Origin of the sequence: Umbribacter vaginalis, assembly GCA_001552935.1 — a bacterium.
GTDB classification, from domain to species: domain Bacteria; phylum Actinomycetota; class Coriobacteriia; order Coriobacteriales; family Eggerthellaceae; genus Berryella; species Berryella vaginalis.
The window spans coordinates 1-57,671 of the sequence record KQ959672.1 but is presented as its reverse complement, the minus strand read 5'-3'; the positions used below and the strand labels follow the sequence as shown (position 1 = coordinate 57,671).

38 protein-coding genes, 4 tRNA genes and 1 riboswitch (1 of these 43 running past the window's edge) are annotated in these 57,671 nt (G+C 48.7%); of the genes, 10 read left to right on the top strand and 32 right to left on the bottom strand.

What is annotated here, in order from left to right; all coding sequences use genetic code 11:
- The 16 genes from HMPREF3190_RS00435 to HMPREF3190_RS00360 all read right to left on the bottom strand — a co-directional run.
- Positions 1-34 (bottom strand) — tRNA-Glu (locus tag HMPREF3190_RS00435); it reaches 42 nt to the left of the window's first position.
- Between the two features lie 68 nt (positions 35-102).
- Positions 103-1,410, bottom strand: a complete 1,308-nt coding sequence (gene hemL, locus HMPREF3190_RS00430; RefSeq protein ID WP_066779116.1) for a glutamate-1-semialdehyde 2,1-aminomutase — start codon at positions 1,408-1,410, stop codon at positions 103-105.
- On the bottom strand, positions 1,394-4,477 hold the full coding sequence (gene ahbB / locus HMPREF3190_RS07490; protein ID WP_066779113.1) for a siroheme decarboxylase subunit beta: 3,084 nt from the start codon (positions 4,475-4,477) through the stop codon (positions 1,394-1,396). Before ahbB ends, hemL begins: the two co-directional genes overlap by 17 nt.
- Complete coding sequence (hemB, locus tag HMPREF3190_RS00420; RefSeq protein ID WP_066779110.1) at positions 4,470-5,468, bottom strand: porphobilinogen synthase; 999 nt, start codon at positions 5,466-5,468, stop codon at positions 4,470-4,472. The genes ahbB and hemB overlap by 8 nt, the downstream gene beginning before the upstream one ends.
- Before the next feature lie 4 nt (positions 5,469-5,472).
- Positions 5,473-6,738, bottom strand: coding sequence for a 12,18-didecarboxysiroheme deacetylase (ahbC, locus tag HMPREF3190_RS00415; protein WP_066779107.1), 1,266 nt, complete (start codon positions 6,736-6,738; stop codon positions 5,473-5,475).
- A 147-nt stretch (positions 6,739-6,885) separates the two neighbouring features.
- A complete protein-coding gene (locus tag HMPREF3190_RS00410) occupies positions 6,886-8,823 on the bottom strand; it encodes a bifunctional uroporphyrinogen-III C-methylase/synthase (RefSeq protein WP_066779105.1) in 1,938 nt (645 codons plus the stop codon).
- Complete coding sequence (gene hemC / locus HMPREF3190_RS00405) at positions 8,816-9,898, bottom strand: hydroxymethylbilane synthase (RefSeq protein ID WP_066779103.1); 1,083 nt, start codon at positions 9,896-9,898, stop codon at positions 8,816-8,818. The genes HMPREF3190_RS00410 and hemC overlap by 8 nt, the downstream gene beginning before the upstream one ends.
- Positions 9,895-11,493 (bottom strand): glutamyl-tRNA reductase, encoded by a 1,599-nt coding sequence (locus HMPREF3190_RS00400; RefSeq protein WP_066779100.1) that lies wholly within the window; start codon positions 11,491-11,493, stop codon positions 9,895-9,897. The genes hemC and HMPREF3190_RS00400 overlap by 4 nt, the downstream gene beginning before the upstream one ends.
- On the bottom strand, positions 11,490-12,236 hold the full coding sequence (locus HMPREF3190_RS00395; RefSeq protein ID WP_066779098.1) for a precorrin-2 dehydrogenase/sirohydrochlorin ferrochelatase family protein: 747 nt from the start codon (positions 12,234-12,236) through the stop codon (positions 11,490-11,492). Before HMPREF3190_RS00395 ends, HMPREF3190_RS00400 begins: the two co-directional genes overlap by 4 nt.
- Positions 12,237-12,709: 473 nt before the next feature.
- The gene (locus HMPREF3190_RS00390) at positions 12,710-14,506 is read right to left on the bottom strand and encodes a LuxR C-terminal-related transcriptional regulator (RefSeq protein WP_066779092.1); all 1,797 of its coding nucleotides are present in this window, start codon (positions 14,504-14,506) and stop codon (positions 12,710-12,712) included.
- Between the two features lie 277 nt (positions 14,507-14,783).
- Positions 14,784-15,332, bottom strand: coding sequence for a shikimate kinase (locus tag HMPREF3190_RS00385; protein ID WP_449675888.1), 549 nt, complete (start codon positions 15,330-15,332; stop codon positions 14,784-14,786).
- Positions 15,333-15,927: 595 nt separating this feature from the next.
- A tRNA-Arg gene (locus tag HMPREF3190_RS00380) sits at positions 15,928-16,004 on the bottom strand.
- Positions 16,005-16,356: 352 nt separating this feature from the next.
- Positions 16,357-17,802, bottom strand: a complete 1,446-nt coding sequence (locus tag HMPREF3190_RS00375) for an alanine/glycine:cation symporter family protein (protein ID WP_449675886.1) — start codon at positions 17,800-17,802, stop codon at positions 16,357-16,359.
- Between the two features lie 72 nt (positions 17,803-17,874).
- A riboswitch (glycine riboswitch) is annotated at positions 17,875-18,036 on the bottom strand.
- Between the two features lie 164 nt (positions 18,037-18,200).
- Complete coding sequence (locus HMPREF3190_RS00370) at positions 18,201-19,061, bottom strand: aminotransferase class IV (RefSeq protein ID WP_066779089.1); 861 nt, start codon at positions 19,059-19,061, stop codon at positions 18,201-18,203.
- A gap of 366 nt (positions 19,062-19,427) precedes the next feature.
- Positions 19,428-19,518 (bottom strand) — tRNA-Ser (locus tag HMPREF3190_RS00365).
- Positions 19,519-19,523: 5 nt separating this feature from the next.
- Positions 19,524-19,611 (bottom strand) — tRNA-Ser (locus HMPREF3190_RS00360).
- Between the two features lie 35 nt (positions 19,612-19,646).
- Here HMPREF3190_RS00360 and HMPREF3190_RS00355 point away from each other — a divergent pair.
- The 6 genes from HMPREF3190_RS00355 (at position 19,647) to HMPREF3190_RS00325 (ending at position 25,605) form a co-directional block, all read left to right on the top strand.
- Positions 19,647-20,159 (top strand): nucleoside deaminase, encoded by a 513-nt coding sequence (locus HMPREF3190_RS00355; protein ID WP_066779086.1) that lies wholly within the window; start codon positions 19,647-19,649, stop codon positions 20,157-20,159.
- Positions 20,160-20,369: 210 nt separating this feature from the next.
- Positions 20,370-21,428 (top strand): 4-(cytidine 5'-diphospho)-2-C-methyl-D-erythritol kinase, encoded by a 1,059-nt coding sequence (locus HMPREF3190_RS00350; RefSeq protein ID WP_066779084.1) that lies wholly within the window; start codon positions 20,370-20,372, stop codon positions 21,426-21,428.
- A 393-nt stretch (positions 21,429-21,821) separates the two neighbouring features.
- A complete protein-coding gene (modD, locus tag HMPREF3190_RS00345) occupies positions 21,822-22,679 on the top strand; it encodes a ModD protein (RefSeq protein WP_066779081.1) in 858 nt (285 codons plus the stop codon).
- 27 nt (positions 22,680-22,706) lie between these two features.
- Complete coding sequence (gene modA, locus HMPREF3190_RS00340; RefSeq protein ID WP_066779078.1) at positions 22,707-23,549, top strand: molybdate ABC transporter substrate-binding protein; 843 nt, start codon at positions 22,707-22,709, stop codon at positions 23,547-23,549.
- Between the two features lie 383 nt (positions 23,550-23,932).
- A complete protein-coding gene (locus HMPREF3190_RS00330; RefSeq protein WP_082715022.1) occupies positions 23,933-24,967 on the top strand; it encodes an ABC transporter permease in 1,035 nt (344 codons plus the stop codon).
- Positions 24,964-25,605, top strand: a complete 642-nt coding sequence (locus HMPREF3190_RS00325) for an ATP-binding cassette domain-containing protein (protein WP_066779071.1) — start codon at positions 24,964-24,966, stop codon at positions 25,603-25,605. The genes HMPREF3190_RS00330 and HMPREF3190_RS00325 overlap by 4 nt, the downstream gene beginning before the upstream one ends.
- A gap of 104 nt (positions 25,606-25,709) precedes the next feature.
- Here HMPREF3190_RS00325 and HMPREF3190_RS00320 read toward each other — a convergent pair whose 3' ends face one another.
- The gene (locus tag HMPREF3190_RS00320) at positions 25,710-26,159 is read right to left on the bottom strand and encodes an Rrf2 family transcriptional regulator (RefSeq protein ID WP_066779066.1); all 450 of its coding nucleotides are present in this window, start codon (positions 26,157-26,159) and stop codon (positions 25,710-25,712) included.
- Positions 26,160-26,583: 424 nt separating this feature from the next.
- Between HMPREF3190_RS00320 and HMPREF3190_RS00315 the strand changes: the two genes are divergently transcribed.
- Positions 26,584-27,441 carry a 5-formyltetrahydrofolate cyclo-ligase gene (locus tag HMPREF3190_RS00315; protein WP_449675883.1) on the top strand — a complete coding sequence of 286 codons (858 nt, stop codon included), beginning with the start codon at positions 26,584-26,586 and terminating at the stop codon, positions 27,439-27,441.
- 114 nt (positions 27,442-27,555) lie between these two features.
- On the opposite strand, the gene HMPREF3190_RS00310 is transcribed toward HMPREF3190_RS00315, so the two are convergent.
- The 15 genes from HMPREF3190_RS00310 to HMPREF3190_RS00240 all read right to left on the bottom strand — a co-directional run bounded on the left by HMPREF3190_RS00310 (position 27,556) and on the right by HMPREF3190_RS00240 (position 53,486).
- Positions 27,556-27,966, bottom strand: coding sequence for a Fur family transcriptional regulator (locus HMPREF3190_RS00310; protein WP_066779061.1), 411 nt, complete (start codon positions 27,964-27,966; stop codon positions 27,556-27,558).
- Between the two features lie 6 nt (positions 27,967-27,972).
- The gene (gene dcd / locus HMPREF3190_RS00305; protein WP_066779059.1) at positions 27,973-28,527 is read right to left on the bottom strand and encodes a dCTP deaminase; all 555 of its coding nucleotides are present in this window, start codon (positions 28,525-28,527) and stop codon (positions 27,973-27,975) included.
- Positions 28,528-28,773: 246 nt separating this feature from the next.
- Entirely contained in the window at positions 28,774-30,873 is a 2,100-nt protein-coding gene (gene dxs, locus HMPREF3190_RS00300; RefSeq protein ID WP_449675880.1) for a 1-deoxy-D-xylulose-5-phosphate synthase, read from the bottom strand.
- Position 30,874: 1 nt separating this feature from the next.
- The gene (locus HMPREF3190_RS00295) at positions 30,875-31,192 is read right to left on the bottom strand and encodes an exodeoxyribonuclease VII small subunit (protein WP_066779056.1); all 318 of its coding nucleotides are present in this window, start codon (positions 31,190-31,192) and stop codon (positions 30,875-30,877) included.
- 13 nt (positions 31,193-31,205) lie between these two features.
- The gene (gene nusB / locus HMPREF3190_RS00290) at positions 31,206-31,712 is read right to left on the bottom strand and encodes a transcription antitermination factor NusB (protein ID WP_066779052.1); all 507 of its coding nucleotides are present in this window, start codon (positions 31,710-31,712) and stop codon (positions 31,206-31,208) included.
- 36 nt (positions 31,713-31,748) lie between these two features.
- Positions 31,749-32,099 (bottom strand): Asp23/Gls24 family envelope stress response protein, encoded by a 351-nt coding sequence (locus HMPREF3190_RS00285; protein WP_066779050.1) that lies wholly within the window; start codon positions 32,097-32,099, stop codon positions 31,749-31,751.
- A gap of 454 nt (positions 32,100-32,553) precedes the next feature.
- Complete coding sequence (locus HMPREF3190_RS00280) at positions 32,554-40,101, bottom strand: cell wall-binding repeat-containing protein (RefSeq protein ID WP_066779047.1); 7,548 nt, start codon at positions 40,099-40,101, stop codon at positions 32,554-32,556.
- Between the two features lie 428 nt (positions 40,102-40,529).
- Entirely contained in the window at positions 40,530-41,804 is a 1,275-nt protein-coding gene (nrfD, locus tag HMPREF3190_RS00275) for an NrfD/PsrC family molybdoenzyme membrane anchor subunit (protein ID WP_066779044.1), read from the bottom strand.
- Between the two features lie 4 nt (positions 41,805-41,808).
- Positions 41,809-42,495: a 4Fe-4S dicluster domain-containing protein gene (locus tag HMPREF3190_RS00270; RefSeq protein ID WP_066779042.1), complete on the bottom strand. Its 687-nt coding sequence runs from the start codon at positions 42,493-42,495 to the stop codon at positions 41,809-41,811.
- Complete coding sequence (locus tag HMPREF3190_RS00265; protein WP_082715019.1) at positions 42,492-45,164, bottom strand: molybdopterin-dependent oxidoreductase; 2,673 nt, start codon at positions 45,162-45,164, stop codon at positions 42,492-42,494. The genes HMPREF3190_RS00270 and HMPREF3190_RS00265 overlap by 4 nt, the downstream gene beginning before the upstream one ends.
- A 446-nt stretch (positions 45,165-45,610) precedes the next feature.
- Entirely contained in the window at positions 45,611-46,249 is a 639-nt protein-coding gene (locus HMPREF3190_RS00260) for a response regulator transcription factor (protein ID WP_066779039.1), read from the bottom strand.
- The gene (locus tag HMPREF3190_RS00255; RefSeq protein ID WP_066779036.1) at positions 46,249-47,685 is read right to left on the bottom strand and encodes a GAF domain-containing sensor histidine kinase; all 1,437 of its coding nucleotides are present in this window, start codon (positions 47,683-47,685) and stop codon (positions 46,249-46,251) included. Before HMPREF3190_RS00255 ends, HMPREF3190_RS00260 begins: the two co-directional genes overlap by 1 nt.
- 246 nt (positions 47,686-47,931) lie before the next feature.
- Entirely contained in the window at positions 47,932-48,204 is a 273-nt protein-coding gene (locus HMPREF3190_RS00250; RefSeq protein WP_066779029.1) for a hypothetical protein, read from the bottom strand.
- Between the two features lie 341 nt (positions 48,205-48,545).
- Positions 48,546-49,895 carry a Y-family DNA polymerase gene (locus HMPREF3190_RS00245; RefSeq protein ID WP_066779027.1) on the bottom strand — a complete coding sequence of 450 codons (1,350 nt, stop codon included), beginning with the start codon at positions 49,893-49,895 and terminating at the stop codon, positions 48,546-48,548.
- A 93-nt stretch (positions 49,896-49,988) separates the two neighbouring features.
- Positions 49,989-53,486, bottom strand: coding sequence for an ATP-dependent DNA helicase (locus HMPREF3190_RS00240; protein ID WP_066779025.1), 3,498 nt, complete (start codon positions 53,484-53,486; stop codon positions 49,989-49,991).
- 964 nt (positions 53,487-54,450) lie between these two features.
- Here HMPREF3190_RS00240 and HMPREF3190_RS00235 point away from each other — a divergent pair.
- From HMPREF3190_RS00235 to HMPREF3190_RS00225, 3 genes are all read left to right on the top strand, one after another.
- Complete coding sequence (locus HMPREF3190_RS00235; protein WP_066779024.1) at positions 54,451-55,116, top strand: cytochrome c3 family protein; 666 nt, start codon at positions 54,451-54,453, stop codon at positions 55,114-55,116.
- Positions 55,117-55,128: 12 nt separating this feature from the next.
- Positions 55,129-56,622, top strand: a complete 1,494-nt coding sequence (locus tag HMPREF3190_RS00230; protein ID WP_066779021.1) for a flavocytochrome c — start codon at positions 55,129-55,131, stop codon at positions 56,620-56,622.
- A 425-nt stretch (positions 56,623-57,047) separates the two neighbouring features.
- Positions 57,048-57,671, top strand: a 624-nt coding sequence (locus HMPREF3190_RS00225; RefSeq protein WP_156425661.1) for a hypothetical protein, incomplete at its 3' end; no start/stop codon positions are given.

Genomic DNA, 57,671 nt, shown 5'->3' with positions numbered 1-57,671 from the left:
AAGCTGGCGTCCTTGGCCTCTAGACGATGGGGGCGCATATACATTCTGGAACTCACCAGCGCCGTACGCTGCGGCTATCACCAACACACGGCGCGAGTGCTCCTATTCGTTCCACGGCACGCGCTGCAACGCACGGCACGCAGCTTCCACAAACGCCTCGCAATCTTCTTGCGTATGAGCTGCGGAAATAAACACCGACTCGAACTGACTTGGCGCAATCAAAAAGCCAGCATCAAGCATCGACGAAAAATAATGCGCAAACTGCTTTGTGTTACAACGCGACGCGCTATCCCAATTACACACCGGCTGGCTACTGAAAAACAGCGTAAACACACTTCCGATATTATTAACTTGAACAGGAAATTCGTGTTCGGCACAAAAAGTGCGCAACGAACTTGCAATAAAACTGCACTTGCGTGCAAGCTCGTCGTAGAACACGCTGCCTGCTTGCTGCAACTTGCTTAGCTGCGCATATCCTGCCACCATAGCAACAGGGTTGCCCGAAAGCGTTCCCGCTTGATACACCGAACCAACGGGCGCAAAACCCTCCATGAACTGGCGTTTTCCTGCAATACATCCAACGGGGAAACCGCCACCGATAATTTTGCCGAAGGTGCACAAATCGGCTTCAATACCGAAATATTCCTGCGCACCGCCCAGCGCCAAACGAAAACCCGTGATCACTTCATCAAAAATAAGCAACGCACCATATTGCGTGCACAGCGCGCGAATGGACTCCAAAAAGCCCTTTTCAGGAGGCACAACGCCCATATTGCCACTAACGGGCTCAACAATCACGCATGCAATATCGTTGCCATGCGCGGCGAACAGTTCCTCAAGCGACGCGGCATCGTTGTAGCGCGCCACCATCGTGTCGCTTGCCGTAGCTGCGGTAACGCCTGGCGTATCGGGAATTCCGCAGGTAGCAACGCCACTGCCAGCGCTCACCAACAAGCTGTCACTGTGGCCATGGTAGTTGCCCGCAAACTTCACAATTTTGTTGCGCTGTGTAAGGCCGCGCGCCAAGCGAATAGCACTCATCGTGGCTTCAGTTCCAGACGACACCATGCGCACTTCCTCAACGCCGGGCACCACGTCAACAATTTTCTGCGCCAACTGAAGCTCGGCCATGCAGGGAGCCCCAAAGGAAACCCCCTTGTCAAGCTGCTGTTTTACGGCAGAAAGCACCGTTTCATCGCCAGCGCCAAAAATCAGCGGCCCCCACGAGCAAATAAAATCGGTGTAGCAGTTGCCATCGACATCCCACACTTTTGAGCCGCGCGCATGGTCGTAAAAAACCGGCGTGTCGTTCACGTTCCCAAAGGCACGCACGGGCGAATTCACGCCGCCAGGAATAAGCGTAACCGCCTTCTGAAAAGCCGAAACGCTGTTGTTATGCACTAACGTCATACGAGTTATCCTCCTCAAAATAGCGCATCGATGTTTTCTTAAATTCGCACGTTGTTTGCAGCGCGCTCATCTGCAGAACGGGAACGTGCGCCTCGCTTAAAGCGTGCTTCATGCGCTCGACCGTAGCCTCAAGCTCGGCCTCGGTGTGCCCGTGAATCATCGCATACATATTATATTCCCACGTAGGAGCCGTTTCACGCGAATAGCAATGCGAAACCGCCGCTTCGCGCGCAAACACCGCACCAGCGCGCTCGATGTCCTCGGGCGCAAAACGCCACACCGTCATGCTATTTGCCGTGTAGCCCATGTTTTGATGCTTAACCATCGCACCAAAACGCCTGATAGTTTTGGACGCGCACCAGCCTTTCAGGCGATCGCACACATCCTGCTCGGTAAGGTTTGCATGGGGAACGTGTTGCTGCACGAAGCGCACAGCGTCGGCAAACGGAGCTTCCAGGATGCTAGCGTTTGTGCTGGTAGACGGCGTGTTGCTGGCTCCGTGAGCGCCGTGCGCAGCGTGGGTGGCGTGCTCGGCGCTAATACCGTGCGCAGCGTGGGTAGCGTGCTCGGAGATGCTACTAGATGGAGCGCACGCATCAGTTGCAGGGGTAGCAGCGCTGTTAGCGGCATCTACGTTGACCTGAGCTGCGGGCATCGAGTTCGACGGCTGTTCGCGCATAATATCGCCTTGAACCCAGCGCAAAAGTGCCGTGTCAACAGGGTCGTCAGCGGAAAATTCACGCGGAGCAGACAGTGCACTGTGCTGCGCATCTTCAGCGGCGCGCAATACGTCGTTGTTAAGAATAGCCTGTTCATGAGCCTTTTTCTGCTCGCTTTCATGGAGTGCATCCAAGGCTGCACGCACACTGTGATGGCGCCCCTGATCGCTTTGGCAGCTTTGGGAACTTTGGTCGTTTTGCTTGTTGTGGACACTTTCGCAACCTTGTGCATCAAGCGATTGCTGAGCTGCACCCTCGGATTGCAGCGCGGCGCACTCACACTGTTTTACCTGTTCAGAGGCTATCGGACAGGCCTGCTGCTGAACGCACGAAGCTTCACGCGCATCACCAGCACGAGCGCTGTTACCGCCAGCAGTATTCCCACATACGCAAGCACCGCCGCTAGCGCCGTTTCCGTCACCCTCAACACCGCCGCCAGCAGTCGTGCCAGAGCCACCAGCCGCGACACCGCCACCGCCGCCCAAAGCCTTCTGTTGTGCCTGATAAGCCTGCAAAAGCGTCATCGGTTTATGGAGCGTTTTTTCGTCGTTCTTCCGCGCATTGAACTGCACTTGTATCTTGAATGTGCGCGTCGCAGCCAGCTTCAAGGCATCACGACAACCCGTTTTTTGCACAATTTCCTGGAAAATGCGGTCGCGCTGCGCAGGTGAACGCGCAATAAGCGTAAACCAAATATTGTAGCGATTATCGCGTCCATAATTGTGCGTGACCTGCAGATACGAGCTTACCACCCGCGCGGCAGCTTCAATGGCTGCATCGCCGCCTTCTATCGCCAATGCGCACAAACACGACACATATCCCAGCTTGTGCGAGGTAAACGACGCGCCAATGCGGCGAATTTTCTTCTGCGCGTACAAATGCTCCAGCGTCTCGCGCACCTGATCGGCCGACAGTCCAAGCTCGTCAGCCAGCGTTTCAAGCGGACGCGGCGTAAGCGGAAAATGCGCCTGAATACGCGAAAGCACCAGCTCTTCCTGACGTTTTTTCGGCGTATAGGCACAGTAGGGCTCTTCTTGCATGTAATCGCCATACAAACTAAGCGCCCGCGCGCGACAACCGCCACACACACTTTTATACTCGCACGCTCCACATTTGCCCTTCAAGCGCTCGTAATGGCGCAAATTCTCGAACACAGGCGAGTACGTCCAAATTTCCGAGAACGGAATTTCTGTTACGTTCCCCAAGTTCATATCGAAATAACCGCAGGGCTGCACCTGTCCAACGTGGCTGATGAACGCGAACGTGATGCCACCCAAACACCCGCGCGTCATGGCTTCCATGCCGTAGGTTGCGGGGCTTACTTTTATTCCTTGAGCTGCGGCTTGTTGGCGCAAGATGCGATAATATTGCGGCGAATCGGTGGGCTTGAAATGCATCGGCGAGCTTTGTTGGCGCTCAAATGCCCAGCGCAGCACTTCTTCGTACTCGTCGGGCGTAAGCTCAACATCAAGCAAATCGGTGCCTCTACCCGTGGGCACAAGCAAAAACGGATGAAACGCAACCGCGCCATTATCCAGCGCTAAATCGTGCAACTCGTCCATCATCGTGTGATTCATCTTGGTGACGGTGGTGTTCACTTGCACGCCAATGCCATATTTGTTCATGTTGCGAATGCCTGCAAGCGTTTCCTCAAACGCGCCATCTTTCCCACGAAACGCATCCTGACCTGCTTCGTTAGGAAAATCAAGCGACACAGCAACACGCGGAATGTTGTGCTCGTAAATTTTTCGCGCAATCTCGTCGGTAATCATGGTGCCGTTGGTGCCGATAACAGGATGCAGGCCTTTTTCGTGCGCGTAGTCGATAATATCCCAGATGTCAGCGCGCATCAGCGGCTCGCCGCCCGTTAAAATAAGTATCGGGTCGGTGATGGTTGCAATGTCGTCGATAACGGCTTTGCACTGGTCAAGGCTCAATTCTCCAGGATACGGCGCACAATGCGCCGCCGCGCGACAATGCGCACACGCCAAGTTGCACGAACGCGTAATTTCCCACGCAATAATTTTCGGCGGCTTGATGCCTGTGCGCTCCTCGTACGCGCGAGCCGCAGCTCCAGCGCCCGGCCGATACGCACGCGTAGGGTCGGATGTGTTCGAACGATAGTGGATACCGCCCTCGTGAACGGGGATTGTGGCAGTTGACGCAGACGCGTGGCCGCCGGGGTGTCCGCCGGGGTGTCCGCCGGGGTGTCCACCTGCGTGGGGAACGGGGTGACCGCCGGGATGCCCGCCCGTGTAGCGAGTCGCTTCCCCGCCCGCGTTCTCGCAAACACACGCGGCTGTACGTTCGCCGCCTTCGTGAACTGGGCACATAACGCTTTTATCCATGGTCAACCTCACTTAGCCAACGCGCTGCCTCTTTCGCGTGATAGGTGATAATCATGCACGCACCAGCACGTTTTATGCTTAGCAGCAACTCAAGCACAACGCGCTTTTCGTCAATCCACCCATTCTGAGCTGCGGCTTTCACCATAGAATATTCGCCCGACACATTGTAGGCTACCGTCGGAAAATGCAAACGCTCGCGCACATCGCGCAGCACGTCCAAATACGCAAGAGCAGGCTTCACCATCACCATGTCGGCACCCTGCGCAATGTCAATTTCAGCCATGCGAACACCTTCTTCCCTGTTCGCAGGGTCCATTTGGTACGAACGCCTGTCACCATGAGCTGGCGCAGAATCGGCGGCATCGCGAAACGGCCCATAAAAGCCGCTTGCGTACTTCGTGGAGTACGACATAATGCCCACGTTCGAAAATCCACCCTGGTCAAGCGCCTGGCGAATGGCAGCCACGTGCCCGTCCATCATATCGGAGGGCGCCACCATGTTCGCGCCGGCTTGTGCGTGACTAAGCGCTTCAGCCGCCAACCACTGAAGTGTTGCGTCGTTGTCGACATCGCCCGACGGCGTCAATTTGCCGCAATGACCGTGGCTTGTGTATTCGCACATGCACACGTCGGTAATCACAAAAAGTTTGGGGTGATCGGCGCGAATTTGTCGCACGGCGCGCTGGACAATGCCATTTTCGTCGTAAGCTTGCGAGCCACATTCATCCTTGTGGCTTGGCAACCCGAACAGCAAAACAGCCGCAATGCCCAACGATTCAAGTTCGCACAGCTCGCTATCGAGCATGTCAAGCGAATACTGAAACACGCCAGGCATCGACTTCACTTCGCGTTTTACCTGTTCACCCTCGCAAACGAACAGCGGATAGATGAAATCGCGCACGCTGAGTTCGGTTTCGCGAATCATTTGGCGCACTTCAGGGCAGGAACGCATGCGGCGCGTACGATATAAAGGAAACGGAGCAAAATTCATGATGCTACACCTCACTTGCTGAACACAGTTGCTTGCCGAGAGCGCCTTGCACGCCTGGTGCCGTACCCGTTACCGAGCCAAGGCCAATTTCTTCATCCGTCAAGTAACATGCTGGGTCACTTGCCCACAAATCACCTGTTGCAGCTTCTGCGCGCACGCGGAAATTGCCGTTGCAAATATCAAGCCACTTACATTGCGAGCAGCGGCCTTTCACAAACGGACGCTTATTTTTCAAGCGGAACATCAGCTCGCTTTGCTCGTTCGTGCGGCTCACATCGCTCCAAATTTCCGAAAACGGACGATTTTTAACGTTCCCGAACGAAAAATGACGCCAAAATTGGTCGGCGTACACTTCGCCATCCCAGCTTACGCACGCAATACCCGCGCCCGTTGAATTTCCCTGGTTCCATTGCAACAACTGCATAATTTCTGCCGCGCGATCTGGGTCTTCTTTCAAAGTTTCCAGATACACGAAGGGACCGTCGGCATGATTATCAACCGTCAGAATTTCAGGACGCCCGCCACGCTCAAACCACGCACGCGTTCTGTCCATAATTTTGCGAACGGCAGCACGCGTTTCTTCGTGGTTCAAATCTTCATCGATAAGCGCCGACCCGCGGCCGGTATACACCAAATGATAGAAGCACGCGCGGTTGATATTGCGCTGCTCCATCACGTCGAACACATCGTCAATTTCACGCCAATTCAGCTTGTTGATAGTCATGCGCAAGCCCACTTTTATGCCTGCATCCTGGGCATTCTTCAAACCTTCAAGCGAACGGTCGAACGAGCCTGGAACGCCGCGGAACTTATCGTGAGTTTCGCGCGCGCCATCAAGCGAAACGCCCACATACGACAGCCCCACCTTCGCAAACTCCTTAGCAAGCTGGGGCGTTATAAGCGTGCCGTTCGTTGAAATAACAACGCGCATGCCGCGGTCTTTCGCATAATGCATAAGCTCGCACAAGTCTTCGCGAACGCAGGGCTCGCCGCCCGAAAACAGCAGAACAGGAGCACCAAACTGCGCAAGGTCGTCGATCATCGTTTTCGCTTCGCTGGTGCTTAGCTGATCGTAGTGATGCGCGTCGGAACCCGCATAGCAATGGATGCACTTCAAGTTGCACGTACGCGTGCAATTCCACACCACAACTGGCTTTTTATCGACAGAAAATTGCAGCAAATCGCTTGGCAACTTGTTGGAAAGACGCTTGTAGCGCAAAACGTCAGACGGCTCCACCGCCCCACAATACAGTTTCGAAATTCCTATCATAACATCCCCTATCTCTTGTTCCGCGCGCGTTCGGAGCAATGCGAACGCGGGCGAAATTCCCTCATATATGCTGGTCACGTGCGTGGTATGGATCCACGAACGGACGAGTGAACGAACGAACGCTGGCGAACGAACGCTGGCGAACGGTCATGGCGTCTTGTGATGCGAATAATAGGCACACAAAGCGTCTACCAGGCCATCCGCGTTGTAAATGCGCGCCTCAGCAGCTGGCGTAATGTCGTGAGCAAGCATGGTGCGCGTGGTTATCGGTCCAATTGAAAACGCGTCTACCTGCGAAAAGAACGCCTGTGCATGGGCGCCTAACGCATCAACGGTGGCTTTCACAGCCGACGACGACGCAAATGTGCACGCGTCAATCGAAACACCCGAGCTCAACACCTGTTTTAGCTGCTCGGTGCACTTCTCGCTGCGATACGCGCTTACAACATCTACCTGCGCACCCAAGGCGCGCAAGCCCTCGACCAGCGTGTCGCGTGCTTCTTCGGCGCGCAAAATAAGAACCTTCGAGGTGTGACGAACGCCTGCCGCTTGCAAGGCTTCTACCAGGCTTTCTGCAACAAAGGCCTGCGGCATACAATCGGGAACAATACCGTAGCTCTGAAGCGTTTCTGCAGTTGCAGAGCCTATAACCGCCACCTTTGCCGTGCCGAACGCACGCGCATCGCACCGTACGGCGCACCGTGCTTCACCTGTCACTTCACCTGTCAAACTATGCGTGTCGCGAAATGCTTCACCTGTCGCTTCGCGAGGCGCTTCGCCAGGCAAGCTACGCGCGTCACGATGTACTTCAGCCGTCGCTTCACCTGTCGCTTCGCCAGACAAACGATACACTTCATCACGCAAGCCACGCAGAGCGCCAAAACAAGCGTGCACACCATTTGCGCTGGTAAACACCACCCAATCGTATGACGCTAAACGCGCAACCGCTTCGTGCAAGGCTGCTGTGTTGGTTGGTGGAACAACGCGCAGTGCAGGAACTTCAAGCACGCGCGCGCCCGCTTCTTGCAAGGCACATCGAATGTGCGACGAATGGGTGCGCGTACGCGTAATAAGCACCGTTTTCCCAAATAAAGGGCGTTTTTCAAACCAGTTCAGCTGCTTGTGAAGCGCGGCAACGCCACCGATAACGATAATGCACGGTGCACCAATGCCCTTGCGCTGCATCACGTCGAACGCCTGTTCAAGTGTCGTGACGCACGATTTTTGCTGCGCACACGTTCCCCACATAACCGCAGCACACGGCGTAGTTCCCGCAACGCCATACGCAGCTAAACTGCGCTGAATGTGCGGCAAATTTTTCACACCCATATACAGAACAACACTCGAGCCGCTGGTGATAAGCCGAGCCAACGCCTGCCAATTTGTGGTGCTTTGCTGCTTATTTGGGTCTTCGTTGCCAGTAACGAACGTTACCGACGTAGCAATTCCGCGATGCGTGGCGGGGATACCCGCGTACATCAGCGCCGCAATTCCGCTTGTTATGCCTGGCACCACCTCAAATGCTATGCCATGCTGGTGCAAAACGAGCGCTTCTTCGCCGCCGCGCCCGAAAATATAGGGGTCGCCGCCTTTCAAGCGCACCACGTAGGGACGCTGTGCGTGTTCAAAGGCATAATGGAGCGCAGGTTCGCTTTCGCCCGTAGAGATGCTATGGGAAACGAATCCACGTGCCTGTTCATGGGCGTAATTGGGAACGTGTTCAAGTGAACGCGAAGCGGTGGAAGTATTGCTCGCTTCCGCAGCCGCACTGCCACGCGCTGCTGCATCCGCACTGCCACACATTTCCGCAGCCGCATCTTGAGCCTGACGTGCCTTTTTAAGCAACAGCGCATTGATTTCATCCTGCGTAACGTGCTGAGTAAAACCCTTTTTGCCTACAAAAATACACTCGGCATGCGCATTACACATGCCTACAATCTCGTCACTAACCAGATAGTCATAAATAACGCACGACGCATGTTTCAGCAGGTAAGCAGCGCGAATCGTCAGCAGCGACGCATCGCCTGGGCCCGCGCCAACCAAATACACCGCCGGCGCATTCTGTGTAAACGTAGGATTATTCACAAGCGCCTCCTGTTGAAGACGCACGCACCACATCCGCCAATATGTCGAACGCTCCCTGGGATGCAAGCTGGTCAATGATACTTTTTTCCGCGTTTGCATACGCGCCCGTAAACGAAGCACGCGCCCTGCGCGCGCCATCGAGCGACAAAACCACGGCATCTACCTGCACGTTTGCGTTGTGAAGGGGTGCGGGTGTGAGTTGTTCATCTCCAAGAGGTGCGGGCTCAGGTGCGGGCGCGGGTGCGGCCTGCTCATCGCGAACACGTTCCTGCTGTTCCTCGCGCGCACGTTCCCGCTGGTCATCGCACGAGAAACGCGCATACACGCCAATCGGCGTTTTGCAATCGCCACCAAGCGCTGCCAAAATACGACGCTCAAGCTGCACGCAGCGCATCGTTTCTGCATCGTTAATGGCCGCAAGCAGCGTACGAACGCGGTCGTCATCAACGCGCGCTTCAATGCCAATAGCGCCCTGGCCTGCAGCGGGAACCATTTCCTGAACCGACAAATACGCCGAAATATGCGCTCCCAAGCCAATACGCTCAAGCCCCGCAGCAGCCAGAATGGCACCGTCATAGCGATCGCTGTAAGCTTTCTCGATGCGCGTGTCAACGTTGCCGCGCATATCAAGCGGCTGCACCAAGGGAAACGCCGCTCGCAGCTGAGCGCTGCGCCGCAACGAGCCCGTACCAAGCCGCGCACCTGCGGGAATGCTGGCAAGACTGCGGCAATGCGCCAAGCGGGGCCCGCACACCAACACGTCGCGAGCGTCCGCACGCTTCGGCATAGCAAGAATGCCTAAACCCTGCGGCAACACGCGCGCAACGTCTTTCATCGAATGGATGCACAAATCCACGTCGCCCGCCAATAATGCCTGATCAAGCTCCTTGGTAAACAGATCTTTGCCGCCCAGTTCCGCAAGTGACTTCGACAAAATGCGATCGCCTTGTGTCGTATACGTGCGCATGCTTACATCCAGGTTCGGATGCACTTGTTTCAGCAGTTCAGCTACATAATTCGACTGCCATAACGCCAGCTTGCTTGCGCGCGTGCCAATAATAAGCGTTTGCTTCATCGCGCTACTCCTTCGGCAGAACGTGCGCCCACCTGCTGCAAGGTTTCGCAATTTTGGCGCTTTGAACAGCCCTTTCCTTCAAGACACGTAGGATGCGCGCAATGCGGACAGCCCGATCCTGGCGGGTTAGTGTCCAGCCCAAACAAATAGCGCGCCGACACTGTGTAATAAAACGACGCGCTCGTGTGCGCCTCTTTGCGCAAACGCGCCGTAGGTCCATGCAGCAACTTCTTGACAATGGCCTCGCCGTACAGCTCAAGTAGCTGGCACTCGTCGCTCGACAACTTCTGACCGCGTGCATTCTCGAACGATTTGATGCAACGCTTGAGCTCTCTATCAACCACAACGCTGCCTTTTTCGTACATTTCTTTGATGGTTGGCGTAACACTGCGCTCTTGCATCCACGCCAAAAACTCAGATTGCGCTTCCTCAATAAGCTTCTCAACAGCACCAACAGCTTCCATACGTGCACTCAGCCCCGCATCAACAACATGCTGAACGTGCTGCGTGTCAAATAGCTGAACGCCTGGCAGCGACGCGCACGCGGGGTCGATGTCGCGCGGAATTGCGGCGTCGATAAGCACGAGTGGGTCGTCTGACGTGGGATTTTCAGCAGTGTGGTGCGCATTGCGTGCCATTTCCAACTCTTCGGCAGCAATGATGAACGAAGATGCACGTGTCATACTCATTACCAGCTGCGATTGGGCAATATACGAGTACCGATCAGCAAAATCGATGGCCTGTAACACGGTGGGGGTGGTAGATTGTCGCGTTCCCGCGCCGTCTGTTCCCACGTCTGCCATTCCCGCGGTTGGCGTTCCCGCGCCGTCCGTTCCCGCATCTGCCATTTCTGCATCTGCCGTTCCCACAGCTGATGTGCGCATGTCTGCTTTCAGCTGTTCTACTACCTGCTGTGCATGCGCATAATGACGTGACGCCACATAAATGGTTTTCACGGGCGCTTGCAACAGGTAGCGCAGCGACAACTGCGCCATTTCCCCTGCTCCCAGCACCAGACATGACGCATCCTGAAGAGCGCTGCAATGTTCACGTGCAATATGCATCATGCTGGTTGACATCGATACGCAATCCGAGCCAATGGCAGTTTCGCTGCGCGCACGCTTGCCAACACTAAGCGCCGTTTTGAACAGGCGGGAAAGAACTTCTGAACAGGTTTTATGAAGCTCCGCCATCTCGAAGGCGCGCTTCGTTTGACCCAAAATTTGAGCTTCGCCAAGCACCATGGAGTCAAGCGAACACACAACGCTGAATAGGTGCGACACTACTTCCATGCCACGCTTTTCGTAGCAGTAATTTTCAATAAGCCAGGCGGGTGATTCGGCAAATCCGCGCTTCGCCTGAACGAGACGCGCGGTACATAACGCAACAAGCGCTTGATGAGCAAGCCTATCAGTTTGCGCGTTCACGTACAGCTCGGTGCGATTACAGGTAGAAAGAATAACAACCTCGTCGATGCCACGCTCACGCAACAGCGCTTCAGCACATAATGTAACGTCATCAGGAGTAATAGCAAGTGCTTCACGCACAGGCAACGGAGCGCTTTTGTAGCTTGCTCCAAGCAGAAACAAGCTCATCGCGCGCTCCCTTCTTGAGAGTTAGCACAGTTCACATCCTGGGAATCGGCATAAAAACGCGCACGACGATGCCCCCGTTCAGAACTATGCAGCAAAGGCGCGACAATTTCATCGTAAAGCGCGTAAATATCAAGCTGTTCGCCCTGTTCAACGCGCTTTTCAAGGCCTGCCTGCGCGACCGCCTCAAACAAAGGCGTACGATTGACGGCATCGCCCTCAACGCGCTGTTTAATAAGTGTGCGCAGCTCTCCCAGCACGCGCACATATTCTTCCCAATAGGCAGGATACTGAGCCTCAAGCGTGTGACGAATGTGTTTTGCCACCGTTGGTGCAGCTCCACCACTTGAAACAGCAATTTGCAAATCGCCGCGACGCATCAGCGACGGCACAATGCAGTTGCATAGCACGGGCACGTCCACCACGTTGCACAGGCAATTATGCGCCTCGGCATCAAGAAAAACTTGCTTGTTGACCTGGGTAGATGACGTTGCTGCAAACACCAAAAACGCGTCAGAAATATCGCCCGACTCGTAGGCGCGAGGCGTCCACTGAATGAGATGCGCATGCGCCCATTCCTGAATTTTTGGCGTTGCATCAGGAGCAACAACATGCACGCTCGCCCCATACTCGCGCAAGGTAGCAATTTTTCGTTCAGCTACTTTGCCTGCTCCAACAACAAGTGCGCGCTTGCCCTCCATGTAAATGAACAGCGGATACGGCGCACGTTTCCCGCAATACGTCATACTCTCCCCTTTTAAGTGCAATTCCCACCCTGCTTATGTATATAAACGCATATACATAAGCGCATAGGTATACTAAAGAGAGTTTGCGATATTTATAACTGTTAAAAGTACTAGTTTTTTAAGAAACTATACCAACGCCGCTATAATTGCACTGCATGATAAGCGCATAAAGAAGAGTGGCAACCTGTGAAAATAGAGAGGGTAGCGAACACTGGAACCGTCCGCTCATAGAATTTCTGCAGGTAGCATGCGTGTTTTATGGAGAACGCAACGAAGCGGTGCGGATGCGCACGATACCAAGGTGCGAAGACGCTCAGGAACGGGTCGGCGCAGCGGGCGTATTGAGGAACGGAGCAGCTGAGTACTCGGGAACGTGGCGGCACACACGTTTCAGCAGAGCCACGCGCAGATGTAACGTACCACTTCGTGCGTAGCACTTCTGCAGTTAGGATTTGTGTCGCATTACGCTTGCCTTACACACTTTGTGCGGCGTTTACAAATTCGATAAGCTCGTTTCGGGAATGCACACCCAGTTTTCGATAGGCATTTTGCTGATGAAAACGTACTGTCGAGTTCGAAACAACCAATTTCTGCGAGATATAAGCACATGAAAAACCCTGTGCTGTAAGCAATACTACTTCAGTTTCGCGTTTTGTGAGGCCGTACTCCTGCGACACCACATCTATTTGCTGTTTCATTTTTTCTTCAAGTGAAATGGTAGTTTCATCAGCGCGAGGTGCCCCTTCTAGCGCGCTGCCAGCACCATGCGCAGTATCAGTGTACGCAGTGTGTGAGGAACTAGCAGCATCGCCTTCCTCGCCAGCAGCACCAGCAGTTTCACGTTCTTCACCAGCAGAAATATGTTCGGCATAACCGTTCGCAACGCCAATATCCGCACCAGCACGATTTGCCGCCTGACAAGCATCCGTTTGCTCACGTGCATTCTCTTGACGCATTCCATTCTCTTGGTGCAATGCATCAGCCTGCTGATGTGCATACGCCTCTTGCCGTGTATCAGCCCCTTGCATCGCATCCATCCGACGCGCACCGGCCGCATCGAAGCCCTCGATCGCTTCAGGCATGTCGTCGATACGATACGGGATAAGGCTTACTTCGTGCGACAAAATGACGCCACCTACCAAAATAAGCGCAACGATAACAGCAATAGCACAGCCAACATTGCTTAAAATATGCACGTTCATCGGCAACAACGACCCCACAGCACCACCCACGAGCGACGCAAGCGATCCGTTAGCACAAATAAGCAACAAGCCAACTAAAAAGCCACGAGGGATTTTCAACGTTGTAAACAAAGCAGGAAAAATAATCCAATACAGCAAGCGCGAACAAAAAACCGATGCCAGCAACAAACCAAGCGTCGTTTGCACAAACATATCCGACACAAAACACGAGCTTAAAATTGCAAGCGCTAAAATAACAACCGATGGGAAACCAATAAAATGCGACCATCCGCGTGTACACACAATCAGATATACCACAATGGTAAGCGCTACCAGCACCGTTATTACGTATACTGCTATATTCGCCCCATCGCTTAATGTAATAAGACGCTTGTAAGCAATAGCGTAGAGCGCCGTTCCTAAAAATCCACTTGAGAGTACCAAAATAACGCTTAACCAGGGAATACGATGCAACACGCCCTCTTGAAGCTTCGTTTCAGTGCACGCGCATTGCAGCGTAGTATCAATACGCAACACGCTTACTCCTGAAATAAATGCACAAACGGCAGCAACTATCAGGCAAATTTCACGCCCCAAGCCAGGCACCATCATCAACGGCGCTGCCAACAAAACGCCGCCTAATACACTTACCACAATTGAGCGAATGGTAAATGTGCTCAGTAATAACATCCACGTATACATTACAAGAGCATTTGCAACACTTGCTATAACGTAACATGGTGCAACAACCCACGATTCCATAGATGCACACGCAATAACAATAGTTGAGCCTATCATGCATGCAATCGAGACAATAAGGGCAAGTGGTTTAATCGAAACGCGCTTATTGTACGCAATCAAAGACAACAGCGCAAAGGTAACAATTTCACTTATTGCACGAAGCGCATAATACGGATCGGATATAGCTGCGCCACCAGAAATAAGATACCCTACAAAACCTGTAGATAACATGCGACTATAGGCAATCATGCACGCAAAACCACATGCTGCTACCAGCAACACGTTTAATGGCTGATGTCGGCGTTCACAAGCGCCCGCCTGCGACACACGAGTAGAAGATGATGTCATAATGCTACCTATTCTTTTGTGGCACAGATATTCCTTGCACACCGTACGCACAAAACACAATACAACTATTAAATACGTTTATTATCGCTATCCTTGCACAATGAAGCAAGGCGTAAAGAACAGAGTTAACACACGAGTCAAAATTAAATGAACGAATGAGGCGAATATATGGTATTGAAAAAATAGGCACAAATGCATTTGGTAACCTATAAATGCAGTCTCCACATGAACAAATCACAGGTCATCTCGTGAGAATAACGAAATGGATTAAAATATATTATTGAAGTGCATTTATAACAATTTGTAAGGCTTCTTGCACGGTAGTACCATCAATATGTACCGTAAGATTTGCATAACGCCTGTACAACGGTACACGTTCGCTATACAACTGCTGTAGAGATACCACGCTGCCATTACGCGCAACAACACCACGCTCCTGCAAGTTGCCAAGGCGTTTTTCCAGTTCATTAAGTGATACTTCCAAATAGATGATACGACCGAGCGTTGCGACATGTTCCATAGCACGCGCAGAATACACCGCACTTCCGCCCGTTGAGATAACAGCGTTTTCATCGTCAATCGAACACACAGCATCGCTTTCAATCTGAAGAAAACGAGCCACGCCATACTCATCGATAAGCTGCTCCAAAGTTTTATGATGGGCGCTTTCAATACGCTTATCAGCATCAATAAACTGTTTGTTCAAATGATGCGCAAGGGCACAGCCAAGTGTCGACTTGCCCGATGCGGGCATTCCAATTAAGGTAATAGTTTCGCTCTTACGAGTTTTACTGCATGTACCAGGCATATTTAATGTATCACGCACTGTGCCCTCCTGCGGATAATAACGCTCGAGTAGTTTTTTGCACTAACAATTATTACATACTCGCTGTTCGCATGATACATTCCAACGAAGAGTACACTAAAGAAAAATCAGACCCATAAAACCGTACCTATAAGCGTACCTATAAGCATACTCGTTATGACAACACTATCGGCTAATACGCTATTTCGAGCGCTTTAACACGTCAAACAAAACAGCAAATGGGAAAATGAGCAGCATCGCAATAAAGGTCATGATAATCTCCTAACCGCTTATTCACCGTGCAACGAAATAACATAGTGTCGTTGCTTGACGGCATAAGTATCGCAAAAGCACCATGATCATTCATTAGCTGTCAGCTAAACTTTTAGGAATATTTGATTGGTATGCGCGTTTATGTCTTGAAAAAAAATTTTATTACAAGGCAAACCATAAAGCGGAACTATAAAGCAAGAGTTTCTGATATAGATTAGAAACTTCCAGTATAGAGCAGGGGTTTCTGGTATAAAACAGCATAAAAGCTAGAGTAAACATATAAAATCTAAGGAAAAGAATGAAACAGGAATTTGCAGCAAAGATTTAAAAATTGCTAGAAAAATGGTGCGCCGTGAGGGATTCGAACCCCCGACGTACTGATTCGTAGTCAGTCCCTCTATCCAGCTGAGGTAACGGCGCACGCATCACGCGTTGAAACAAAATTTCAACAGCTAGGATATTGTACCGTACTATTGACGCTTGTCAAGAGCAATGTTTGAAGATAGTTCTTGCACAGTGCAGTATATTTTTCCGCACTCATACGCGCCATTGCTCACCTTTGCAAACTAGTACACACCATGACACACGCTCGTATTACCTGCTGCATAACAATGTGTGGCATATGGAGAGGATAATCTCCATACTACCGCACATGGTATAGTACACTCACGCTATCATGCACTCGGTCACTCACTTACGCTATCACGCAAACACTCTTGCAAACCTTACACCTTACATAACAGCCCATACGTGATACGCGCACACTACAATACTATTCAGCTTCAGCCGCCTCGGCAGCTTCAGCAGCCGCTTGAACAGCAGATTTCGCACGAGGCGCATGAGCCGCTTTTGCAACTAAGCCAGAGAGTGCCACCAAACCAATTACGTTTGGAATAACCATCAGCTGATTAAAGAGGTCGGCAAGTTCCCACACTAAATCGTTTGACGCAAGCGAGCCCATGAATATGAAAATCAATGCGATAACCGAAAACGCGGTAACAGCCGTTTTGCTTTTGTTCGGGAACAGATACTTCACGTTCAATTTTGCAAACAAGTTCCATCCCAAAATAGTTGAGAATGCAAACATAAACAAGCAAATTGCCACAAATGCATTTCCGCCAAATTCGCCTAACAATGAGCCAAATGCAATTTGTGCCATATTGGTTTTACCAATGCCGCCTGCTACTGCTTGCGCATAATTTTGCGCAAGCGCGCCATCACCAACATACAGAGTAGAAATAACAACCAAAGCAGTAATCGTAACCACAACAAATGTGTCGATAAACACGCCGATCATGGCAACAACACCCTGGTCGTGCGGCTTTTCTACCTTGGCAAGCGCGTGAGCATGCGGTGTAGAACCCATACCAGCTTCGTTTGAGAACAATCCGCGCTTTGCACCTTGCGAAATAGCAGCAATCAAACCAAATGCACAACCACCGATTTCCGCATGAGGATTAAACGCCATGGTAAAAATACTAGCAAATGCGGGACCAACGTTTTGTGCGTTCACAATCAAAACACCAATACCACCAATAATGTAAATGATGGCCATAATAGGAACAATTTTTTCAGTAACAGAAGCTAAGCGCTGCAAATTGCCCAAAAACACAAACGCGCACAGCAGCATAACAAACAAGCCAACCATCCAAGTAGGAATGCTAAAAGCGGTATGCATCGTTTCTGCAATAGAATTTGCTTGTACCATACAACCCATTAATCCAAGCGCCATAATAATTGCAATAGCGAAGAAACCTGCAAGGAATTTACCCAGTCCACCATGGAATGCATAGGTAATATAACGCGCTGGACCACCCTGCACGACACCGTCCTTGTCGGTAACACGCGTAATCTGCGCAAGCACTGCCTCAGCGTAGTTTGTTGCCATACCCAGCAACGCAATCAGCCACATCCAGAAAATTGCACCCGGGCCACCCACCAGCACAGCGCCGCATGCACCAACAATGTTGCCCGTTCCTACTTGCGCTGCAACAGCGGTTGCAAGCGCTTGAAACGAACTCATACCATCTTTATGCTTGGTGCCGTTTAATGAAAAGCCACCAAACAAGCGCGCAACACCTTCACCAAAACGACGAAATTGAATGCCGTGTGTGCGAATGGTGAAAAATATTCCTGCACCAAGCAGCAGAAATACCAACACGTAATTCGACAAGTACGAATTGATTGTTTGAACAATATGAAGTAGTGCGGTTTCCAAAATATTCTCCTTTGCTCGTATGCACTGGATATATCTTGGACGGAGTACTTGGCACTTAAGCTGCAAGTACAAGCAGAATTCTCCGTCTTTTTGCCTGAGAGATTCGATTACAAATACGCAGCGCACATGTTTCATGCGAAATGCTTGTTGCTCTGCGAATCGCTATGTTACTTGCGAAACATTTGTAATCTTGCACCTTCGGCATTCACTTAAGAATTTTCCAGAGCGTTCTCTGTTTCCAGTTTTGCGAAGCGCAGCTCGCGCGGGTGCATGCGCCGTACAATTCAAGAAACTTCGTTGAACTATGTGTTCGCATTATTGCAAGGAGAAAGCAGCGGTACAAGTACAAAAACCAAAATAAGCGGTAAATGGTAAGTTTTATCTGTAAACGGTTGGGTTTATAACGTACCCGCCACACTGTACCCCGTATATGCTTCAAATTCATCAGCAACAGCGCGTTGAATGCGACGCAATGTTGCTTCATCGTGCCCACCAACAGGCGCTGCGTTCAATTCACGAATACGAAGTGCAAACTTCGACGAAGAGCTTACAATCACTTCATCGGCATGTGCTAATTCATCAAGCGTAAAAGCGCGTTCGATAACGGGAATGCCCAGCTTGTAGCACGCTAAAATCAGATGCGTTTTTGCAATTCCACGCAAGATATGCTCGTCATTTGGATGAGAACGAAACACGCCATCTTTCAAAATAGAGATATTTGAATGTGCGCATTCGGTGACGATACCATCACGATGCAATACTGTTTCGCTGACATGAGCATCTTGTGCCATTTGGCTATATAGCACCGCTGGCAACAAATTGAGTGTTTTTACATTACCGTACTCGAATCGCTTGTCGGCGGTTGAAATAACGGTGCCTTCATCGGTTATGGGGTCGATAGCTTGCGGACGAATAAGCACCCACAGCTTGCCTTTCATATCAGGATCAAACACGTGGTTGCGCATGGAAACCCCACGGCTCACCTGCCAATATACAAAATGAGTTTCACCATCAACACGCGAGGTTAAATCAAGAAGCAGCGTGCGCAGCTGCTCTTTTTCAAACGGAATACGAATAGAAAACGATGTAGCGCTTGAATAAAAACGATCAAGATGTTCCTCAAGCAAAAAGGGCTTGCCATGAGCTGCCATCGTAGCTTCATACACGCCATCACCAAAAAAGTGTGCACGATCGAGAAATGGCACTTTCACCTGGTCAACTGTACCAATTTCACCGTCATAGTACGCTAAATTTTCCATTGGAAGCCTCCTTAATACCGCCATACACAGACCGCAAAAGATTACAACAAGCGAATTGCAGCAGATTACGCAAAGCCGATGGGCGCGGCACCCTGTCGCGAACGCTACGAACAGCCGTAACAAGCCGATGCCACAACGGACAGTCACAAACACTGCGAGCAGCCGTAACATGTGGCCGCTTTATATTGCCACGAACGGCTGTAACATGCAGCCGCAAACGCTGCTCATAATGGTATTCATTGTTACACATTAAGCCGATATATCAAGATTGACTATGCTCAACGGCGTATATGATTTACACACTGGAAACAGGCAACCGATTGTAAGCACAAAAAAAGCCCGAACACACGCTCGGGCTGAAGAATCTGGCGGAGAAGTGGGGATTCGAACCCCAGAATCGCTTGTGGCGATTACTCGCTTAGCAGGCGAGCACCTTCGGCCTCTCGGTCACTTCTCCAAAACTGGCGGAGGAAGTAGGATTCGAACCCACGGTACCTTGCAGCACAACAGTTTTCAAGACTGCCGCCTTCAACCACTCGGCCATTCCTCCGCTAAACGCACAATAGAATACCATATAATATACCTATGAATGACCAAGATTACATGTATATTGCAATTGAAGAAGCAAAATCTGCCAAACGCGCAGGTGAAGTGCCTATTGGAGCAATTGTGGTTTTTCAGCCGATTAATAAAGAAACGCGAAAACCGCTTGCTCAGCCTCGCATTGTTGCCAAAATGCACAATTGTCGCGAATTTCACGACGATCCGTGCGGACACGCCGAGCTGCAAGCGCTACAAGAAGCAGCGCGGGTACTGGGCGCGTGGCGTTTAAGCGATTGCACGGTGTACGTAACGCTTGAGCCGTGCGTAATGTGCGCGGGCGCGATGCATCAGGCACGCATTGCTCGCTGCGTGTGGGGAGCGCCAAATCCCAAGGCTGGGGCGTTGGGATCGCTGTATGCAGTGCACGCTGACACGCGGCTTAACCATACCTTTGCCGTTGAGGGTGGCGTCCTTGAGCACGAGTGCGCCGATTTGCTGCGCGAGTTTTTTGCGGATAAGCGCGGGCACAAACATGCAGGTAAAGAACGTGGCTGAAGGGCGCGAGAACGAGTGTGCGGTCGTGCGGGAACGCGACAGAGAGCCACGGGAACGGGAACGGGAACGCGGGCAGCACTGACACGCGCAACACACGTAAGCCACACGCGCCACACACGTGGGCAACGTGCAAGCGGCAACACACGCGCGGCACAAGGGAGTACGCGGTAACGCACAACAGAAAACAACCAAGCAAGAAGGTGAATCGCTATGCCTCGTTCGTCAACTAATCACCAGGTAAATGCCGCAAACGACACGCTCTCGGCAACGGTACAGTCGCCTGCCAAGGTGAATCTGTACTTGCACGTTGGCGCCAAACGACCCGATGACTATCATGATGTAAACACGGTATTGCACACGCTTGACCTGCATGACACGCTCACGATACGCTACATGCCCGACCCTTCTCTTGCTGGCACGTGCCAAAAAAACCTACGCATTACACTTCACATAATCGATGCGCAAGGAAAACCCGTTATGATTGGTGCGCCAGAAGACAACCTTATTACAAAGGCGCTTATGCTGTATGCGCACTATGCTTGCATTCCCGCAGGACACATCCACGTGCAAGCAGTCAAGCGAATCCCTGTTCAGGCGGGGCTTGGCGGCGGATCGAGCAATGCTGCCGCAGCGCTGTATGGGGCAAGCGTGCTGTTCCCCGCTGGTGTGGCGCTTGAAAAACTGGCATGCGAACTGGGATCTGACGTAGCTTTTTTCTTGCACGGAGGATGCGGTTATTACACGCAGCGTGGCGATATACTGCACCATCGGCTACATGCTACTGAACAGCCTCTATGCCTTATAAAGCCAGATAAAGGAGTGAGCACTGCGCAAGCATATGCATATTTCGATAGCTTGCATGAAACCGCAACAGGTTCAAACGCCTGTTCACAGGAAAAATTTGAGCGAGAGACGGTGCACTCGGAAAGATTACAACCGAAAGAATTGCAGCTGGCAAAGGTGCAGATGGAAAAATTACTCCACGCATCAAACTTTTTTCGTACGCAGACGTTGCTTCACAACAATCTAACCAGCGCGGCGCTCGGGTGCTGTTCAGCGCTGCAACCGCTTCACGAACAGTTTGCTTCATGGAGCAATAAACTCCCAGATAAACGTTCATTTTTGCTATGCGGAAGCGGATCAGCAAGCGTGTTGTTTTGTGAATCGCGTAAAGAGGCACAACGCTGTGCAGATGCCGCCGCTCAGCAAGGATATTGGTCGTTTGCTGGAGCGCTTTCTCCCTGCGGCGTACAAGTTGTTCCGCTGTAAGCTCCGCATCGCAACTTCCGCCTTGCACCAACAAATTCATGCCGAAACGCATTTAATATGTTGCAATTGTAGGGAAATAACCTACATTTGCTACACAGACATGGCAATGCTCCACATCGTAATTGTGGTTATTGCGCAGGCGAACATTCCAATACTGACGTAAACAGCACGCGCCATTACAACCATTCTTTTAACATAGTTTATGTATTCTGTGACTATAAAACTTCCCATTGTGTGATAGTATGACTTATTATTCCTACTATAGAATAATACTGCAGCGAATATAATACGCATGGACAAAATACGCGCTATCATTCGCGCAACGCTTAACACGCAGAATACACATCATGCTGCACCACGCATTACACGCATAACACGTATCCGGGGGTTACTATGAGTATTCAATGGATTAGTCCATCACGCATTGAATACCTTTTACAAGAAGATTTTACGGGTATTGATATTACCTCTAACCTGCTATTATCGAATGCTGCGCGTGCGCGGCTTCAATTTTATGCACGCACTGATGGCATTGTGTGTTGCACTGAAGAAGCCGAAGCGCTGGCGCATCTGCGCAAGGTAGATGTGATGCTTACTCAAGCATCGGGCACACCAATCACAGCTCAGCAACCATTTTTTGCTCTTGAAGGAGCCGCGCAAGGCGTACACAGCATATGGAAAGTATGCATGAACCTCTTCGAGCACTACAGTGCGCTTGCCACTAAAACCCACACGATGGTACAGGCTATTCACGCCGTTAATCCCAATACGAATCTGTATGTAACGCGCAAAAGTATTCCTGGTACGCGCGACCTAGCCACCAAAGCTATCCATGCTGGAGGCGCATTTCTCCATCGTTTAGGTCTTGCCGAAACGATTCTTATTTTTGAAGAACACCGTGTTCTTATGGGTGGCAAACAAGCACTTTTAAAACAACTACCTGCGCTGAAGCGTCAGGCGTGCGAAAAGAAAGTCTTCATTGAGTGCTGTGCAGCTGATGCTGTCGATTACTTAGCGGCTGGTGCAGATGGCATTCAACTTGACAAACTTCCCGTAACGCAGGCAACACAAATAATTACTACCTTACGTGCCAATTTTCCCCATGCAACGCTTACGCTTGCTGGTGGAATAAATCCCTCCAATTGTCGCGAATACGCAGCGAGTGGCGCAGATGGGCTTATTACGTCTGCTCCTCTGTATGCCCCGCCGCTTGATATGGGCGTAATCATGACGCCTGTGTCACCTTGTTAGTAGTTCCACGTTATGAAAGGAAAAGGAATGGAACGTACTCATGCATTTACATCGAAGGGAGCAAAGCTTGTTATAGCTTTGGGTGTGGTTGCATCGCTCGGCTTTCTTGGAGCGTGCGCACCGCAGGCAAAACCTGCCGAGCCCGCAAAGGCGCCGCATGCTACCGAGCAAACAAAACCAGCGTCTGAGCAGCACCTTATGGTATATTGTGGCGCTGGCATGAAAAAAGCTATGGAACAGGTAAAAACAGGCTTTGAAGCCAAAAACCCTGGCGCTAAGCTGGATATTACCTATGCAGGCTCGGGAAAACTTCTTGCACAGTTGCAATCAACGCACAAAGGCGACTTGTTTATTGTGGGTGCTAAACCCGACTACGAAAACGCCAAAAAAGAAGGTCTGGTACAAGACAATATTCCTGTAGCAAACCATACACCTGCTATCGTAGTAAAAAAAGGTAACCCTAAACATATTAGTAGCTTGAAAGATCTTGAAAAACCTGACGTAAAGCTTGTTTTGGCCGATGCTGCAAGCGCATCTATTGGTCGCACCGCCAATATGATTTTCGAGAAAAACGGCATCAATGCTAAGAAAAACATTAAAGCGACCGTTGGTACGGTAACTGAGATTGTTACCGCAGTACAATCGAGTAACGCAGATGCTGGTATATGTACCAAAGACTCGGTATCTGAAGCGCAAGATGTGGAAGCTATTACCATTCCTAACGACCAAAACATTAACCAGATTATTACAGCAAGCATTACTACCTTTACCAAAAATCAAGATCTGTCAAATAAATTTGTAGCGTATTTAAAGTCGGCTGAAGGTAAAAAAGCTTACTCTGACCACGGATTTTTACCCGTTGATAAATAAACGTTAGTAGAAAGCATGTAGACCTCACGAAACGCCTGCACTCAAGTGAAACCGTTCATCGAGTGCAGGCATATTCGTAGAAGCATATCGGCTGCAGGCGTATGAGCGAATAGCAGTATGTTGGGCGCTGGTGCATGCGTGGATGGAAGCATATCAGCTGCAGGCGTATGAACGAATGGCAATATGTCGAGTGTAGGCACGTTTGTAACACACAACCGCAAACGACGCACAAACAGGTTCAAGTATAGCAGCACACTGGATATGAATGTATTCATATCTACACCTTTAACCAACAGCCAAGTATCAAAACCTTACGCGCCCTAATCAGCGCTTTGACGTGCATAACCAGCATGGTTTCGTAGCGAAAGGACAACAAGGCACTCATGAAACACGTATCACCGTGGAGAATAGGAGGGTTTGCTTCCTTGGGGATTGCATGCCTTATCCTTATTGCCCCGCTGGTGTATGGCATTTTACGAGGAGTAGGAGAGCTGCCAGGCGCCATCTTCGACGAAGAAGTGCAATTTGCATGCGGATTATCGCTGGTCACAGCCATTATCTCAACTGCTCTTTGTATACCGCTTTCCTTATGCGCTACAAGTTCCCTGTTTTCGGCACGCTTTAAAGGACGCAGCGCGCTTGTTCAACTTCTGACAACACCAATGGCGCTGCCTCATATCGTCCTTGGTATTATGCTTGTGCTTTTCTTTGGTAATCAAGGACTTGCACCTTTGCTTGAACCTTTGGGTATCGAATTTATCTTTACGGTACAAGGAATTATATTAGCGCAGGTAGTAACTAATATCCCCTTTGTTGTTGAACAACTATGGGCTGCTTTTTCAAACATAAACCCCAAACATATTTTCCAAGCACGCAGTATGGGCGCAAGCAACGCACAGCTTGATTGGTTGGTGGTATTTCCCAGCGTTAAACACGATATTATTGCCGCTATTATCATGTGTTTTAGCAGATGCTTAGGAGAATATGGTGCAGTTATGATGGTAGCTGGCACAACGCGCATGTCAACTGAAGTGCTACCAACTGCCATTTTGCTCAATACCTCAACAGGCAACCTATCGCGCGCATTAGCAATTGCTACCATTCTCATTTTGCTTGCAATTGCGCTTAGTGGCCTGTCTCGCATATGGCTGCGACAATCAACTCATGACAAGTACAGGAGCCACAAGCGCGTAAGACATGGAAGCGCGACGGGCAACACCACAGATGATGCAGATACGAAAGGCTTAGGAGTAAACGGATCAAACGCTTGCGCAGACGTGCAATACTCAGGTGCTGGCGCTGAAAGCTCAGGCGCAAACATCTCAGGCGCTGGTGGCGATACGCGATCTGATGCTGACGTAGACGCAAACGGCTCAGGTGTGGAACGCTCAGATGCAAAAGGAGAATACGCAACATGAGTACGCTTCTTTCGCTTCAAAACCTTGAAGTGTATATTGGCTCATGCCATACCGCACCCCTCAGCATGGAACTTAACGCTGGTCAGCATATTTGCCTTACGGGAGCATCGGGCATTGGAAAAACGCTTATTCTGGAAACTATCGCAGGTCGTTGGCAAGCATACGCTGGAGATATGCTGCTGCGTGGCGTTCCGCTCGAAACAATTGCACCTGCTGAACGAAACATTGGCTTGCTCTATCAAGACAGCATATTGTACAACCATTTTTCAGTGCTCGATAATGTAGCACTACCACTTCGCCTGAGATATAGCGCACAACGTACTTCTTTACGATCGGCACGCGCACACGCTCACGCACTGCTTGGATGGTTGAACCTTGAGCACCTTGCACAGCGCCATCCTGCTACCTTGAGCGGCGGTGAAGCTCAGCGCGTTGCGTTAGCGCGCACACTTATTCATAATCCCTCATTATTATTACTGGACGAGCCATTTGCGGCACTTGATACGGCAACAAAGCACCTTATGGAAGAAAAACTTGCAGAATGGCAAGATCAGCATAGTGCAAGCATTATTGAAGTAACACACGACAAACAGCGTGCCTTACGTATGCGCACCTATGAAGTAAGGAAATACAAGTAGGAACGCATACAAGGCTACAGCGTCGTAGCACGGACACACACAATGCGGCATGTGACGTGCGGATGACATATAAAATTACAATGCTTTACAAATACGTTTGCACTTTATGCAAACATGTGGATACTATCCAAAAATTTATGAACGTTGCCCTTATGAGCGGATGCGTCAATCAAATCTTGCAGAGAAATTTTTCCGAGAAACACATCAAGACTACTCGAAATAAGTGAATTAGCATCTTCAACACGATTAAGCAGTTCTGCTTCAATATCGGCATCAGCAAGTGTATAACGACGTGCTTTGCCTGGTTCTTCAAACGCGCGAACAATAGCGCCAACAGAAATTTCGCTTGGTTGTTTGCCTAATTCATACCCACCATGTTTACCAGGACGCGCAATAATCAAACCAGCATTACGCAGTTTAAGACCTAATTGAATAAGATAATCGCGCGGAATATTCATGCGTTCAGCGATTTCACGTGATGACACAATAGCATCTTTTGATGCAAGATACATCATGGTGCGTACACCATAGTCGATAGAGGCTTTTAATTTCATAGTCGTCCCCCTTCGCGGGTAAGGTATATGCTTATACACCAAGCACGTACCAGCAATCGTCGTTTTCCCGTATACACTCAACCGTTAAACTGTAGCCAAAATTTACATTAATGTAAGTTCTACTTAAGTTTTGACATAATATAGTAACGTACATCACACAATTGTATAGAAGTGTTACATGGTACGATACGCTCATGCAATTGGTAGACTTGTATTGTAACGCATACTCCTACCGTTCGAGTAGTAATTGTTATTATGTCACACATTGTTACAATTCTGAAAGAGAAAAGTTAATATAAATTATCTATTTATTGCATTAGTATTGCGTACAATGTAACAATAGAGAAGAAAGGTTTGGATAATTTAAATGCCAGTTCAACATGATAATCTAAGCGAACTTAAACAAAGTGTAAGAAAATATATAATGCAACTGAGGCGCAACCTTTCTCGTGAGGAACGTGATACAAAAAGTAATATAATTTCAGATATCCTGTTTACTAAAATTGATAATCTCTACACAATTTATTCAAAATCAGAGCCCATAAAGCCCTTTACCATAGCACTGTATTGCGCCATGGATGACGAAGTATCGCTTATGCCTTTTATAAAGCGCGCAGAAGGAAAACCATGGACGCTCTGTTTTCCCTGCATGATTAAGCCAGAGCGTGAACGTGATACGCAAGTATGCGCTGAAAGCGCGCGATCATGCGACAACGATCAACCAGGTACCAACGATCGACCATGCAACAGCGATCGACCAGGTACCAACGATCCGCTGGATAAAAACACAAACGCGCAAGCTATACACAACAGCACTTCACGTGACACTTACCAGCACGACATACGTGCAAACAAGACGCACCCACCCTGTGCAGCTGCAATCAAAACACACGTTTTTACAGAACAACAACCTAAGGTGCGCAATCAGATGCGCTTTGTAGAGCTTAATGCTATCAGCGTAGAACACAAATCGCTTGAATTTTTAGCGCATCCAGCGCGCGCATACACGCAAGCTGCCATTGAGCAGCAAATTGAACGAGATTCTTACACCACGCATACACGCTGGGTACAAGCTGAAGAATTCCATGCAATAGTTGTTCCTGTGGTAGGCTTCGATGATAGCAATATGCGCCTTGGTTATGGACAAGGAAACTACGATGAGTTTTTGGTGCAGTGCTCACCAAACGCTTCAATTATTGGAGTAGCATTTAAGGAACAGCATGTTGCGTGTGTATATCCTGAACCGCACGACGTAGCACTTCCCGACATTATCGTAAGTTAAAGGAAGCTCGTATAAGATAATGCTCAGCAACACGAATGCTCAGCAACACGAACATGCAGTAGTCCGAATGCTCAGCAACACGAACGCATGTGTATAAAACAAGCTAAACGCATGTTATCGCTCCATGAAGCGCTTTTGACACGCTTCACAATATCCAAAAAGTATACTTTGAGCAGGAATGATACAAAAACCATGAGATTGCTGCGTATGATGAGCAAACTCGGTAAATGTGCTGCAGTCGATTGCTAACGCAGCTCCACATTTCAGACATAACAACTGACCATAGGCGCTTTGTTCCTTATCAATATAGCGATAGTAAGCTTTTTTGTCAGACGGCATCTGAATTTTTGCAACCTCGCCCTCCGCAAAAAGAGCCTCAAGCGTACGATACACTGTTGTACGACCAAGCATTTCACCAGCTTCCGACATTTGTTCATACATGTCATCAACTGTCATATAGCAGTTCATATGCTCTTCCAAAAAAGCACGAATAATGCGTTTTTGTTTTGTATCGTAGCGTGCCATAACAACCTACCGTAAATGATATGAAGGACATGCGCCCGATTGCCCCTGATAATGACTCCCAAGGCCTGCTGAACCATAGGGGCGCTCAACGGGGCTTGTCATTTGCTCAAACGACATTTGCCCAATACGCATGCCAGGATGCAAAATAATGGGAAGGGTAGCTACATTTGACAATTCAAGCGTGATTTCACCCTCCCAACCTGGGTCAACATACCCTGCAGTGGAATGAATCATAAGACCAATGCGCCCCAAGCTTGACTTCCCTTCCAGCTTCCCCAAAATGTCGCACGGCACACAGATGCGCTCGACGGTGGTGCCAAGCGCAAATTGCCCAGGTTGCAGCACAAATATGCCGCCCTCCTGAACGTCGATGCTTTCGGTAAGCCCCTCTTGCGTTTTAAGCGGGTCGATAAACGCCTGCGTCGAATTTTTGAAAATGCGGAAATTTGAACCCAGATGCACGTCAACGGACGCGGGCTGAATGTCGTCCATATCGAGCGGAGCAATGCGAATACGCCCCAGTTCAAGTTGCTTTTTTATGTCTCGATCGGACAAAACCATACAAGCCCCCTATGCTCGTACATGCACACGCGTTCGCACGATAGTATACCCTTGAACAGTGCTTTTGTGAACAGGTGTGGGCGTGGGAACGTGGCGGCGCGGATGTGGGTGTGGGAACGTGGCGACGCGGGCGCGGGAGTGGGAACATCGGGAACGGGTACGGTAACACGACACCACAGCGCAACTGTTGTGCCATCAGCGGGAACGTGGCGGCGCAGGTGCGTTGCGCGCAGTTCCTTCCTCAGACTAATTATGCGGCTCGATTGGCTCGATTGGCTCGGTCGGCTCAGTTGGCTCGGTCGGTTCAGCTGGCTCGGTTGGCTGGTGCGCCGCAGGCGACGCCACGCCATCAAGCACGTTCTGCGTTGCGTGGTAGGCGTCCAAAATTCGCTGCGCAACCGAGTGTGCGTCAAGCCCCACGCTTTTCATCAAATCGGCAGGTGAGCCGTGGGGAACAAACTCATCTTCGATACCCAACGCCAGCGAAGGCGTATGAACATTGTGAAGCGCAAGCACATGCTGCACTTCTTCGCCAACACCACCCGCAATAACACCATCCTCGATACTCACAACCAGCTGCGTTTGCGCCGCCTGAAGAATTGCCTGCTCATCAAGAGGTTTTACCCAGCGCATATCAACCACACGCACCGACACATCATACTTCGCAAGCTCATCGGCCGCATCAAGCGCAACTTTTACCATTTCACCAAATGCCAGCACCGCCACCTGCTTACCTTCGCGCACGGTGTTCGATTTCCCCACCTCAAAGGTCTGCGGAACGCTTGGAATGTCCACGCCCCACCCGTTGCCGCGCGGATAGCGCAACGCCACGGGCCCAGGCGTAACAAGTGCCGTGTGAAGTGCACAAACAAGCTCGGCTTCGTTGCTGGGTGCAAGAATTTTCAACTGCGGAATCATGCGCAGGTACGCAATGTCAAACACGCCGTGGTGAGTAGCGCCATCGGCTCCCACCAGGCCAGCGCGGTCAATCGCAAACACAACATTGGTGTTTATAAGCGCGTTGTCAATAATAATCTGGTCAAACGCGCGCTGCAAAAACGTCGAGTAAATGGCAACCACGGGCTTCATGCCCGCAATTGCAAGCCCCGCCGCCATGCCAACTGCGTTTTCTTCGGCAATTCCCACGTCAATAGAGCGGTCGGGGAACGCGTGAAAGAACGCCTCGGTTCCAGTGCCTCCGCGCATTGCTGCCGTTATCGCAACAATCGTGTTGTCGTTGCGCCCTTCGTTCACCAGCGCATCACTAAACACCGAGGTGTACGACGGCGCATGCGCAGGCTTGGGCAGCATCTCGCCCGTTTGCGGATTGTACGCGCCCACGCCGTGAAACTGCACCGGATTTTGAATGGCCGGCGCAAAACCTTCGCCTTTATGCGTTACAACATGCATCAGAACAGGGCCGTTCGTGGCCAGCGCCATGCGCAAAAAGTCGCGCAGCTGCTCGATGTTGTGCCCGTTCAAAGGCGGTGTGCACACAATGCCCAGCTGCTCGTACATCATGGACGATTGCGGCAAAAACAACTGCTTCACGGAGTCTTTCATGCTGCGGCCCACGTTCACGGCAGCGCTGCCCAGCTTCCCTTGCGCCTCAAGGCGGCGCTGCGTTGCGTCGCGCGTGTTGCGGTAGGTGTCGCTTGAACGCAAGGCTCCTAAATGCTTCATCAATGCACCGACATTTTTGGAAATGGACATTTCGTTGTCGTTGAGAATAATCACCAAAGGCAGCTGCATTTGACCGATAATATTCAGCGCTTCAAACGCCATACCACCCGAAATACCAGCGTCTCCAATAAGCGCCACAATTTTTTCGTTCGAACCGCGTATTGCGCGTGCTTTTGCAAGCCCCAGTGCAATAGAGAGTGAATCAGATGCATGACCTGCAGCATGAACATCGTGCTTGCTTTCTGCAGGGTTCGTGAAACCAGAAATGCCGCCAAAACTGCGCAATGTAGGAAAGTTTTTCAAGCGTCCTGTGAGCAGCTTGTGCGCGTAGGCTTGATGGCCAACGTCGAACACGAATTTGTCGGTTGGCGAGTTAATAAGTGAATGAACAGCAACGATAATTTCAATAGCCCCCAAGGAAGATGCAACATGCCCGCCTGTTTTCGCGGTGACGGAAATAATCTCTTCTCGCAGCTCATGAGCCAAAATATTCAATTCATCATTAGTAAGACATGAAAGCTGTGAAGGCTCGGTAATGCAGTCGAGAATACGTTTCATAGGTGGCTGAACAGCGGAGATATTGTTCTCGGAGCTGCAGCGCTGCGAGCTCGGTTGTACGGGGAGGTTTTGATTTTGTGATGGAACGAAAGGGTCTTCTGTCACGCTAGCTTACCTCCTTCGGCGTGTGTTCATTCGTGCATCCACCAGCATGATCGTTAGCGGATTCTGCGGTGCAAGCGCAAGCGTGATCGTTGGTGTTAAAACGTTCATCAGCTGATACTTCAGTGGCAGCTACACCAGCGTGCTCACCAGCTGCACCATCTAAAGCCACAGGTGCACGAAACTGTTCTTCAAATTCGTCACAAGCTTTGTCGGCAAGCTTTTGCGCTTCTTCCAATAAACTTAATGCCTGATCAAGCTCCAGCGAATCATCCTTTAAGCATGCAACAATTTCTTCAAGACGCTGTGTTGTATTACTCATGGCACTCGTCAGCTTAACGCTCGTTAGTTTGGCACTCGTCAGTTGGGCGCTCATCAGCTTGGCACTCGTCAGCTTGTAGTGTAGACACTTCATGCTCTTCATCAAGAGCACACGCAATTTTACCTAACACACCGTTAATGAAACGCGATGATTCATCCTCGGCGCCAAAGCTTTTTGCTACTTCAACCGCCTCTGAAATTGCAACTGACACAGGAACATCGCTGCAATACACCATCTCGTATACTGCAACGCGTAAAATAGCCAAATCGACAAGCGGCATGCGCTCCAACGTCCAATTTTGTGAAATATGCGCAATACGCGTATCTATGTCGTCAAGGTGCTGCTGTGTGCCAACAACAAGCTCTTCTGCATACTCCGATATTTCTAAATCGCTTGAAGGATACAAGCCCTTTTCTAAAATATCGAGTGCTGGTGTATTGACCATTGCACTTGAATACAAAAGCGATATGGCCTGTTGGCGCGCTTTGGTACGCTCTTTAATTTTCTTTTTGGAGCTCATGGTTTCCTCTACTCTAAAACGCTGCAAGCGCAGGGCTTAGCGATCGCGTTTTAGCCCTTCTACATAAACGTCAATTGAATCGATATGCGCTCCCACCTGCGTGGTTACAGCATCGGAGATAGCTGCACGAACCGATTCTGCCAGTTCGGGCAAAACAGCGCCATACAACGCTACAATATGTACAGCAATAGTAAGATGATCGTTTTCGCCAATATGAACATCAATACCGGTATTGCCGCTTACTTTGTTGCTTATCATACCACGTAAACCGCTTACTTTTGCGCTTCCAACACTGGCTACGCCGTCTACTTCCTGAGTAGCAATTGCAACAATAGTTTCAACTACACCGGCAGATACTCCCATGCCGTCTACATGTAAATCGCTCATTGCATAACTCCTTACGTTTGCGTGTTATAGTAAGTGTAGCAACCATTACGTATTATTGCAGCGCAATTCAATAAATAAGTATCAAATATTTTTCTGAACCTGTGTGTGGGAAGCGCGCGCACGTATTGAACGAACGTGTGACGTGTATAAAGAATTCGAAAAGACATAAGCCACCACGTGAAGCGTGGAACGCACCTGCAAAAACTAACAAAACCATCAGGCGATATATAAGCTAACACGTAAAGCGTAAAGCGCATATTACAAAGAGCACCCATTACGGAGAACGCGTAGGTAGAGCATGCTTACAGCCTGTTCGCGCTACCTGCATCTGCTCAAGTTTCCTGTGTATGAATAAAAAACGGCACCTCGCATAAAGCAAGGTGCCGCTTGTGGCGCTCGTTCAACGAGGACGTTGTCACGATGACGCACAATTCTTTGTGCAGCTGAAACGTGCCTATTCGGCGCCAAACTCTCGTTCGAGCGTGCGAATAGTAGTAGCTCCAACAACTGCTTGGCCACCCAAGATGTAATAATGTTTTACATCTTGCTTGTACTGGTGCGCCAGCGCTTCAATAGCCGATTGATCACTGTCATCAGCCAAAATCATAACCGAATTGTGTTGTGCGCATAAAGCAGCACCACACAATGCATCGGCATAACCCCAGCCTGTAGATACAACCATGTTATTAGCGCTCATACCTTTGCTAATAAACAACTGAGCAAGTTGTGCGCTGGTGTCATATTGCGTTTCACCAGCCACACGTTGCACGCCTGCAATACCAGCATCAGCAAGCTGCGCTTCAACATCAGATGACACAACGTTTTCTCCACCAACAATGTATACGTGCTTGTAGCCACCCTTTTTGATAGTAGCAATTGTGTTGTCATCAAGAGCTGCGCTATCATAGTTTGTTAAGAAAATAGGTGCATGGTGCTCATACGCATACGAGGATGCGCTCAAAGCATCAGCATATCCCCAACTCGTAGCAATAAAGCACGTGTCGGATGGGTTTTTGATCTGCGTTGCAATGCTATTTGCCGTATCACTTGCCCACTGACCAGCAACGCGCTTTACGTGTATGTTCATATCAGCAAGCTGCTGTTCAACCGCAGAGCTTATAACATTGGTACCGCCACACACAACAACATTCTTTACCTTTAAACGCTGCAATTCGTCAATCGTTTGCGCGGGAAGCGCATCGATATTTGTTAACAATACAGGAGCATGCAAGCTGCCCGCCAGCGCATTTGCAGAAAGCGCATCAAGATAGCTGTCTTTACCTGCAAGAACTGCCTCAGCAACAGCGCCTGTTGTACCATCAAAAACGGTATTCACAATACGCTGCATTGTGTCTTCAGCGGTAGCACCCTGTACTGGTGTACATTCCTGCGGATAAGCAATCGGAGTATCGGGTGTAATAGACGGCGAAACAATGGGCGCCCACAACGCTGTAACAAGCGTGTTTTCGCTAATCGTAACCGTATCGCCTGGCTGGTGCGTAACACCATTTACCGACCAAGCTTTAAATGCGTGCTTGTCAGGAGCAGTAAACGAGCACTTCGGCAGCGTGTAGGTAGAACCCTTTGGCAGAGTAACTAACGTATCAAAGCCGTTTGTGCCTCCATTTTTCTCGTACGTAACGGTTACAGGGGCCGTCTGTAAGCTAGGCGTGTCAACCCATGACGCCTTAAACGTAAGATCCTTTTTTACAATAAACGATTCTCCTACTGCATGCAGCACATCGCGTCCGGTGTCGTGCAAAATCCAACCATTAAACACCTTGCCATCAGGAGCTTTGAACATGCATTCAGGTAAGGTGAAATCTTCGCCAGGAAAAACCTTGCTCGTTGTAGGATTAGATGCGTCTTCTTTTGTAACGTTTCTATCCAGATTTACACGTAGTTTGTCTTCCTCAGATTTTTTGTCCGTTTTGACCTCAACATCATGAAACGATGGCATTTCATCTGGATCATCGCTGTGCGGGAACTTACATGAGCACCATGTAGCACTTACATTACCTGCATAATCGACTGCTGTTACATCAATCTTATAGTAATCACACTGGTTATCGTCATTATCATAGTATGCAAGCGGCGCATATGCTTTGAGCGGGGTGCCTGGGTCGTATTCTTTGCCATTAATCTTTATGCTATGCCTTTGAATTTTACCTGGTTTAGCAGGATCCTCGCTGCGCTTATCAAAATAGGCAATGTTTACAAACAGCTGGTTTCCACTATCTGTTGAATACGGAATAGACAAGCTGTCGCCTGTTTGTTTTGCTTGTTGATCAATCTTCTCGCTCGACTCGCATTCCACTTTTAGCGTTGGCTTCACGTTATCAAGATAAATGTAATACTGATCATGGTACGTTGGCTGATATGGCTTTCCGTTAAGATCGGCAATGTGATCGGGCTGATTGCCCACATAATCAGACGCAGCCCAGTCAAGACGATCGCCATCTTCGCATGGAATAGTAACACTAAAGGGTCGCGTATTATCGCTGGTTAAATCGCCATAAATAAGGTATTCGTTCACTTGACTTTCGTTAATGCGGAACTTCCAGTTAAAGCCTCCTTTATCGCTTAGCGTTCCTTTCAGCTTCAACGGGCTCTGCTTAATGTATACGACGTTTCTCGATTCGCCAGCAGCCTGTGCATCATGACTTGAAAATACCACAGGGTTGAAGAAGTTTTTATCAATGCGCAATTCAGGACGATTCATATCCACATAAATGCATTTTCCTTCTTCAGAAACAATATTTTTCTGAGCGGACTGTTTATCATCTATAAGCTCTGGCTTCGTTGTTTTGGATTTGCCGTTTTCATCAAGGGCAATCTTATACACTTTGTAGTTTACCTGGTTAAAGCCTTGAAGAACACGAATAGGCACATAGAACATAAATTGTGGCAGGTCTTTGTTATTGTCATAGTCGTAATCATGGTGATCTTTAGTTGAGTCGCAGTAATACGTTTGGCTAAAGAGCGGTTCTAGGCCTGTTTTTCCTGGATTATACGATGTAATTTTAACAGCATACCCTGGCTGCAACTTCAAATGGTCTTTCACAACATAATAGGTATTGTTGTTGGTGTCGGTATAAGGAGTAGCCGTTGTTTTCTTCGTGCCACCGCATTCAGTAATTTGATCCAAGCCATCGCCTGCTGGTGCGCAAACTTTCGATTTTTCTACGGTTACCGCGTGATCGGTTGTAATTTTAATAACTGCAACATTCGTTTCTTTTCCCTGATCAACAACACATAAACGCTGGTCAACACTGAAGTCGTACCCATCTTCGTTACTGATGTCGTCGGTATTGGCATACAAATCGAAATCGAGCGCTGTACGTTCGCCTTCCTTGCGGAAATTGTATGTAACTACTTCTTTACCTTTGTGATTATCGCTACCGTTAATGTACGGGCGCGACATAAGTTTTGCCTGCGGTGATACGTTATAGAGCGTACCGCGTATATCAAACCCGCCATCTGCAAGAGGCTTTACCAAAGCGGCATAATCGCAATTCTTTTCCTTTTTGCCCGTGCTTGCGTTCTTGAAATACATGCTAAAGCTGCCGTCATGATGATCTTCAAGAGTTGCGGTAACCGTTTCGATAGGCGTGCCATCGTCGTAGAGAGGCTTACCATCGCTATCTTTCTTGCCTTGCTCACCTGTGTCTTCGTAGTCTATTGTTTCATCTGTGTAGGGATCTTTCTTCTGATAATGCTTCGGCTTTACCCGTGTTGGTAATACAATTTTTGACAAATCTGTTTCTATATCAGACTGTTTATAATCGATAGCCATAGTCGGTTTCTGTGTGCTTGCAGGCTCACTCGATGGCGTTGATGTGCTTGTGCTGCTTGAATGGGTGCTTGGCGCAGGAGCAATCTTTAAGTTTTGTATTACTCCCTGCTGTTTTGGGCTATTAGCGTTATCAGCATCAGAAACGCACGTGTAAGGCAGTGTTCCGCTAGCGGCTTCACCAAACTGTACCTGGAAGCGCTTCGAGAAATTCGAGCACCCGTCAAGGGCAACAATTTCAAGTGTTTTACCAGGTAGAAGCTCGTTTGTTACATCCTCAATGGTGTATTCGCTTATGCCGTTGCTCTTATCTTCAGACGTTAATTCCGCTCCAGGATTGTCTACTTTAAGCACCTTAAGCTTCTTTTGCAGATTATTTTCGCCATCAATAAAGCCAGCATCTACTTGCCATACGGGAATATATTTCGTTTCAAAGGCTTCCGGATGCAAAATTTGGTCGAAGTCGAATTCTGTTTTGCTTACATCTTTTTGCTGATGGTAACTATCACGCGCGAAAATCTTAATGCTTGCAGGGTTTGAAGCATCAACGCGCACAATTTCTGGTGCTGTGTTATCCACTTTCACAGGAATATATGACACCTGATAAGGATAATCAGGCGTTAAGCGATACTGGAATTTATACCAATACTGCCCTTCAGCAACAGACGTTAAGCCGGGGTTAATAACCTGATGCGTTGCGCTTTCACTGGTATCAAATGAAGGAACGTCAATGGTTTTCGGTGAATATACCTGTCCATCCCAACGCAAATCGGCGTTCACTTTCAGCTTTGACATTTTCATGCCTTTTGCATCATTTGCCCTGCTGTTCAAGATGCCGCGAATAAATTGCTGAACGGCAAGGGTGCGCAACACGCGCTGGCCCTTTTCGTCTTTTTGGTTCACAATTGACACTTTAGCATCGTTGCATGAACGCAAAATTAAAGGTGCAGGAACAACCGATTTATTGCGCGTGCAATTGCTAATTAAGGGGCTGTTCGATGAGTCTTGGGCACCCACTTCACTGCTTGTATCATCCGTTGTGCCTGTTGGCGTGGCAGGTGTTGCCGATGGATTTTGCGCAGCAAGATGTTTTGCCCACGCACGTACCGCGTTATAGGTTTCATTCCCTGGCCCAAAATTGGTGCTTACGTTGTTCAGCGAGAAAAACGTTGGGTCTTGCACCTGGTTCGGGTTGCCATCGGCGGTATTTTGGATAACGCCTTCTGGGTGGAACATATCGATGTCATGTTCGCCACCAACACCAACATTCAAGGTACCAGGGCGTTTAAGCTTGCCTTCTTCGTCATAGCCTACAATATGGCCAGAACGTGAGCCTTTTTCCCATGCCCACTTATCGATAATTTCTTCTGCATTCCAATTACCTGCAAAGCCCATAAACGGCATCGACAGGTCGGGTTGGTTGGCGGTTTGCGATTTGAAGCTCAAGAAGCCCTCAACGAACTTGTTAGCGTTTGCAGCTTCGCCAACATTCAAGCTACCTGCTAAATTGTAGGTGCCATGAGCAGGAACCGTAATCGTAAGCGTTGATCCATTATCGCCTGCGGCATCAAAATGCACCGAGGCTCCCTTTACTTTCACAGGATGAATTTCAGCAACGGTTTTCTTTCCTGCAGCGTTGCCTTCACCCTCAAAGTTTTCATCGAGCTTTACTTTTGATATTTCGCCATCGGTCGTAATGCTACTTGATGAAACATTAAACGTGCACGGCGCATCGGATGTATTACGCAAGGTAATGTCAAAATGCTTCGAGGCGCCTTTAATTTCGCGCAACGAAACCGCACCGTACTCGTTATACGCGCCATCACTGCCTTTAGCAGCACTTGATACCACAACATTATTTTTTAATGCCGCAAGAACATCAATAAGACCTGCTCCTTGCTGACGCGGGGAAGCAAATAAATGCCCTGCGGAACTTTGATCGCTGGTGGTTGGATCGACCATGGGGTGTGCTGTATTTTGCAGCATAATTTTCGTGAGGGTAACCAAGTCAATATTCGCTGCTACCAGGTTTGCGTCTTTTACCAGCTCTTTTAAGCGCGGGCGTATAAGCACCGTGGAAGCTGACACAAACGGCGCTGCCATTGACGTGCCGCTATCATAGGCGTAGGCGTTGTTATTCAGCGTCGAGTAAATGTTCTTACCAGGAGCAGATACATCGGGCTTCAGCAACAAGTCGGTGCGCGGGCCCCACGATGTAGAACCAGCGGGCACAACGTTGTCGCTTTCCACAAAGAAGCGGCCCGTAAAATGAAGTGGTAGCTCTTTTTCCTGGCCGATTTTCGGCTTATGAGCGTCGAACGCGTCCATGTTCGCGCTGTAATCGAGATTTTGTGCCGTAGCCGCTGGAGCGGTACCGGTAGCGGTTGCAGAAGCTGGGGCTGACGGTGCGGCAGTGCCATTCGTTGCCGCTTGAGCTGGGGTGTTCTGATTTTGATCAGCTTTGTTCGTAATCATATCCCACAGCGTTTTACCGTCATTGCCCGACAGCGAAAACACCTGTACATGCGTATGATCGTCGCGTTCATAGCCAATGGCAGGAACGGTTTTCCAGTTGTCGCGGTTGTAATACGATACCGTGTTCACAACAATAACAGCCACAGCGCCCTTGTCGCGTACTTTCTTAAACGCATATTTCATGTCGGTTGAGAAAATACGATCCATAACAACAATTTTTCCTGCAAGATCTTTTCCTGCAATATCTTCATCTTGACATTTGCCCAGGTAAATGAACTTGAAGGACTTATCTTTCATGCGTGCTTGCGGGTCGTTTGAGGTGCCCATCGCTTTGTTTTCATCAAAGAAAACGCCAATTTGTGCATAGGGGAATTCGTGTCCGTTAATAGAAACGCTTGAAAGATTGATGTGGTTGTTGCGTGCACTTGCAACAGAAATAGCGTCTTCATGCGCAGCAGTGCGCGTTTGGTTGCCAGTATCAATCATGTTCAGTGCATTATCGGGGTACAAATCCCACGAGTTGTCAGCCGCTGATGTTGCGTAGTTACCTGCGGCAACACATACGGGGATGCCAGCGTCGCGCAGGTGACGAATAGCGCTCCAATACTTTTCGCCCACAAGCCCAGTTCCGTGGAAGCCTGACGAAATGGAAATAACGTCAGCGTGGTGGCTGATGGCGTCTTCAAACGCGTGGAACATCGTTTCGTCACCAGCAAAAGCCTCGCTGATGTCGGAGTAAATTTTGTAGGACAGTATTTGCGCATTCGGAGCTACGCCCACAACGCCTTTGGTTGGATCTTTTGCATTTGCAGCAAGAATACCAGCAATATGCATACCATGAGCATCAGCATACTCTTCGCCATCATCGCCAAGCTCTTTGGTAACTTTGCCACCCGTTAAATAGTTAAAGCTATGAGGCACTTTTTCGTTGATGTAGAACTGCTTATCTTCACGACTCAGACTTGCTTCGTCCATATACCCCTTAGCACCTTTTGCATCAGGGTCGATGCGCATATCCTGATGCCATGCATCCATACCAGTATCCATATGAGCAATGCGCATACCGCGCCCATCATAATTTTGCGCAATAGGATTATCGGGATTTTGCTCGTGGAGCGCTTTCAAATATGCGATAGCTTTATCGACATTGATAAGCTTGCGCGCTTGTTCTCTTTCAACCGAACTCACAGATGTTTGGGTCGCAGCCTGATTGGATGCGGTTTCTGTGTTCTGGGCAGCTCTTGACTCTGCGTTCTGGGCATCTGCTTTATGTTGTTTGCTTAAAGGCTGCACAGCAGAGCACACTTCAACGCTCTTTACGCCTTTTGCATACCGTAGCGCCGCAGCTACCTCGGGGTACGTTTCAACAGCAACTGCCTGAAACAAGATGCTGTAATCGTACAGAACTTTAACGTCTTTCATCTGATCGAGAGCAGCTTTTACGCTTTCGCGCATGTCAGGACTGGTAAACTCAACAATGTAAGAGAATTTATCACGCTGAGGCGCTAAATAAGGTGGCGTTGTAACGCTGCCACCCCAGCGAGCAAAATTCCCCTCCTGTTCTACCGCCCGTGTGGTTACATGCAAGTTGTTGTGCGTACTTGATGCGTCCTTTACATGGTGTATAGGCTGCGTATCGTGCGTATCGCCTGATGAAGGCGCAGCATATGCACCATTGAAGGGACCTATTGCAAGCGTTGCAGCGATCAACAAGCAAATAGGCTTTTGCTTCATTCATTCCTCCTTTATAAAAGATTCCGCCTCAATTTCAGAAGTTTACCATGGCTAAATAAAATTTGAGTTCACAAATGTAAATATTATTTGGTATTTTATATAGGAAGATTATGTATATTATATATTGTTGCAGCATTTTCACTTTACTTATTATGCAGAAGTGCATATATCAAGCAAAAATATCTACTAAAGATATAGAGATATGCAGTATAAAAGTCTTTACTATTAACATGACGTATTATTACATGAAAACGGTTATGTAGTAGGCAAGCTGGTACGATCGAAGCCGTACGGTAGTATAAGCGCAAAACTGTTTCGCATGTAAAGAACTATTTCGTGCATACAATTCCGCGTCTACAGAAAAGTGCCGTGCATGCAAAACGCTACGGTGCATGCACGGCTGTTTGACAAACAATGTTCAGCGTATGTTAATCACACGTAGAAACAGAACGGTTTGCATACGCAAAAACACAATTCAAAGCCACTAAAATAAGCGCTATCGTCAAGCCAACAGGCAGCAAAACACTTATTGCTTCAACAAGTGAAGGAATATACGCCTGCCCCATTTCAAAAGCAGTTCCGTTATTTGCATATAATCCCGTTGCGATAGGATATGCCCACTCGGGCGAAGGCGCATTCGACAAACCAACAAAAAGCGTTGGTGCTGCAAAAGCTGGATACAGCAACATCATACGATGCGCCAGCATGCCGATAACGGTTGCCAACACCACTACTAAAAACATTTTATGCTGAGCGTGGCGGCGCGTAAACCACAACACCAAGGCAGCGATCAACGGGAACAGCAGTTCAACAGCGTATAACGGAGCATACACGCCCAACAAATGCAACACTTGTTGTGATGCAGGTGTGTTCTCCATGTGTAAATTCACAAACTCTGCAGCCATGAGCACAATGTGCACAAGCACAGCAACGCACAAGATAGGGCTCAGTGAGCGTGCCATACTCATGCCGCCGGCGCGTTTTGATACAGCACACACGCCAACGAGCGCAGCCGCACCACATACAAATGCAACGCAGATGAAATCGATGGGCATAATGGGGCTATGCCACCAGGTACGCGCGGAATTAAGTGCGAACAGCAAACCCTCAACAATCTGCAAAAACAACGCCGCAAGAAAGCCTATAATCATCCATACTTTCGTGTTTTTCCACGACCGCGCAAGTGCGAACAGACACACCACTGACACCACTAAAAACAAGCTAAGCGCCACCATATCCCACGTAAGCATCGATAGAGGGTTAGGATGCAAAATCATATTCAGCATGTTTTTGGGAGAGCCAAGGTCGGCAACAATTGCTGCACCTGCTCCAACGCCGCCAGCAAGGCTAATAGCTTGCGCGTAGCATGCTATGTTGCGATAACGGGTATGGTCGCGCAGGTACAAAATGGATGCCAGAAATTGAGCACCTGCTCCAAAACCCACAAGGAAAGCGAAAATAGCAATCAGAAGCCCCCAGTTATAAATGTTGCTCATGTTTGTTGTGGCAAGGAGGCCGCAGGTAAGCATCGCTATCCACGCGATGGCGCCAATGGCGGTTGCAACAAGCGACACGACGATGGCGGTGCGGTAGCGCCCAAACACAAGGGTAAGAAACGCATTCCCATTCTCGATCACGTTCGCACTCGCCGCGTTCCCGTTCTCATGAGTGCTCATGCGCGCTGTAAAATTTTCCTTTGACATGGGGCTACACCTCCTGAAGCGTGCCACGCGTTGACGATACATAAATAACTTTTGGACGCGTATTGTGCTCTTTGCCCAAAATGAAGGTTTTCTTGCCTTCCAGATATTTCGATACCGAAGAATTCGGATCGTCCAAATCGCCAAAAATACGCGCATTAGCTGGACATCCGCTACAACACGCCGGCTCTAAACCTTGAGAGGTATACTGCTTGCAAAATGTGCATTTTTCCACCACGCCATCGGGACGATGCGGCGTGTACACCAAATGGCCGTTTTCGCGATACTCCTCGGGATAACCATAAGAGTACGTTTTACCGTCGGCACTTTTGATGTCGGGCGACTTTCCCCAGTTAAACTGGCGAACATTGTAGGGGCACGCCGTCATGCAGTAGCGGCATCCAATACAGCGGTCGTAATCAACCAGCACCGTGCCCGTGTCGTCGGTGTACGTTGCGCCTGTTGGGCACACACTTTGACACGGCGCATTTTCGCAATGCTGGCAGCTAATAGGCACGAACTCCATGCGTGGAGCGCCGTTCACCTTAACCGACGTGCCGTATTCAGGCGCTCCCGGCACGAACACGCGGTTCCACCAAATGCCTTCAGGTTCGGCGTTGTGTGTTTTGCAGATAACCGCACAGCTGCGACATCCAATGCATCTATCCAGGTCAACTACCATTCCGTATCTCATGACATCACTTCCTTACGCGCGCCGCCCGCTTCCAGCAAACGCACATTACACAGACATTCGTTCCACGCCATATTGGGCGACCACACGCTCGACATGTAGTAAATTTCGTGGATGGGGTTAATCCACGGGAAAATAAGCGAGTTGTAGCTTTCCTCGCCGGTATAGCGGCTCCACCAGCCCTGATCGAAGATTACCTGCCCTGGCGCCATGCCCGGGTCGCACACAAGCGCGGCGCTGATGCGGCCACGATCGTTGTACACTTCTACAACATCGCCCTGGTGAAGTCCCTTTTCTTCCGCGTCGTGCGGGTTCATGAACGCTTTGGGCGTGTTGTTTTGGAGCTCAAGCATGAACGGGTTGTTCGAGTACGTTGAATGCACACGGAACAGACTGTTGCGCGTTACGTAGGCGAACGGGAACTTTTTCAACGCATCGGGGTCGGCTTTGAGCTCGGTGTCGACAAACGCCGGTTTGTAGCACGGAAGCTGCTCTTTGAACTGCAGGAATCGGTCTTCGTCCTTGTAGAATTCAATGCGGCCCGACTTCACGAACTTCGCCGTTTTTGGGTACGGATTGGGGCGCGACACGGTTGGGAACGGCTTGCCTTCGTGAATTTGCACATAGAAAGGAATAGCCTTTTCACCTGGGTTTGCGTGCGCCAATTTGCAGGGGCCTTTTTTCAGGTCGTCCACCGTAATGTGCTCGATGGTAGGGCCGCCGTTTTTCAACAGCGTAGCTAGCACATCTTCAGCAGCGCTTTCCGCCTGCTCAGGCGTGCATTGCGGCCATTGATTTTTGCGCTCAGGTGCCAGGCGGTTGGCAAGCTCTTTGCATATCCACAGCTCGGGGCGAGCTTCTCCAGGCGGATCAACCAACGGACGCTCAAGCTGCACCCACGGGTGCAGCGGCGTAATAACCAGCTCGGTTTTTTCGTACCAGCTGGCGCACGCAAAGGCAACATCGCTGTATTCCACGGTTTTAGTTTGTTGAAAGTCGAACGAAATAACGCATTCAAGGTCGCCCTTTTCGCGCGCGCTACGCAACCAATTTGCTACGTTATGCTGCTCGAAAGGATTACCCCACCCAACAACCAAAGCTTTAAAGCCGCTTTTCGGGAACGGGGCGCTCATGGTAGGCGTGCGGCCGTTCACCGCGTAGTGAAACGGTGCTGATGTAGCGTTTGGATTAGGCGGAACCAGCCACGATGCTGCCTTGAAACGCGTTTTGTACTGACCAACGTAGGTAGAAATGCCTGCTCCCAGCTTTCCCAGGTTGCCAGTAAGTGCTACCAACAGCGAGCACGCGCGGCCTTTGAGGTCGCCATGGTGCCACTGAATTGCTGAGCCGCCGAGGATGATGTGCAGTGGTTTGATGGTGGCGCAGTTGTGCGCGATGGTTTGAATAGTTTTAGCGGGAACGCCTGTAATGCTTTCGCCCCATTCAAGCGTGCATGGTGCAAGCGATTCGCGCAGCAGCACCATTGAGCTTTTTACGGGAATAGTGCTGCCGTTTTTGAGTGTAAGCTGGGTATTCACTTCCAGCTGAAGGTCGGGCGTGGAACCAAGATGCTCTGGGTCGACACACACAGGTGCACCATTTTTGAGCGCCACGTACACTTCGCGATATTCGGGAACGGATGGCAGCGTTAGACCAGGCACATCACGTGCAAGGACGCGTTTTCCTGTGTTCGTGTTAATGAGAAGTGGCAAGTCGGTGAAATTCGCGCAGAATTCCTTGTCATGCAGGTTGTTTTCGATGATATAGCGCGCCGCCGCTAGAGCAAACGCAGCATCAGTGTCGGGCTTGATTTGCACCCAGTCGGTCGATTTTTCGGCAGTAGCGGAATAATTAGGGTCGAAGCACACAACTTTGCCGCCCGCTTCGCGCGAAAAATTCAAGAAATGAGAATCGGGCAAGCGCGTAACCATCGGGTTCGATCCGAAAATAAGCGTATAGCGCGAATCTTCCCACGCGTAAGACTCCAGCTCTTCGCTTTGGCAACCGAAAGTTTCAGGCCAGAACATGGGAAGGTCGCCGTTGAGCTCGTAACCACCAATTGCCGACCAGCCCAGCGACTTGGTAAGGCGAATAAGCGAGCCTTTTTGGATATGACCAGTGCCCTGAACTTGCCAGATGACGCCAATGGAATCGGGGCCATATTTGCGCGCGATTTCTTGGAGCTTAGAGGCGGCAGTGTCAAGTGCATTTTCCCAGCTTGTTTGTTCCATTTTGCCCGTTTGCGCGTTGCGAACCAGCGGCTTGGTAAGGCGCTCAGGACCGTGGATCATCGTGTTAATGGACAGGCCTTTCAGGCAGCCGCGCGGGTTGTAGTGCTCGTACGGGTAGTCGGCGGCTTGCGAGACCATTTTGATTTGGCCGTCTTTGACGAACGCTTTCATTCCGCAGGAGCCCGTGCAGTTGGGAGCACAGGTGGTGCGAACCCACATGCCCTCACTGGGCGCGTTTTCTGCAAGCGATTTTGCCGCGGGAATGCCAGCGATCATACCGCCTGCAGCAAGAGCGCAGGTGGTAGCAGCAAGTCCTCCCACGAAGGCGCGGCGCGAAACGCCGTGAGGTGCAGGAGCGCCATGTTCGTCAGAGATGTCATGCCCTGCAAGCGTATCGTTTACAGGCAGAGTACGACCTTTGATGTGTTCGGTTTCTTTCATAAAACCCCCTCGTCTTAGATACAAGAAGACCTATCCCCCTCAGGCGTTGCCTCCTTGTTAATTGCCATTGTGGCAGGTAACGTAATGGAAACAAAGGGGGAATAATCCTAGCTCGACATAGGAAAATCCCTATTAACAATAAGTTTTTTAATATCTTTTTTTGAGAATAATTTTGAACTGGAAAAGATTATAAGAACTACCGTTTTAATGCCGGAGTACTGTGTGTCGGTAGAGTGTGCAGGTACGGTACTCAAAGCAAGCAAAACGCTGTCGCGACAATAGGAAAACCGAGCACGATAACAGGTGGTAACAGATGATAACTAACGACAACAGGTGGTAACAAATGGTAACGGACGACAACAGGTGGTAACAGACGACATACAGCTTTAACCAAATACACGCACTGTCAAATACACGCATTGCACACCTTATACAAAGTCCAAACACTAAAGCCCCAACAAGCCGTGTTGAGCTGCATATGCAAACAATTCTGGCTTAGAATCAAGCCCAAGCTTTTGCATAATTTTTGTTTTCTGGCTTTCGACTGTTTTAACTGACACCGATAACGCTTCTGCAATAGCAGTATTTGAATACCCTTGAACAGCTAGTGTTACCAATTCGCTCTCACGAGGCGTTAATACACATTGCGCTCCTGTTTGATTTTTCTGCATCGACTGCTGCACAAAACCGCTCATCATTGCTTCGCAGACATACATTTCACCAGCAGCTGCGCGGCGTACCGCATTTACTAATTCAGTATCGGAAGAGCTTTTCAGCACATAACCCATAGCTCCCAAACGAAACGCTTGTAACAAATACTCCAGTTCCGCATGCATGGTAAGCATTACAACGCGACACGGCAAATCGGCATCGACAATTCGCTGAGCAAGCAGCAAGCCGCGCTTTTCACCACCCATTGAAATGTCACTCACTACTACTTTAGGGCGAGCAGTTGAGGCTTTCAACAAAGCTTCATCCATATCAGCTGCTTCATCAACCACCTTAAAGTCGGGTTGTTGCTCAAGAATCATGCGAAAGCCTTTACGCACCATCGCATGATCGTCAGCTAAAAGGATTGATATCATCACTCCTCCTTGGTACATTCCGTTGATGATGTATGTGCGTCAGCAGAAACAGCAGCAAGTTCCTGACAAGCAGACGATGCAGGTGCTTCATGATCTGCCGATGCAGCAGATGACGCAGGTGCAGTGCTATCTGCCGACGCGACAGTAGACGCAGGTATCTCATCATCTGCCGAGGTCACAGGCAATCCAGGCGCTTCTTCATCTGCCGATGCAGCAGATGACGCAGATGCAGCACTCAGACATAAGGTAACAGTAGTACCAGCTCCATGCGTCGACGTAATCGTAAATTTGCCACCCACCAACAACGCTCGCTCACGCATGCCTTCAATTCCTAATCCTGTTCCAAATGCGCGAATGTTGTCAGTATCAAATCCACAACCTGCATCTTCAACACGCAAGTGCACATACTGGCTCGTTTGGCGCAACAACACGGTAATATGTTCTGAGCCAGAGTACTTACATGCATTCGACAGCGCCTCTTGAAAAATACGATACACTACAATCTCGCGCTCTTCACCCAACGGCAAAACATCGTCGATCTGTGCATCAATCGTCACACCAAACGCCGAAGAACACGTGCTACATAAATCGCGCATTGCGGCAGCAAGCCCCAGCTCATCAAGAGAAGGAGGCCGTAGCGCCTTTGCCATAGCACCAATGTGCGATATAACATCGCGCAGCTGTTCGCTTGCGTGGCGCACTTCCGCGCGCCATTCATCACCAGTCACATATTTCAGTTTGCGCAAGCTCATTTGTGCCAACAGAACCTCTTGTGAAATTCCATCATGGAGCTCGCGTGCAATACGACGGCGCTCATCTTCTTGTGCCTGAATAATGCGCTGTGAGAGTTCAGAATATGCGAAACCTTTTTGTCGGCCACGAACACGTAATGGTGGAATAAGCGAAAGCTCGAGCTGCAGCTCATGAGCAACAAAACGCTCTACTTCCCACGTAAATGCATCATCAAAACTACGAACGCTACGAAACGCACAAATAAAAATGGTAACGATATTTTGTTTGTCCATCAGCGGAAACGCTATAAAACTTTGAAGCGCTTCGGCTACGACAATAGGATACTGAAACCGTTCATTTTCAGGAATGTCATCGGCAACACTATCAACAATCAAGCAGCGCTTAAGTGCGTATGCTTTACCAAGCGCGCCCACACCCGCTGGCAAGCGAATCATCTCGAAATTATCATTGGTTGAGCCACTTGCAAGCGACCAATCAAGCACATTGAGTGCGTCAGATGGCACGAGCGATACACCAACAAAGTCGAAGCCAAACCGTTTGCGCACATGATGTGCGGCATCTGTCAATATCTGGGAAAGAGACGACGTGCTGCCAGAGTATGCAGTTGCAGCAGGCTTTTGAGATGTCGACTGTCGAAACGACGACGTAGATGTATCAACCGCACGCTGTGAACGCTGATTCATATACCCCTCCTTATGCCATATGCCTATGCAATTATACAAACAATCTGTGTACTGCCTATAAGGATATCCGTTAGTATTCGTAATCATACACGCTTATTTATATTACGCGCATGCACAACTAATACAGTATCGATTACGCCTACTAAGGGTGTTTCGTACATGCACAATATACACACTTACACAATGTCACACTTACACCGTTGCCGCACAACCAGGCCTATTTTTGAGTGATGTGGTCGTACGCTATTAAGCACCCTCATTGTTTGTTATTTGCTCTATCATATGGTCGTATCCTTTCAATGCGGCAAATGGCATGAATAAACTCGGCCTCATAGGATCATTTTCTGGCTGCGGAAAACCCTCTTTATGAACGCGTTCCAAAATAGCTGACACCACCGTCGAGCGTTTTTCCCTTTCATAAAAGGGAAGTGAACACCATTCATCGCATATCATCAAGGCCGACAGCTCATTTTCAAGCTTTTCAAACTGCGCTAATATACTCTGTTGATCTATACTCACCCGAACTAAACACCACCTCTCTTATGGCTCTTTCCTAACTTTTGTTTCCTGACTTTTATTTACGCATTGTTTTTGTTCAATATATAGCGGATGTCTGTTATCGTGTTTTGTCACTACGTAGTGCCAATATTCAGCGCATTACCGATGTTGATTATGATGCACGAGTTGCTTTTCGATAATTGCCGATGAATTTTGATCTCCTTATCCCGCTTTAATTTCGCAGCGCTTATTTATTGGTCGCAGCTCTCTTATATACTCCTTTTTACTCCTTTTTTACTCCTTTTTTACTCCTTTTGTTGCACCCAAACTCTTCACTACAGCTAATATTTATAACAAACAGATTAAGCACGATGGCCTCCTATTTGTTTATTACGAATACGCGCATTTGCCTCGGGGCGCAAACTCGTAGCTTTAAGCAAATAATTTGCCCCAAAACGCTTACGAATATCAACAATAGTTTGCGGCAATTTCTGTAATTCTGATGGGCTATCACTGCAGCACGGCAGCGCAGAGGCGCATGTATCCGATAAACATAAACCGGTAAAATTCAACTGTACGCGCCGGATAGTAGCATTGGCGGGAATATGCGCTTCATATAAACGCTTAAAGGCAGCATAGAGCTGCTGTTCATTATTGGTTGGTACGCACAGCTTACTTGAAAATGAATGTATTCTGCGCTTAAACTCGCCGCTTGTATTACTCTCCATTATGCGCGCAAAGTGCATAGAAAATCCAATATTCAGCGACACTCCCGATGCATATATACGCTGACGTACCAAATCAAGCGATGACTCTGTTGTCATTTCATGCAAAATCGTAAACACTTCCTGATACGTATAATCTCGCATAAACACTTGCCCATTAGTTATACTATGCACTTTTGGCGTATATGCCTTAATGCGCGGGATAGTCATACACTCTAAACCCCAGGCATGCTCAAGAAGGTATCGGCCATTTTTGCCAAATTCTTTCAAAATAAGATTTTTAGGCATGCTACACACGCCAGCAAGCGTATCAATGCCAAGTTTTGCCAGATGTTGCTGCGTGCCTTTACCAATACCCCAAATATCCGTAAGAGGTGTATAAAACCAGATATATTTCTTAAACAGCTGACTATTCAACATGCCGATGCCGTTTTTGCAATGCTTTGCGCGAATATCAAGCGCTACTTTAGCAAGGAACAAATTCGTGCCTATACCAACCGTTGCTGTAATATGGGTTTTCATAAGTACCGCTTGCTGCAAACGTTGCGCAAACTCTATAGCGGATACCTGATAGAGCTTCAAATAAGGCGATATATAAATAAAACATTCATCAATGCTGTAGGGATATAAGTCGACTGGAGCAACAAATGATAAATAAATATCAACAATGCGCGCTGATATATCCATGTAATGCTTCATGCGAGGTGGCGCCACTTCGTACGAAATACCAGGTGGTATATCGTTAATACGACAACGATTAGCAACACCAAGTTGCTTCATAGCAGGAGTAATAGCCAAACAAATAGTATTGTCGCTTCGGGTTGGATCAGCTACCACTAAATTTGTTGTAAATGGATTAAGTCCTCTATCAGCACATTCGACACTTGCATAAAAAGTTTTTAAGTCGATACACATATATAAAGGCTGTTCAGAGGCGATTAATGAAGAAGTTGTAAACACATCAAGGTTGTCATCATGTTCATTCATTACAGATCGCCTCCTTTTTAACTCTACACGCAAGCGCTTAACGAAATGCATTACAACCCAATATGACAGCCCAATGCGCGACAGTTCAACGCGTTACAGCACGTCATCTTCACTAATCAGCCAATCTTCATAACAACGTTGAAGCTCGTTTTTCATATCCTGAGACATTTTTTTCTTGTCGCTATACTTTTCTTTCCACGTAACAAACTGTGATGACTCAAAAAAGGCGCTGGTATCGAAATTCGCATTAGTAATACGATGCCATGCAGCTACAATCAATTGAGTAAGATGTACTAGCTCATCACGAGAAGCAGATGATACAACAGGCTCACGCTTCTGTTTTGTTTGCTTATCGGGCTCAACATACCAATCCTCACATGTTATGACGTGATAACCGCTAAACTCCTGTGAGTTTTCTATAAGGTAAACATAGAATTGCAATTGACGCTGATAAGCCGCTGTAGGGGTAGTTATCTTTTTAGTTGATAGGCTTGTTTTATAGTCAATCAACTTAATTGTTTTGTCTTGTTCGTTAATTTGTAACAAGTCGCATTTTCCGTACAAAGGCACTTCGTTATTAACCACTGCCGTTAACTCTACTTCAGTACGCAACAAACACTGATCACTATAACCACGGGCTATTTCAGGCGTTATATGTACAATAGCGATAAATCTATCCAAACAACGAATTACATCTTCTTGTTCAAAATCGAGCGCTGCCACGCGATTAATATAATATGAAATCAAACTATATATATTGTCTGATTGATTCGCAGCGCCAGTATCATATTTATCAGTTGTCACCTGTAAGGGTAATGGTGTTTGTGCTGCATCTTGCACAGACATATTTTCTAGTGTGCCATTGTTCGTACAATACGCACGTAATTCCTGTAAAGCGTCAGTTGATAACAGAGTGCGCAATTCTTTATCTACCGCATCAAGTCCATATTTGTTTGCATACTGTACATAATCTTCAAAATAAGCGTGCACTAAACTACCAAACTCAAGACTGATAGAAGGAGCTTGCGGAAGCGCCAATAACCTCTTATGCGCAAAACAAGCGCTTCCCAGATTTTCAGGAGAACACCCAGTACAACTGACAAAATCATTCAAAGCACTCACCGATAATGCGCGCGGAGGCAAATACGGTGTAAGAAGCGCTCTCAATTCAGGAGAATTAAGCTCGTATGATTGCTCCCACGATGTTTGCAACGCAGCGCTTATATCTTGTACATCAAGCGTTATATCAGTAGATGTAACAAGCTCATTAAGTTCGGGCAAAGTATTACCACCAACACGCGATATTTTCAGATAATCCTTTGCGCGTGTCACAGCTACAAATAACAACCGCCTCACGTCGTCATCGTTTTTGTCGTTGCTTACTAAGATATTGTCAGGGAAAAGACACACGCCTTTTCCTGCCTGTGTTGAATACCATGTTTTATCTGCAGCATCAATTAAATACACTAAATCGAATTCTAAGCCTTTCGAACTATGAGCTGATGTTAAGCGCACGGCGTGTTGCGTGCCAACTTGTAATGATGCTTCAACAAACACTGAATAGCTGGCTGCTTCATCCATACAGTGCACAATATCACTTAAACGCAAAGCGCGCTGTAAGGCATAACGCGACTCCAGTTCATCATTAACAAATAAGAGTAAAGCACGTATGCCACTGTTATATTCAGCAAGTGCATAAGGATTATCTTCGCTATGACGTTGATAATATAAGCGTGATTTCGCAGTAATATCAAAAATAAGCTGACGAACAGGCGCTTCTAAGGCTCGTCTTGACCATTCCTGTAATGAATTATGAAGCTCCTGCAAACGCTTATTGTCGGTTTCCTTCAAAGCACGCAACCAGTTACCCCTATAATGTTTTTTTGCGTTAAGAGCAAACATAATACTTGATACGTTATCGCCGCCCCATTCAGGAGATGCAACAATTTGTGGTAAATAGGTAGCTGCTAAATCCTCTTTGCCTGCACTATACGCAGACACACAGCGCAAAAGTGCTAATGTTGTTTGCAGCGACTCCATCGTAAACACATTCGCTTTATTGGAATAGGAATAGGGGATATCAAACTTATTCAAAAATGGGATAAGTTTCTTAAGCATCTTATGAGTATTAGCAATCACAGCGATAGCTTCATCAGGTTTTTTAGCGTTTTCTATAAAGTTATCATCAATATGGCGTTTAATATCTTGGGCAATAGCAAAGTACTCTTGGTCTTCACTTAAAAATACCTGCTCTTCGAAGCTTGTTTGTGTTCCGTGTTCACGAAAAGCTTCTATTTGTTTATCCTGAGTGCTTTCAGGAAGGCGCTGTTCAATATACTGTGCGATGCGCGAGCCCATAGCAACAATATCAGGCGTTGAACGATAATTTGTTTTAAGCACAACACGCTTAGGAGTAAATCGTTCACAAAACTGGCCTATGCAAGCAATACTTGCTCCTTGAAAACGCATAATTGCTTGATCGTCATCGCCCACCACCATAATATTTGGTTTCTCAACACCATCTGCAAGCAGTTCTACTATGCCCATTTGCGCACTGTTAGTGTCTTGAAATTCATCAACTTGAATGTAGCGATATTGCTCCTGAAGCGCATATTTTAATTCTGGTGTTGCACGTACAACTGTTAAGAAATCCATAATCATATCATCATAGTCGTGCAAACCCGACTGCTCTAAATGCTGCTGATATTGTGCATATATATCTGCTGCAACCAAGCCTTTTTCGCTTACACTCACGCACTTTAACTCAATGTTATGATTAGCATCTTTTCTGAAAAGCACTTTGCGTAATTCTTGAAAACCACTCGTGGACGTACCGTCCGTAAGTTCATGATTGTCAAGATAACGCATAAGCCAGCATAAATAAGGCTCGTACACGCCAGGCACACTGCATACATAGTCTGTTAGCTCCTTAGGTGCTGTTTTACATAGCATGTAAGCCTGTTCCTGAAACGACTGAATGATGTCATACTTGTCTTTCTTATTAAGAGGCAGGGTAAGCAACTCCATGAACGTAGAATTGCGCGCAAGATATAGTCCAGTATCATACGTTTGCTGCATAATGGCTTTATACTCTTGTGACGAAATAGCATGGCGCTTCATAGTAGAAATAAACGTTTTAACAGCGCCAATATTATTGGCAATACCATTACTTATACCAGCAAGGCAGTTATCGTATCGCAGATCCTTCAACAACTTGTCAATAAGCTTGGTCTGTTGTAATGAACTAATAAGAACAGTGCGAGATTTTTCACGAAAATACTCTGAATACTTACTGCGGCATGAGCACGCAAAAGCATGAAATGTTGATACCTCTATGTTGTAACCATCACGCCCGATAAGCTCGATGAGGCGCTTTGTCATAGCCTCGGCACCAGCTTCAGTATACGTAAGGCATAAAATATTCTGCGGTTGTATATCTCTGTGCGCTAAGATATTTGCTGCTCTCAGGCTTAACAACTGAGTTTTCCCTGTTCCAGGTCCAGCAATTACCATAAGCGGCCCATCAATACACTCTACTGCCTCGCGTTGCTGCGGATTTAAACGCTCAAAACCTGCTGTAAACGCATCCATCGTGTCCCCTTTCACGCTTCATATCGTGATTTTCCCTTATTTACCTACATAAACATACATTTACGCGAGATGCACATACTCCTATGCCGCTATTCATGCACATATCCTAGTACCTGAAGCCGTCACTCTTACCACTCCATGCGCTTTATGTGTTGATGCCATGTTGTACCATTTGCTCATAACACAAGTGCTGTTACGCTTTATGTGTTCACGCGCTTTGTGCCTCTGACACGTGTTTTATGCCTCTGATACTGCTCCTCATATAATCCTGTGAGTATTGACTACCAATAATCATTGCTGTCCCTAATCTATGTGCAGCATCGTTCGAGATAAAACGCTTATAAATTGCACCGTGCCCAAGCTTTAACACAACAAGTATGCCTCTTTGTTCGTTATCATAATAGCGTATATTTGTTCGATAAATAGCGAGAATTTTAAAAAAATTATACCGATTGATATCTTTAATTGACGTGTTCCCATATTCCTGAAATACATATGATAACGATGCATAACTCAACTCATATAAAAAATATGATACGCACCATCAGCCCTCTGAGAAAAGCAAAACCACCCCACAGAGCCTCCATACCACCCAAAAAGGGTGTGTTAAAGTTGCTAGGTTCTCCTGCATAATCGCATACAGGGTAAGCGAACGCGTACATTTCTACCCTGTATAGCTACACCGTGTACCTCGTAAAAAACATGTTCAGGCTCACAAAAGTGCCCGTAAGTACGACTCGTTACGAAGCCTAGCTACACAATGTATCTATGCAAGGTACCTGTACTGCATGCACCGCATGTCCAACGTTCGCAGTGTTCGCAACATGTACAGCATGTCAAGCGTTCACAGCGTACACAGCATGTACCGCGGGTTCGTCGTTAGCAACGTACAACACATCCAGCATGCAGTGCATGTACGGCGTTTTCGCCATTACCCCAACAACAAAAGAGAGAGGGAGAAAGTATGGCTAACGAGCATCAATCGCCATCTGCCAACGAAAACGATGGTGGTGCGGCGGCCGCGCATGCGCAAACAGCGCCCAAGTCGCAAAAAAAGAAACTCATCGTTGGCGTTATCGTTGTTGTGATTGTAGTTTTAGCGGTAGCGTTCTGGAAATGGCATGAGCAGCCAACGTTTTGCAACAGTGTCTGCCACACGCCAATGGACAGCTACGTGGAAAGCTACTATCAAAACAACGTGGCAAGCCTTGCAAGCGTTCATGGAAAAGCAGGAGTTACGTGTTTGACCTGCCATCCAGCTAAAATCGACGAGCAAATTAACGAAGTTACCAAGTGGATAAGCGGTCATTACGCCTATGACAAAGAAACGGGCAAACTGCTATCTCACAGCGCAAAATATGCAACACCGGAAACGTGTTTGCGTTCTGGCTGCCATAATATGACGCTTGCCGATCTTGAAAAGAAAACCAAAAACATGCCGTGGAATCCGCACGCGTTTAGCCAACATGGTGTTACCAACTGCGGCGATTGCCACAAAGCGCACGAACAGTCGGTAATGATTTGCTCGGAATGTCACCGACCAGCCGCTGAACATGTTCCTGAAGGGTGGGCGGCGCTTCCCTATCGCCCAGACCACGAGGCAACTATTCCATTTCATGCGAAAGGTTAAGGGTGCACCATTATGAAAAGCAACACTTCAAACAAACATTTAAGCCGCCGTACGTTTTTGGAAAGCGCCCTTGCTATTGGCGCTGCAGCTGCGGCAACAACCCTTACTGGTTGTGGAACGCCACACTCGTTTGCCGAAGAGAAAGAAAAGAACAAGCTTGACGGCGGTGCGTTCGACATCGTGATTGTAGGAGCCGGTGGCGCGGGCATGGCGGCGGCAATTGGCGCCGCTGACCAGGGTGCAAAAGTTATCGTTCTCGAAAAAATGCCTGTTGCGGGCGGTAATACCTGCTTTGCAGAAGGCGGCATGAACGCCTGCTGCACGCGCTTCCAAAAACAAGCGGGCGTACAAGACTCCGTTGAGTTGATGGTGAACGACACCTACAAAGGTGGCCACCAAAAAGGGAAAATGGAGCTTATTCAGCACCTGTGCGAAAATTCAAACAGCGCGATTGACTGGCTCGATTCAATGGGTATCACCCTCTCGAAGCTAGGTATGTCGGGCGGCGCGTCCGTAAAGCGCATGCATCGTCCTGCAACCGGCGAAGCAGTGGGCAAGTTCATCGTTAAGGGTATGGTGAAGCAATGTCAAAAACGCGGCATTGGCATTATTTGCAACACTAAAGTAGAAGAAATTCTCATGCAAGACGGCAAAGTTGCTGGTGTTCGTGCGCGTAACCCTCAGGGTTTGGAGATTTCATACCACGCGCGTGCAGTTATTGTTACGACAGGCGGTTTTGGCGCAAACCACAAGATGATTGCACAGTATCGCCCCGAGCTGATTGATGCAGTAACCACCAATCAGCCAGGCACCCAAGGCGACGGCCTCGTATTTTCGCAGGCAGTTGGCGCGGACATTGTGGACATCGGAGAAATCCAAGTGCACCCAACCGTTGAGCAGTCAACGGCAACGCTGCTGTCAGAAAGCATCCGCGGCGACGGCGCCATTCTTGTGAATTCAAAGGGCGAGCGTTTTGGCGATGAAATGCGCACACGTGACGTGGTTTCGCAGTCGGAATGGGCGCAGCCTGGAAAATTTGCGTGGGCTGTGTTCGACAAAACAGTGCACGATAACAACTTGTCGATCAAAGAAAAGTTTGTACCGCGCAAGCTTATCCAGATAGCAGACGACTTCAATAGTCTTGCAGAAAAAATGAAGGTACCTGCGGCAACGTTTGCGGCTACCGTCACGTCGTACAACAACAATATCGCGCAGGGTGTGGCTGACCCCTTTGGGCGCACAAAGAGCCTGAATCCGCTGGTAAAGCCACCATATTGTGCAGTTAAAGTGGCGCCTGGCATTCACCATTGCATGGGTGGTCTGCGCGTGAACGCCAAGGCAGAGGTGCTTGACAAAAACGGGAAGTCAATTCCGGGTTTGTTTGCCGCAGGAGAAGTGACAGGCGGCCTGCATGGTGGCAACCGTCTGGGCGGAAACGCAGTGTGCGACATCAACGTCAACGGGCGTCAAGCGCAAGACACCGCATTAAAATTCTTGAAGCAATAAGCTGCGAAAACGGCAGCGTCGCTGCGGACTGAGCTGCGAGGCGGTTTTCCCGTGTCGCGTGGTTCGGATGCGGGAACGTGGTGCGCGTAACTGTGGAACTGGTGCCAGTGGCGTTTGGCATTGGTGGGCGGTTATGCAACTGGCGAGAACGCTCCTAACGGACGTTAGCGCGGCTTGCAGGAGTTCCTGACGGGCGTGCGCGCGCCTCTCAAGGGCGTTCGCAAGCCGTTCCCAACGGATGTTCCTAACGAGCATCCAGAAACGTATTGCTGCAGTTCACAAGGTTGTTGATGCAGCTTGCGAGGGTGCTCACAGCGCCTGCACAAAACATACATGATTTATAGCCGAATCTGCCTTAGGCGAGTTCGGCTTTTTTGCTATTCTGCGCCGCATTCGCGCACGCAACGTATACAATAAAGCGGGGTGTGTTTCGAAAGAGAGAAGAGAAACCAAGCGTGCAAGCACAATCGTTACGCGACTTTTTCAGTGTATTGAGAGCTCGATTCTCGGTATGCTTTTTCGGCATAATAGCGGTAAGCGTCTGGATACAATGCTGCTTTTACCAGCATCCTTTTAGCGAGAATGCGCAGGAAAGCTCACTGATTGGCAGCATATCGCGGGCGGCACTTATTGTGTTGCTTATCGTAGCTTTTGTGTGCGGTCACTTTAATGAACGCGAACAAAAACTAGCTGACTGGCTTTCGGTAAGCACACTTACCGTGACGGCGGCGCTGTATGTTGCGCAAAACGAAATCCCACATCTACCGGTAACGTTGCTTGAAACCTTACTTGCCGGCATTGGCATTGCGTGGGGTATCGGCATGTGGATGCGCTTTTACGAGCGGCTTCAGCCTGATGAGGCGCTTGTTTATACGTTCATATGTCTTGCGCTGAGCTCGGTTATAAATTTTTGCATGACGCTGATGCCGCACGTCATGTGTTATGTGCTATGCATCTTTTTGCCGATTGTGTCATACGTAGCCTACCATCAGGCAATGCGCGAACTCGATAAACGCAATGCGCAACAAATGTTTCACGTGAAACATAAT

What these genes read in the sequence shown, in the direction of transcription:
- HMPREF3190_RS00395 (WP_066779098.1), bottom strand. Translation starts at nt 12,236, where the DNA reads ATGACGTATTGCGGGAAACGTGCGCCGTATCCGCTGTTCATTTACATG.
- HMPREF3190_RS00390 (WP_066779092.1), bottom strand. Translation starts at nt 14,506, where the DNA reads ATGACATCATCTTCTACTCGTGTGTCGCAGGCGGGCGCTTGTGAACGC.
- hemC (WP_066779103.1), bottom strand. Translation starts at nt 9,898, where the DNA reads ATGAAGCAAACGCTTATTATTGGCACGCGCGCAAGCAAGCTGGCGTTA.
- HMPREF3190_RS00355 (WP_066779086.1), top strand. Translation starts at nt 19,647, where the DNA reads ATGAATGACCAAGATTACATGTATATTGCAATTGAAGAAGCAAAATCT.
- HMPREF3190_RS00240 (WP_066779025.1), bottom strand. Translation starts at nt 53,486, where the DNA reads ATGGATGCGTTTACAGCAGGTTTTGAGCGTTTAAATCCGCAGCAACGC.
- nusB (WP_066779052.1), bottom strand. Translation starts at nt 31,712, where the DNA reads ATGAGCTCCAAAAAGAAAATTAAAGAGCGTACCAAAGCGCGCCAACAG.
- HMPREF3190_RS00230 (WP_066779021.1), top strand. Translation starts at nt 55,129, where the DNA reads ATGAAAAGCAACACTTCAAACAAACATTTAAGCCGCCGTACGTTTTTG.
- ahbB (WP_066779113.1), bottom strand. Translation starts at nt 4,477, where the DNA reads ATGGATAAAAGCGTTATGTGCCCAGTTCACGAAGGCGGCGAACGTACA.
- HMPREF3190_RS00235 (WP_066779024.1), top strand. Translation starts at nt 54,451, where the DNA reads ATGGCTAACGAGCATCAATCGCCATCTGCCAACGAAAACGATGGTGGT.
- HMPREF3190_RS00295 (WP_066779056.1), bottom strand. Translation starts at nt 31,192, where the DNA reads ATGAGTAATACAACACAGCGTCTTGAAGAAATTGTTGCATGCTTAAAG.
- HMPREF3190_RS00255 (WP_066779036.1), bottom strand. Translation starts at nt 47,685, where the DNA reads ATGAATCAGCGTTCACAGCGTGCGGTTGATACATCTACGTCGTCGTTT.
- HMPREF3190_RS00350 (WP_066779084.1), top strand. Translation starts at nt 20,370, where the DNA reads ATGCCTCGTTCGTCAACTAATCACCAGGTAAATGCCGCAAACGACACG.
- HMPREF3190_RS00370 (WP_066779089.1), bottom strand. Translation starts at nt 19,061, where the DNA reads ATGGAAAATTTAGCGTACTATGACGGTGAAATTGGTACAGTTGACCAG.
- HMPREF3190_RS00315 (WP_449675883.1), top strand. Translation starts at nt 26,584, where the DNA reads ATGCAACTGAGGCGCAACCTTTCTCGTGAGGAACGTGATACAAAAAGT.
- modD (WP_066779081.1), top strand. Translation starts at nt 21,822, where the DNA reads ATGAGTATTCAATGGATTAGTCCATCACGCATTGAATACCTTTTACAA.
- HMPREF3190_RS00260 (WP_066779039.1), bottom strand. Translation starts at nt 46,249, where the DNA reads ATGATATCAATCCTTTTAGCTGACGATCATGCGATGGTGCGTAAAGGC.
- HMPREF3190_RS00325 (WP_066779071.1), top strand. Translation starts at nt 24,964, where the DNA reads ATGAGTACGCTTCTTTCGCTTCAAAACCTTGAAGTGTATATTGGCTCA.
- HMPREF3190_RS00310 (WP_066779061.1), bottom strand. Translation starts at nt 27,966, where the DNA reads ATGGCACGCTACGATACAAAACAAAAACGCATTATTCGTGCTTTTTTG.
- dcd (WP_066779059.1), bottom strand. Translation starts at nt 28,527, where the DNA reads ATGGTTTTGTCCGATCGAGACATAAAAAAGCAACTTGAACTGGGGCGT.
- nrfD (WP_066779044.1), bottom strand. Translation starts at nt 41,804, where the DNA reads ATGTCAAAGGAAAATTTTACAGCGCGCATGAGCACTCATGAGAACGGG.
- hemB (WP_066779110.1), bottom strand. Translation starts at nt 5,468, where the DNA reads ATGAATTTTGCTCCGTTTCCTTTATATCGTACGCGCCGCATGCGTTCC.
- modA (WP_066779078.1), top strand. Translation starts at nt 22,707, where the DNA reads ATGGAACGTACTCATGCATTTACATCGAAGGGAGCAAAGCTTGTTATA.
- HMPREF3190_RS00285 (WP_066779050.1), bottom strand. Translation starts at nt 32,099, where the DNA reads ATGAGCGATTTACATGTAGACGGCATGGGAGTATCTGCCGGTGTAGTT.
- ahbC (WP_066779107.1), bottom strand. Translation starts at nt 6,738, where the DNA reads ATGATAGGAATTTCGAAACTGTATTGTGGGGCGGTGGAGCCGTCTGAC.
- hemL (WP_066779116.1), bottom strand. Translation starts at nt 1,410, where the DNA reads ATGACGTTAGTGCATAACAACAGCGTTTCGGCTTTTCAGAAGGCGGTT.
- HMPREF3190_RS00245 (WP_066779027.1), bottom strand. Translation starts at nt 49,895, where the DNA reads ATGAATGAACATGATGACAACCTTGATGTGTTTACAACTTCTTCATTA.
- HMPREF3190_RS00320 (WP_066779066.1), bottom strand. Translation starts at nt 26,159, where the DNA reads ATGAAATTAAAAGCCTCTATCGACTATGGTGTACGCACCATGATGTAT.
- HMPREF3190_RS00280 (WP_066779047.1), bottom strand. Translation starts at nt 40,101, where the DNA reads ATGAAGCAAAAGCCTATTTGCTTGTTGATCGCTGCAACGCTTGCAATA.
- HMPREF3190_RS00400 (WP_066779100.1), bottom strand. Translation starts at nt 11,493, where the DNA reads ATGAGCTTGTTTCTGCTTGGAGCAAGCTACAAAAGCGCTCCGTTGCCT.
- HMPREF3190_RS00265 (WP_082715019.1), bottom strand. Translation starts at nt 45,164, where the DNA reads ATGAAAGAAACCGAACACATCAAAGGTCGTACTCTGCCTGTAAACGAT.
- HMPREF3190_RS00330 (WP_082715022.1), top strand. Translation starts at nt 23,933, where the DNA reads ATGAAACACGTATCACCGTGGAGAATAGGAGGGTTTGCTTCCTTGGGG.
- HMPREF3190_RS00270 (WP_066779042.1), bottom strand. Translation starts at nt 42,495, where the DNA reads ATGAGATACGGAATGGTAGTTGACCTGGATAGATGCATTGGATGTCGC.